The following is a 57,671-nucleotide window of genomic DNA, read 5'->3' on the forward strand; positions in this document are numbered from 1 at the left end:
AATATCGTTACCCGTACTACGTGTAACAACATCTTCAGTGTACTAATCTGATGATGACAATTTGTGGAGAGATGGCTGAGTGGTTGAAAGCACCGGTCTTGAAAACCGGCATACGTTAATAGCGTATCTAGGGTTCAAATCCCTATCTCTCCGCCACTATACAGAAAGCCTGCAAAGAAATTTTCAGGCTTTCGTCATTTTCGACGTTTGATAATTAGATGGGGTTTGTATTAAATCCCAAGTCGGTCGTGACCCTGACTCTCAGTACAATAAAAAAGCCTCGCTAGAAATAGCGAGGCTTTTTTATTTCAGCGCAAACTGGAAATGATAGAGGTTTAGAAAATCCCCGGTTGAGATCCCCTTCAAGCTAGGCGCCCTTGTTCTAATATTCAGCACACAATCACTCAATACAAGGTTTGTTCTTAAATGAATGATCTTTAGCATACAGATGTTCCATTAAAGCTTTCGAACCTACTAAAGTGACGCTTTCTAAAGCAGCAAGACTTAAACGCTGTGAGATTGAGTGACTGGCAACTGAGTTTTACTGTTGCACACCTTGCAGCTATTCAGCTTCTCTTTTCTCTGGTTAATTCAGATACAAAAAAGCCCAAGCGATGGGCTTGGGCGTTCTTACATTTAATGTGTTTGTCGAGTGTATTAGAACTCTTTCGGTGCGAAGCCAGTCATCACGTCTAGGCGTAGTTCTTTACCCATTTTAGTCATAGGGTGAACGATAACCAGGCCGCGTACGCGTTTCTTCAGTTTACCGATGTCTGCCTGTTCTGCTTTAGTGATTTCACGAGAGAATGGCATATCTAACAGGCTTTTACGTTCTTTATTTAGTTCGTATGTTTGTTTGTGCTTAAGTTGGTTAAGCTTCTTTGTTAGATCTTCAACTTCATCCGTGAATTTAGAAATCATTTCGTGATCACCACGAGAACGTGCTGCATCCAGTTTACGTTGGCAGGTATCTACGCGGTTATGCAGCTTTTGAATATCAGTTTTAATGCTCATGGTAAATAGACTCAATTTTTTAATGGTCGAGGAGTATAGCATAGCTGAAAATCTACGCTCTACTATCCTCCTCGATTCTATGTTTAGTTGATTAGTTCATTCCCTGAAACTTGGCCGGAGAAGAAGGCTTCTACGTTGTTCAATGTCACAGATGCTATGTTATTCAGCGCTTCGTGAGTTAAGAAAGCTTGATGACCAGTGAACAGAACGTTGTGACATGCCGATAAGCGGCGGAAAACATCATCCACGATAACGTCGTTGGATTTATCTTGGAAGAACAAGTCCTTTTCGTTGTCGTACACATCTAAACCAAGAGCGCCAATCTTACCCTGTTTAAGTGCTTCGATAGCGGCGACAGAGTCGAGTAACTCACCGCGGCTTGTATTGATGATCATCACGCCATCTTTCATTTGAGCAAAAGCGTTTTCGTTCAATAGATGGTAGTTTTCTTCGCTCATTGGACAGTGAAGAGAGATAACATCTGCATTGGCGTAAATCTCTTCAAGAGAACAGTATCGTGCACCCATTTCTAAAGCCAGAGGATTTTCGTAAGGGTCGTAGCAAAGCAGTTCCATCCCTAAGCCTTTAAAGATTCGCATCGTGGCGATACCAATCTTGCCTGTGCCGATAACGCCAACGGTTTTGCCGAAAAAGTTGAAGCCAACTAATCCTTCTAAAGAGAAGTTGGCATCACGGGTGCGTTGATACGCTTTGTGGAGACGACGATTCAAACACATCATCAAACCGACGGTATGCTCGGCGACCGCTTCGGGAGAGTATGCAGGCACTCGCACAACTTGAAGGCCAAGCTCTTTAGCCGCTTGTTGATCTACTTTATCGAAGCCAGCACAACGCATCGCAATGAGTTTTGTTCCGCCCAAAGAAAGTTGTTTTAGAACGGGAGCAGAAAGATCATCATTGACGAAAGCGCACACCACGTCACAACCGTGCGCCATTTTTGCGGTTTTTTCGGTGAGTCGAAAGTCGTGATAGTGAAATTCGAAGTCGCGATTGTTCTTAATTTTATTAAAAGAGGCTTCGTCGTAGGATTTTGCACTAAAAAAAGCAATGTTAATCATAGTTCCCTCCCAAAAAGTATGGGTTTTATAAATAAATCTACTTATAAAGTAATGCAACTTAGGCCTAATGAATAGTGAAATCTTTGCTTAAATTTCAGTAATATCAAGATGCGATTAGCACCGTCTTTTTTACGTCTCAACGTTATAATCAGATTGCTTTGTGAGCATCATCTGACTAGCATAGCTTCTCTTTTATTTCCTTCTGACTCTTGGTTTGGGCGTTCTGGCAATGTCGATAAAATGGTGTGCTTTAATTCTGTGTGGATTGGTTACGTTCAGTACGCACGCGGCTGTCGATCTGGTTAAAGTTGATAAATCGAAACGCAGAATGTACTTGATAGAAGATGGCATCATACTAAAAGAATATCGTATTGCATTGGGTGCCAGTCCTAAAGGCCATAAGCAAGAAGAAGGCGACAACCGAACGCCAGAAGGCAGTTACACGCTCGATTACGTGATTGAGGATTCTGCGTTTTATCGCTCGGTGCACATTAGCTATCCCGATGCTATTGACACGTTAGAGGCGCACCGGAGAGGTGTCTCCCCGGGTGGGAACATTAAAATTCATGGTTTAAAGAATGGTGAGACGCAAGATCCTAGTTTTATTCAGAGTTTTGATTGGACCAACGGGTGTATTGCGCTCACCAATGAAGAAATGGATGAATTCATCCAGCTTGTCACCATGGGAACACCGATCACGATCGAGTGGTAGGACTCGTTATCCCACGGGAGCTTTGAAAGGTTACTGCATAAAACGTTTTGGATGGTCACTAAAAATGCCATCTAATTGCGGAAGGTGCTTGAGCTTATTCGGGTTGTTGACCGTGTAACACATGACCTTATAGCCCGCTTCTTGCAGCTTAATGATCTGACGCGAACGAACCCAGTTAATATTTAGGTTACAGCTGTACGCTTTCACTTCATCTAACAATAGCCCGTCTTTTTTTGTAAAAAACTCACTTAAAACACCCAAACGATAACCTTCGCAATGCTGGTAAAGTGCTCTGATGACATCATGACTAAAGCTTGAGAGTAAAAGGTTCTCTCTAGGCATTGAACTTTCGGTAAGCACTTTTGCTAGCGTTTGTGCGACTTCATCCGCTGGATGGCGGTCTACTTTAACTTCAATATTCAGATTTAGACCTCGCTCAGTAGCCAAACTTAACAGCTCCACAAGAGTCATGATATTTTCGCCAGCAAAATCTTCGCTGAACCAGCCACCGAAATCTAATTGTCTTAGTTCTTCCAACGTATGCGCATCAACTCGTCCTTTGCCATTGCTGCATCGATTTAACGTATGATCGTGGCAAACCACAAGTACGTTATCTTTTGTTGGCTGAACATCCACTTCTACCCATTTTAGGCCGAGATCAATTGCAGCTTGAACGCTGACTTTTGTATTTTCTGGGAACGAGCCGGCAACGCCGCGGTGACCAATTAACAGAGTTTCCATTTTGTTTGCCTTCTTGAATGAGATGTCCAGATTGTACTCGCTTTTGGCCGTTGATATAGAGGTGAAAGGCTTCTTCAGGGCGGTAACGTCACGATTCAACGGTGTAATTTTCACCAGACAAGCATGGTGCGGAAATGAAAGACTAGATTGGTAACAGATTCTGAGCTACAAAATGACGTTGGACTTTTATGCTCTTGCCGCTCATTTTTAAAGAGCGACGTATCTTTCAAGAGCCGCATTTTTTCAGGGAGAGTAAGATGAAAATTGGTGTGATTGGCGCTGGCGCCGTTGGAGTTGGTGTTTGCAATTATTTGCTCACGCTAGGCAGCGTCAGTGAACTTGTTCTGTTAGACCAAAACTTAGAAAGAGCTGAAGGGGAAGTCTTCGATTTTCGTCACACAGCGGCGTTAACCTTTTCCAAAAATACCCGCATTATTCCCTCAGATGATTACCTCGATTTGTTAGGTGCCGATATTGTTGTGATAACGGCAGGTGCGCAAATTCAACAAGGACAAACACGTTTAGATATCGCGGAAATCAACGCGAAGATTGGCGTCGAGATCGCTAGAAAAATAGAGCGTGTTGCGCCAAAGGCGGTTTTGATTGTCGTGTCCAACCCTTGTGACATTGTTGCTCATTTTATTACTACCAATACGGGCTTTGAGCCAAACAAAGTGATAAGCAGCGGGTGTGTTATCGATACAGCTCGCTTGATGAGCATTGTTGCTAACCGTGTGGATCTTGACCCTAAAAACATATTTGGTTATGTGCTGGGAGAGCACGGAAGCCACTGTTTCACACCAAAGAGTTTGATCTCTATTGCTGGCCAGCCTGCGGATTATTATTGTGATACGCACAATATCGAAAGAATCGATGCTGATGAGTTGCTCGAAGCGGTTAAGCAAGCGGGTTACGAGATATTTCGTCGCAAACATAATACGGTGCATGGTATTGCAGCCAGCGTATTTCGAATCATTCAAGCCATCAAAATCAATGAGCGCTCTGTGTTGCCAGTTGGCACGATGATGTCGGGTCAATATGGTGTGAGTGGCGTCGTGCTAAGTCTACCGACGGTGGTCGGGAAAAAAGGTGCAGAGTCGGTTCTTACTCACCCGTTTACAGAAGAGGAGCTTGAAACATTACACTCTATTAGTGTGAACTTGAGATCCATTGTTGAGAATGTCGCGCAATCGACAGGTTTGAAGTGCTGATTGTAAACAAAGAAATTCTCCGTTTTGCCTTATATAGCCTACTGTTTAGTAGGCTTTTTTGTGTCTTCCAAACAGAGAAAAGCCCCATAAACTATGGTTGTTTAATTTGCAAATGAGTAATAGAATGCGAACCATTTTTATTTAAGTGGTAATTTGGCATGTCTCGAGTTCTGATTGTTGATGATGACGTTCCTTTGTGTGAGCTTTTAGAAGTAGTTTTGCAAGATGAAGGATATACCGTCTCTTCTGTGCATTGTGGTGAAAGCGCGCTGCAGTACATGGAGAAAACGCCAGTCGATTTAGTGTTGCTCGATGTGATGTTGCCAAACTTAAATGGGATGCAAGTTGCTCGTCGTATTTGCCAACGATTTGCTACACCAATTCTGATGCTTACAGCATTGAACGATGAAAACTCGATGCTAGATGGCTATCAAGCGGGTGCCGATCAATACATTGGTAAGCCATTCAACGTCGCTGAGTTGCTAATGCGCATCAAAGCGATCTTGCGTCGAGTGGGCTTGGAGCGTCAACGCCAAACCATTTGTAATACCGCCCAGAGTATCAGTGATCAGCTAACCAGCTTACCGTTGACCAGCACAGAAGCGGAGCTTTTAAGCCATTTGGTTAAGAATCAAGGCGTGGTGATCTCCAAAGCTGAGTTACAGACAGAAGTGTTGAAAAAAGAACTCAGCCCGTTTGATCGCAACCTAGATATGCACATTAGTAACATTCGCCGAAAATTGGTTGAAGCGGGCTTATCTAAACAGCACATCAAAACGTTTCGAGGCAAAGGCTACAGTTATTTAGAATCTGTGGGCGCGTGATGAAGTTGGTGTGTCCATCCTACATAGCAAAACGCAAAGACAGCCTTGCGTTTAAGCTTTTCAGTTACATGACCGCGATAGTCATCAGCATTTTGCTGGTGCAAGCGTTAGCGGAACAAGCCTTGGTGAAAGCCATGTTGAAGGTTCCAAATAGCGTCAAAATGGAAATGTTGGATCTTGCACACCAAGCCAACGTGTTGATTGAACATGGTGACATGGATGAGTTGGCTGATTGGGCGAACGCGCAGCAGTTCTATTTGTTTGTACTGAACGAGCAACTTCAACCAGTGACGCATCGTCTCATGCATCCACATTTTGAATTCAAGCTCCAATTCAAACGCAGTATTGATGATCAATTGGAAGACAAAGTGAATCGACCAATCATCAGCATTCCATTGGTTCAGCAGCACAACTTAGTCATTCAACTGCCACATCGCTTACATCCTGCGAATGACTTCATACTGTACTTTTCCATTATCAAAGTGGTGATTGCCGCCGTGATTTTGGCTTTGTTCTCGCTTTTAATGGCTCGTAACTTACAGCAACCGTTGGACAGACTCAGAGAGGCGAGCAAGAAGCTTTCTAACGGCGATTTTAATGTCAGTGTTGTGCAGGAGCTAAAGTCCAACACGCGAGAATTTAATGAACTCGCGCAAGACTTTGACCACATGACGAAAGAGATTCACTCGCTAGCGGAGAAGCAACGTCTTTTGATTCGCGATGTGTCCCATGAACTAAGAACGCCTCTTGCTAGACAGAACTTGGTTTTGCACCTTTTACGTAAACGAGTTGGTGAAAGCGAACAAGAATTAGTGACGCGGCTGGAAGACGAAGCCAAAGAGCTGAATCATCTAATCAGTGACATTTTGGAATTTAGTCGCCTTGAGAATGCTCGCTACGACAAAGAGACCAAGCGTAGCGATCTTGAAGTGCTACTAGCCCCACAAGTTGAGCGTTGCAAAATCGATTTGAGGGAATCACAGAGCATTGTATTTATTTCACGTGTGACCGAGCCGAGAGCTTACTGTGAAGATACTCTCGTGGTGCGTTGTCTGAATAATCTAGTTGGCAACGCTATCAAATACGCGGGTGAAGATGCTCGGATCGAAGTGACTCTGACTAATCAAGAAATCAATGGGCAGGCTTATCTGGTTATGTCTGTCTCTGACGATGGGCCTGGCATCCCAGAGAACAAGTTATCCGATATCTTTAACCCGTTTACCCGCTTGGATGCCTCGCGAGACAAAAAGCTTGGTGGATACGGCCTTGGACTGGCGATCGTTAAGGAATCGATGCGAATGATGGGTGGTTCCGTCAATGCAGAGAATCGTTCTCAAGGTGGTTTAACCGTGAGTTTGGTGTTCAGACAATAACGGGTAACAATGAAGTAAACTCGATTTGTGATCTGGATCTCGTATGAGCGGTTCTTCATCAGAGAGTTCTTTACAAAACTTTGCAAATGCAAAGAATGTAAATTTAATGCAAATGGTAATACTTATCACTTATATTCACTCGCAAAATAAATAAGAGGGAATCACATTCACTGAATGTGCGACCCGAAAATAATCGGAGTGAAAGGATATGTTTACTAAGAGCCATTTGGCATTAGTGATCGGTGCGGTGCTAGCAGCGCCTGCAGTGGCAAACGTTCAAACAGATGAGCACCTAGTTGTAGAAGGTCGCGAGTTCGGCTACAAAGCTGATACCAACAGTACAGCGATGCGTATGGAAATGACGCAGCTAGAAACTCCGGGACAGGTTGCGGTCATCGACGAAACCGTCATCGATGAGCAACGCGCAAGTACACTAGGTGAAGTGTTACGTAATGACGCGAGTGTAAGCGCGGGTGGAACTAGCCGTAACCGTGAACGTTTCTCGCTACGTGGTTTTGAACTAAGTAGTTCTGATGGCTTCTTACGTGATGGTCGTCAGCACTGGTCACATTACCGTCAGCCAATTGAGCTTTTAGAGCGCGTTGAAGTGCTAAAAGGTCCATCTGGTCTACTTTATGGTAAGTCTGAGCCGGGTGGCTTAGTAAACATGGTTTCTAAGAAACCAACAACGCAAACACAGGTAAGCTTGAGCCAAGATATCGGTTCAAACGAACATTCGCGTACCGTACTTGATGTAAGTGGTTCTTTAAATGACGCAGAAACGCTACGTGCTCGCGCTATTTTTGCGAAAGAAAACTACAGCTCTTGGCGTACGTATGGCGATGGCACAAAGCCGCAAACTGACCGTGTTGTGGGTGGCCTAGTTGTTGAGTATGACATTACTGAAAACATCATGGTGTCAGCGCATTATGACCGTACAAAAGACGAAGGTAGCGTAGATTCAGGTGCTTACATCGTGGACGGAAAGCCAGTTCGTGGTGATAAGTACATCTGGGACGCTCAGTGGTCAAAAATTGATAACGACGTAGAAAACTACGGTATCGATATTAATGCTCAAGTGACTGATAACGTGAATGTGAAAGCGGGTTACAACCGTCAAGACTTTAAGCGTTTTGATGTAGAGTCTTACCCTAAGTTTGACAATTATGACAAAGATGGTGTGATTCGACATAAAGGGAACGAGCGCACAGATAACTGGGTATTCGATACCGCGTACTTAGACGTGACAACCAACTTCTCTTTGTTGGGTACAGAAAATACGTTTTTGGTGGGGGCGAACTACCTCGACTACAAATACGACCGCTTTATGGCTTTCCATGCAGGAGAGGATGTAGCGGCAGGCACGACAGTTACTCGTCCTGGAACCGTACGCTCGAAAAAATACCCAAGAGGCGAGCATGACACTTGGGGTATTTACGCGCAAAACATGATGACGATTAACGATTACTGGCAAGTACTTGCGGGTGCTCGTTATGACGAAAAGCGTGAAGATTCGCTAACAGAGAACCAAGTTTCTCCAAAGTTAGGCGTGATTTTCCACCCGACATCGAATGGTTCGATTTACGTGCAATACTCTGAGAGTTTTATGCCGCAAGGTGAAGTCAGCAACGGTAGTCGTACTTACATCAATGATGGTGAGAAACTCGACGCTGAGCGTGGTATCTCTTATGAGATTGGTACGAAGTGGGAACTGTTTGAACAGCGTTTATTTGTATCAGGTGCTGTATTTGATATCACGTTAGAAAATATCTCGCTGGATGTTGAAAGTGGTAAAGATGCTAGTAATCAGCTCCTACACAAGAAAACGCAAGGTGGTGAGCAAGTTCACAAAGGTGCTGAGTTAATGGCTCAAGGTTTTGTGACCCCAGAGTTGTCGCTAACCGCTTCTGCAATGTACTTGGATGCCGAGTTGAAGAAGGCAGAAAGATTTGAAGGCAACCGCCCTGCCGATGTGCCAGAGTTCTCGGCAAGTCTATGGTCTAGCTACAAGGTTCAGGACAATACGAACCTAAACCTTGGTTTGATTTATGAAGGTGATCGCTACGGTGATGCAAAGAACACCTTCAAGAAAGATGGCTACGCTCGCATTGATATGGGCGTGTCATACAAACATAAGTACGATGAAAACTTGGACATCATCGCTCGATTCAATGTCGAAAACTTATTCGATACTGACTACCTCGCAGGTGGTGGTAGCACGAACGGTGATCAAAAAGGCGCGAGTGGCGTAGTGGTTGGAGAAGAACGAAACTACATGGCGACAATCCAGTTCAAGTACTGATAACAATTTGATTAGTAAAGGGGAAGTCCGGTCTTCCCCTTTAGTCGTTTTTAGGAAATAGCATTTAAACTCGTATGAATCTAATGAAATCAAGTATCGCTCTGTTGATCTCATCCGTTTTGATTCCTGCTCAGGCGGCGAATTTAAACGATGCACAAGCAGTGCAGAGTAAAACTAACCAAGCATCAGCGGTTAGCCAAAAACGTATTGATGCAAGCGCAGAAAAGGCTCTGACGCTGGAAGCGGAAATCGAACAGCTTCAGGAAGAAGTCAGCAACTTGAAGATTTATCGTGATCATCTTTCAAGTTTGGTCGAGAGCCAACATCAAGAAGTGAACAGCTTGAACGAGCAAATTGAGCAGATTGCTCAAACTCGTCAGGGTGTCGTGCCATTGATGTATCACATGCTTGAAGGACTCAAGCGCATAGTGGCCAGCGACAAACCTATTCGTAAAGCTCAGCGTGAAGAACGCATTGCGAAGCTTGATGATCTGATGACGCGAGCCGATGTTGCCGACGCAGAGAAATTCCGTCGAATCCTAGAAGCCTACCAAATTGAAATGGACTACGGCACCAAGCTTGGTATCTACCAAGGCAAAATTAACCTAGATGCTAACGAAAAAGTGGAAGCAGATGTCCTTTACTTGGGCCGTGTATCTTTGGTTGCGCGTAGCCTGTCTGGTGACAAATTCTGGAGTTGGTCGCAACAGCAACAAGCCTGGCAGCCTGTTGGTTCGGAACAAAAGACCGAGCTAGATAAGGCGTTTGCTATGGCAAACAAACAAATTGCACCGAGTATGTTAACTCTGCCAGTGTCACTAACGGTTGCGGAGGGCAAGTAAATGATCAAGAAATGGCTATCGGTTGCTCTTATCTCAACCGCGGCGATGATGCCTCACACAACGTTCGCGAGCGATACGTTGTTGCAAAAAGCGCAGCAAGAAAATCGTCAGCAACAAACGCACAATGCGTCACGTGAATCGGGTTTCAAGAAAACCGAACAAGAGCTGCAAGCAATTAAAAACAAGCTCGTTGCTGAACGTGCAGCCCTTCAAGCCGAAGCTGATACATTAAGCGTCACGTTTAGTGAAAATGAAGCGGAACTGGCTCAGCTAGAAGAAAAATTGCGTTTAGAAACGGGCAGCCTAGGCGAACTATTTGGTGTTGTTCGTCAAAACGCGAAAGAGCTTGAGTCAGAACTGAAACACGCAGTGACAGGCGTAGATGCCAACTCATATCAAAAAGACATTGAAGCTATTGTCGCGGCGAAGTCTCTACCGACGTTGAAGCAGCTGCAAGCGATGTGGCGCAGTATGGAAGAGCAAGTTACCGCAAGTGGCGAACTGGCGAAGGTCTCTTTCACTTTGCTCGATGGAGAAGGTAAAGAACAGACAGTCAACGGTGTTCGTCTTGGCGCAATGGCACTACTTGATGACAATGGCTATGTGAAATGGAACGGCCAGCGCGGTGACGCAGTGAACTATTTGCGTCAGCCAGAAAATGGTCCGACAGCGAGCGCATTCACCAACGGCGAATTGGATTCGTTAGTTATTGATCCATCGCGTGGCATTCTTTTAGAACAACTAGCGAACTCGCCAACGCTGAAAGATCGTCTAAATGCGGGTGGCGTAGTTGGCCAGATCATCCTTGTTCTATTAGCGATTGGTTTGATTATCGCGTTGGTTCGCGGTGTGTCTCTTTTCATTGCTCGCCAAAAAATCGCGAAGCAGCTAAAGAATCCAACCAAAGCAGAAGATAACCCTCTAGGTCGCGTTCTTTCTGTTTATCAAAACGACAAACATCGAAGTGTCGAAGCATTAGAATTGCGTCTACTTGAGGCGGTGGTTGATGAGCAAACGCACCTTGAAAAAGGACTATCGATGCTCAAACTGCTTGCAGCGCTGGCACCAATGTTAGGTCTGCTAGGTACGGTAACGGGCATGATCGAAACATTCCAAGTGATCACTCAGTTTGGTAATGGCGATCCAAAAGTCATGGCGGGCGGTATTTCGATGGCGTTGGTGACAACGGTTCTCGGCTTGGTAGCCGCAATGCCACTGCTTCTGGCGCATAATGTGCTGAGTTCTCAAGCCGAGAGCATTCGCAACATTCTAGAAAAGCAGGGTATTGGCTTAGTTGCTGAACAAGCAGAGCGCGATATGTCTAACAACAAAGGCAACCGTAACACGATAGCGGAGAACGCAGCGTAATGGAGCAGATCCTACTCAACACTTTGGGTTTGATCAGTGAGGATTGGGCCAATACCTTGATGAGCTTTATGCAGCAAGGTGGCCAAATCCTATGGTGGTTGGCTGCCGTTGTAGCGGTGTGTTGGTTACTGGTTATGGAGCGAGTGGTTTACTTAACGACGGTATTTCCGAAGGTAAATAAACAGCTTCGTGAACAGTGGCTGGCACGGTCAGAGCACCACTCTTGGTATGCACATCAAATTCGCGATGGATGGATTGCAAAGGCACAAATCGAATTGCGCCAAAACCTTTCGACGATCAAGCTATTGGTGGCCATTTGTCCCATGCTTGGTCTGTTGGGTACTGTCACTGGCATGATTACCGTTTTTGACGTGATGGCCTCACAAGGCAGCAGCGATCCAAAATTGATGGCTTCGGGCATCTCTTTAGCAACGCTGCCTACTATGGCAGGTATGGTGGCGGCATTGGCGGGCATGTTTGTACATGCTCGTTTAAGCAAAGTATGTGAACGTAAAGCGATCCAATTAGAACAATCTTTAAGGAGTCAGAAGTGAGACTCGGACGCAGACCAAATCAACAAGACGAAGCTCAAGTCGATTTAACATCGATGCTTGATATTGTATTTATCATGTTGATTTTCTTTATTGTTACCAGCTCTTTCGTGCGAGAGTCTGGCGTGGAAGTGAACCGCCCTCAAGCATCGAACGTGGTCAGTCAAAAAGACGCAGGTATTTTCATCGCCATTACGGCAGCAAACGATGTATACATCGACAAACGCTTGGTCGATCTGGAACGCGTAGAAGCATCTATTGAGCACCTATTGCTAGACCAGCCAGATGCATCGTTAGTGATTCAGGCTGATGAACACGCTTACAACGGCACCGTTGTGAAAGTGATGGATGCCGCTAAAGGTGCTGGCGTGAAGAACATTGCACTGGCAGCGGAGAAACCTTAATGGGTAGGCTGTTAATTGCGTTACCAGCGTCATTATTGATCGCCGTGAGTTTGTTTAGCTTTATGGCGTGGATGGTCGATAACGGCAATCAACGCGCACCAAAGCCGTCTGAGGCAGTGCGTTTTGATATGGTCATGGTTGAAAACGATGCCGATGTGCAGCGTCGTCAACGTTCAGTACCAGAGCAGCCAGAGCCACCTCAAGCACCAGAGCCGATGGAGCTGTCTCAAGCCAATACGCAAGTTGAGCCGATGAGTCAAGTAACACCGATCAGCGCGCTTGGGTTAAACACGGCGTTAGATGGTATTGCGATTAATGCGCCAAACCTAAAGGGAACCATGGGCAATCAACAAGCGTTACCGCTGTATAAAGTTGAACCTCGTTACCCAAGTAAAGCATTAAAACGCAAGGTTGAAGGTTATGTGATCATGCGCTTTACGATTGACACGACAGGTCGTCCAAAAGACATTGAAGTGATCGATGCAGAGCCAAAGCGTATGTTTGAAAAAGAAGCCATTAGCGCGTTGAAGAAGTGGAAATACCAACCCAAAGTTGAAAATGGTGTGTCGATTGAGCAGTTCGGACAAACCGCAAAAGTGGAGTTCAAATTAGGCAAATGATGAAGAAATTCTTAATCACAACGCTGCTTAGTTTGACCGCAGCCAGTGCGATAGCTCAAGAGCTTAGCCAGTACACCGCATCTAGAGTGCAGCGTGCGCACAGCTTAGCTCAAGAAGAGAAGTTTAAAGAAGCGATCTCAACTCTCGAATCGTTAGACCTATCGCGTGGCTACGATCAAGCGTTTGTTGCTCGTATGCTCGGTATTTTTTATTGGCAGAATGAGCAAGTTAAGCCTGCTATCAAGCAACTGGATTTCGCGGTAAGCAGCGGTTTATTGCAAGACGAGCAAGCGTGGCAAACACGTAAAATGCTAGCGGATATTTTGTTGAACGAACAACAGTTTGCTAAAGCCTTGCCGCACTATTACGAGTTGAGTAAAGCCGTACCTAAAAACCAGAAAGCTCATGAAGTTTGGCTGCGCATCGCACAATCGCATTACCAGTTGAGTCAATGGAATAAAGTGTTATCAGCGATGGGTCGCTACGAGAAGTTTGGTCAGCCGGATGAACTCGGTCCATTGTCGATTAAGCTTTCGTCTGAACTGGAACTCAAAAAGTGGCAGCCTGCTATTGTCACCATCAAACGTTTGATTGCAATTGAGCCTGAACGAGTTGAATGGTGGCGTCAGCTCGTCGCTTTGCACTTACGTGTCGATGACAGCAAACGCGCACTAGATTCAATGGCTTTAGCCAAGCTACAAGGTGTCGCGCTCAGTCAAGATGATTTTAAACTGCTGGCACAGCTTTATGCGAAACGTGGAATCCCAGAGCGTGCTGCTTTAATTATGGAGCAGTTGGAAGACCTCAACGTCGATAGCCAGTTAAAAGCTCAGCAGGCGACCTATTGGCAGATGGCAAAAGAGTGGGATAAATCCATCGATAGTTGGCGAATTGCCGCGAAGTTGGATTCTAAATACTACTGGAACTACTCTCAGCTACTTGTTCAAGAAGGCCATTACCAACAAGCATTGGCTGCTTTGGATAAGGTAAAAGGTCGTAATGCTGACGTCGCGCTCATCAAAACCAGAGCCTACTACAAGTTGAATCGATTGGATGACGCATTGGCGAATGCGAAACGTGCGAATGAAATCAAACCATCGAATCAAGCCAAGAGTTGGGTGAAATACTTAACCCAACGGCGTAAAGCGGAAGCAACACAAAGCTCTTAGCGCAGAACAAATGAAAAGACCCGAAGTCATTCTCGGGTCTTTTACTATATGTAGAATCTGATTTTAAACAGAATTACCCATCAACTAGTTGTTCGTAAAAACGCAAAGCATTAAATGGTTTTGAAAAGAATGGGTTGTTTAAAATGTACTCTTGATCTTGTCTGCGTAGGGCTTCAAATTTTTCTATTGAGTTAGGTATGATAGAAAACGTTAACTTTTCTGTGACTTGGACTAGCTTTAGCGTCGATGCTCTCGTCGAATTATGCTTTGCAACCAATAGCTTATAGGCGAGCTGTTGTTTTTCTTGTAGGACGCAATCTTCGAAAGAACGTTGGCTCAGAAACGGTAAAATAGGGCGTAACAAATCATGATTGGTTTTAGCGAACGCCAGCGTTTCTGCATCAGGCTTGTTGTCTTTAGCTATCTGCTCGCATTGTTCTATTTTCTCTCCGTATGCACTTATCGATTGGTTAAGGCTGATAAATACTTGGTTTTCAAAGCTATCGCTTGCACAAGTACTTGACGAAACAATCAATAGAGTGAGAGCAGAATTTTTTAACTTCATAGTTAATCTCATCGCCTATACTATTTTGACTAAGTAAAACTCATTAGAACTTTGCCATCATTGCTTATAGCGAATGAAAAGTCGGTAATTTATGGTGAAATTGGGATGAGACTGGAAATTTAACCTTTCCAATTTGACTAGTTTGCCATCTAACCTATTTGTTTCCATTTCTTTTGGAGTAGATCTAAGTCGCTCGACTAGACCTCAACTACCCAGCAGTTTTTAAACGTAAACAATGTAAATTAAATGCCAATAAGAATGATTATCACCTAAATTATGCTCCACATTTATTGGTGATGATTGTTTTCTATGTTGCTTAAAAGCAAAGGTGTTCAAACGTGGGCGCGCCGTCTACATATCTATATTTCGATGGCTCTTTTATTGGTGACGCTGTTTTTTGCGCTCACTGGCATCACGCTAAATCGTCCTGAGCTGTTTGAGCGAAAAGAACCCATCATTCAACAGCACACCATCATCATCCCGCCGCAGACCTTGTTTTTGAACGGCGAAAGCTTCCAGCCAAACCGCGTTGCACTCATTGACTTTTTGACCCAAGAAGTGGCTTTACGTGGCACTCCATCTGCTTTGGACGTATACACCGAAGTGGAGCAAGGTGAATTGGTGCTTGGCGAGCTCTCTCTGGATTTCAAAGGGCCAGGTTACAACGCCACGGTTTTCGTTGATATGACCACTGGCGACGCCGATATCGAAACCACCAATTATGGCGCGGTGGCACTGCTGAATGATCTGCATAAAGGTCGTAACAGTGGTGATGTTTGGAAGTGGTTTATCGACATCACTGCACTACTGATGGTGTTTTTCGTCCTGACCGGTGTATGCCTGTTATTGCCGAAGAAAAAGACGTTCAGAACATCACTACAGTGGATGAGCTTTGGCTCCTTGCTGTCGCTCGTCATTTATTTTGTTGCTGTGCCTTAACAGCCAGTTGTAGAGAAAAGCTTATGTTGAACACAGGCAAGTTACTTCGCCAAAACCTATTTTGCAAAGCGGCGTTAGTTGCGGCTTTAGCACCATGGCCAGTTTTGGCTGCGCCTTTACCTGATGCCGCCAAAATCGACTTTGAGTTTGAATTGCCAAAGATCGATACCTCAATGTACGCCCGTCCTTACGTCGCAGTGTGGGTTGAAGATGAACAACGTCAATCCGTTAAAACCATTCAGCTTTGGGTCGGTAAGGATGAGTGGCTCAAAGACATGCGCAGCTGGTGGCGAAAAGTAGGTCGTTATGATCGCGATCTGATTGACGCTGTGACGTCTGCGACTCGCCCTGCTGGGCAGTATCGATTTGTTTGGGATGGTACTAACGACGCAGGCGAACGCCTTGAGCAAGGTGACTATACCTTACATGTTGAGGTCGTTCGTGAACACGGTGGTCGCAACTACTTGCGCCAAAAAATGACATTAGCGGACAGTGAGGTGCGCTACCAACTCAAACCAACTCAAGAGACGGGGGTCATCACCGTCAATTACCAAGTTAAGTGATAGAAGGACACAACAATGAAAACCAAAATGAAAGCAGTGGCGTTAGCAAGCGTAATGGCAATGGGATTAGCTGCAGCGACAACGGCACAAGCGCATCCTCGTTGGGTTTTGCCTTCACACTTTACTGTTTCTAAAGAAGGTGGTGATTGGCTCACGTTCGATGTGACTGCTTCTCATGGCACATTTGTATTCGATAAGCCAGCAGGTAGCGAACAAGCTTTTGTCATCATGCCGGATGGGCGCTCTGAGCGTCCGAACTTTGTAATACGCGGTAAGCGTCGTTCGATGTTCGATTTCTTCTTTGTTGAAGAGGGCACGCATAAGGTTGCGATCAACAATGAGCCGAGCTACTACACCCAGTACAAAGCAGGTCGCCGCGATACTGTGAAGTGGGTTAGAGCCAATAAAGCTGAGCGCGCTGATGTGCTACCAGAAAAAACGCGTGATGTGGTGACTCAGCTAAGCTACACCCGCGCAGAAAGCTACATCACGGTCGGTAAACCAACAGAAAAAGCGTTAGAAATTGAAGGCAAATTGCTAGAGCTAAAACCGCTGACTCACCCATCTGACATCATTGAAGGTGAAGCGGTGACGTTCCAGTTCTTCTTCGATGGCAAACCTCAACAAGGTGTGACGGCAGAGATCACGCGTGAAGGAACGTTGTATCGCAACCATCAAGAGCAAATTGATGTGGTGAGTGATAAAGACGGAAAAATTACTTTTACGCCAGACGTGGCAGGGCGCTATCTAATGAAAGCAAACTACAAAGGTGAGTTGAACAATCACCCATTAGCTGACAAAACCAGCGCGAATGTACACCTAACGTTTGAAACTCTACTCAACTAATCGAATTAGGCTCAGCAAGCTCTGAGCCATTTTGGAATCAACATGAACAACACTTCTATTCTTAAAGCTGCTCTGCTATTGGCTGGACTTTCTTCCTTTCACGCTTCTGCTCACTTTCCTCTAATGAGTTGTCATTTATCTCAAGATAAAGTGATTTGTGAAACTGGCTACTCTGATGGCTCAACCGCGATCGATTACGATGTCGAAATGTACGACTACGAAGATAACCTCATCGCCAAAGTCAGAACAGACAAGCGTTCTATTGCCGAGTTTTCTCATCCAGAGACTGATTTCTACTTGGTTTTCGATGCCGGTCATGAAAGCCCAGTTGAAGTGGATGTGGTTGAGCTGAAAGAGAAATGATCACACAAAAAGTTCGTCCCGATAACGGTAGCCGAGAAGGGAAATGGGTGGCACTTACCATCGCTGGTATTCTTGCTTGCGCCAGTGTTTTGATGCCTCTGCACCAAGTTGACTCCCCACATTCTGACGTGCTTTCTCATCAAGTTCGAATCACGGACTTGCACCAAGAAGAGCTCGGTTTGATTGCCGAGCTAAAACTGGCGCACGAAGAACTGCGCGATTTACACGCAGAGTCTGGCACCTGGCCAGATACGGAAGAGATGGCGTCACTGTGGATTGCTCCCTTTGTTCAAGATCAAAACTGGAAGCGTAAAGGTTCGCATCAATGGCAGAGCATTGGTGACGGGATCTACTTGGGCATCAGACAGAGTGAGCAAGGGGCGGCTTCAATGATTCTAGATAGTCGTCAAAGCCACGCCGACATTTGGCTAATCGATGCCCATGGTTTTGCGCCAACCCCAACATTGAGCGAAGAAAGCCATCGCCATCAACAGGGGTGGCAACAGCTAATTCTCTCTTCTCTATCTTCTGCTCATCCTTCGCACACTTAACTCAATTCAAAGAATACATATTATGATCACACGTTCGCTTTTACGTTCCATGTTTGCATCTTGCGCTTTATTGGTCGCTAGCACGTCCAGTTTCGCGAGTGACAAAATGAAAATTGGTATCACGCTTCAGCCTTATTTCAGCTATGTGCACGCTGTTGTTGGTGACAAAGCGGAAATCTTGCCGCTGGTGGATGCTGGTTTTAATCCACATAACTACTTACCGCAACCGAATGATCTAAAACGTCTCAATGAAATGGATGTCATCGTGGTGAATGGTATTGGCCATGATGATTTTGCGTTGAAGGTGATCAACGCGTCGCAACGTGATGATCTCGTTGTCATTGAAGCCAACAAAGAAGTTCCGCTATTGCCAGCAATGGGACAATCAGTCGGGCAAGGCGCGGTGAATCCACATACGTTCGTTGGGCTCTCAACAACGATTCAAAAGGTTTATACCATCGCGAGCGAGTTGAGCAAACTCGACCCTGACAATGCCGATTTCTACCGTAAAAACGCGCGTCAATACGCCAAAACTTTTCGCATGATGAAACGTGATGCCATGTTGTCGTTGGGTGAATTGGACACGGCAGGAATGAAGGTTGCGACAACGCACAACGCATACGGCTACATTCTGCAAGAGTTTGGTGTGGATGTTGCTGCAGTGATTGAGCCAGCTCATGGCGTGGAGCCGAGCGCGAGCCAACTGCAAGAGACGATCGAGAAGATCAAACGATCTGGCATTGATGTGTTGTTTTACGAGCTGAATATGCCAAATCGCTTTGTTGATACCATCGAAGAAGCGACAGGAGTTAAGCTCTACCGTTTTTCTCACATGACGCATGGGGAATACGAAGCGGACAAAGTGGAAGTTGAGATGCGCGAAAACGTTGAGACCTTGATTGAAGCGATGAAGTTCGTGGCAAGCAAACATGCACAGGAGAAAGCGTAATGCTTGGTCCTTCTATCTCGATAGATAATTTAAGTCTCCAATACGGTGACAACGTGATATTGCAAAATGTCACGACAACCTTCGAGCCGGGCAAGTGCCATGTGATCATGGGTCCAAATGGTGGAGGAAAAACCTCGTTGTTGCGCTCCGTACTTGGACTTACGCCTTTTACTGGCGACATTTCCGTTCATTGGCCGAATCAGACTCACAATAAGCTTGGCGGAAACGTTGGTTATGTTCCTCAAAAAGCGATGTTTGAAGCCAGCTTACCGCTAACGGTGATGGATTTTGTGTTGCTGAACCAAACACGAATCCCACTATTCTGGCGCAGTAAAACCAAACAAACACAACGTGCGCTGGCGCAATTAGATCGCGTCGGCATGGCCGCTCGCTCAGATCGTCGTATGGGGCAACTTTCTGGTGGTGAGCAACAGCGTGTGTTGTTCGCTCAGGCTTTGTTAGATGACCCAAGCTTGTTGGTGTTGGATGAGCCTACAACAGGGATGGACGAGCAAGGTGTGCGTTACCTTGAAGGGTTGATACATGAAGTTGTCGCGCAGGGCAAAACGGTGTTAGCGGTTCATCATGATGTCACTGCGGTGCGTCGTTTGGATGCAGAAGTGCACGTTGTTAACCGTCAGATTGTGGCGTCCGGACACCACTCGGATGTTCTCAGCCCAGATCGTATTGAAACATTATTTAAGCACTACACAACCAAAGCGGAGGCGGCGTAATGGAGTGGTTACGAGCACTGGCGGTGAGTGGTGTAGACGCTGGATGGTTGAGCGACAGCTTTGCGTACGCTTTTATGGTGAACGCGATGGTCGCTGCGCTGATTTTGGGGCCGCTACTCGGTGGGCTGGGCACATTAGTGATTGCTAAGCGTTTGGCGTTTTTCTCCGAAGCAGTTGGCCACGCAGCACTGACGGGGATCGCTATTGGTGTTTTACTTGGTGAACCGCCAGAAAACCCAATCATAGGGTTGTTTAGCTTCTGCATGATCTTTGCGTTGCTGCTGCACTTCGTGAGAAATCGCACCAATGTACCTTATGACACGTTGGTCGGTGTATTTCTGGCGTTAGCTCTGGCGGTCGGGGCGGCGTTGCTGATGTACGTCGCACGTAAGATCAACATACACATGCTAGAAAACGTACTGTTCGGTTCGATTTTGACGGTGACCGATAGAGACATCACGTTGCTTGCAGTGAGCTGCTTGATCATCCTGCTGCTGCTGATTCCGACATTTAATCGCATTTTGCTCACGTGTATCAGCCCAGATATTGCTCGCGTGCGTGGCTTCAATACCAGCTTTTACGATTACCTATTCGTCATGATGATCACTTTAGTGACGATCGCCGCAGTGAAGATCATTGGTGCCGTGTTAGTGGGTGCGCTGTTATTGATCCCTGGTGCGACAGCTCGGTTGCTCACCAAGCGAATGGGAAGCTTTGTATTGCTTTCTTCTCTGCTTGCGACGGTTGCTTGCTTGGTTGGCACCATATTGCCAATGGAGCTCGACTTACCGGTGCCATCGGGCGCGTCGATCATCATTGTTTCCGCTGCTTTCTTCTTAACTGCAACGGTTTATCGAATTATTCGTAAAGCGTGATAACGCTTTTACCTACCCAACTTAAGTATCTCGACATGAAAATGAAAACTCTTACTTTAGGTTTAGGATTGATGGCGATGAGTACATTGTCATCATTGGCGATGGCCAAAGATATTTTAACCAGTACCCCTGTGACTTACATGCTGTCACAGCAACTGATGAAAGGAACGGGCGTGGAAACCACATATCTGCCTCCCAAACGCTATGGCATTGAACGCATGGCGAATTGGTTCGCCACTAAAGGTGCAAACCAAGTTTCAGAGGCAGGAAAGAGCGCAACCGTGGCTATTACCATGAGAGCCATTTGGGACCAAGACCCGACGTATGTCTACGCACGACAAGGCAACATTCGTTTGATCGAAATTGATGCGTCACAAGCGATTTCCCCTAGAGCTCAAGGCGTTGCGGCCTTAAAGCTGGAAGATGGAGCCACATCTAAATACGTTTGGTTGAACCCCAGTAATTTAATTCGTATGACAGCGATTGTCGGTGACGATCTGCAAAAGTTGTATCCGCAGTTCCAAGAGCAAATCCAAAGTAATCAACAAGCATTAATGCTTAGCGTGCGTGAGTTGATTAACCAACAACAAGCAGTGATATTTGAAAAAGAGATCGATTCAATCGTGTTGATGAGTGAATCACTAGAAGATTTTGCTTCAGGAAACCAACTTTTTGTCGTCAAACGTCAGTTCAAACCGGAGTTAGAATGGAGTGAAAAAGACAAACTATCTTTAAAAGCTCAGTTTGAACAAGATAAAACACTATGGTTGGTGACGGATAAAAAACCATCAAAAATCTTAACTTCTTTGGTATCACCGGATCGCATACTGCAAATTGATAATATTGACCGTTGGGGTAGTAAGGGTATCAAAACTGAGAAGCCACTCGCACGGTGGAAGATGTAACACGTAAAATGCCACAGAAGTAATGATAGGGAATGAAAAGTTCCCTATTTTTTTGTGGCGTAGATCAAGAATTGAGCACAAATAACACCAGTTGCATAAGAAAGTGTTTGTTTCATTTATATTTCATTACTACTTTGTTATCTGTTCGTTGCGAACGATTCAGTTTTATTCTGTTTTGAAACGAACCGGTACAAACAACTATACGGATGTTAACAATGAAAATGAAAACTCTAGCCGTTGCAGTGGCGGCACTAGCATGTGGTTCACAGGCCTTCGCAGCAGAAGTTTATAACAGCGATGGTACATCTTTATCGATTGGCGGTCACGTTTCTGTTGGCGTGGGTGAGTATTTCGAAGATGAAGTGAAAGTTCACCAAGTGTCTCCGCGTATCAACGTGGCGGGTAAAAAGGACATTGGCAACGGTGTTACTGTAGATGCAAAAGGTGAGTGGTCTTTAAACTACCTTAACGGTGGCGATCAGTCGTTCTCAACTCGTTTGGGTTACATCGGCGCAACTCATGAACAACTTGGTCGTCTTGTTGTTGGTACACAATGGTCACCATATTACGATGTTGGTGGCGTTGCGGATTTACCAATCGCATTTGCCAATGATTTCTTGTACGCAGATGGTTATTACGAGCTAGGATCTTCTCGTGCAGAGAAAATGGTTAGCTACCGCAAAGGTTTCCAGTTTGGTGAAGGTTTTGCTTTCAACCTAGGTTTAGGTTGGCAAGGTGAGCAAACTTCAAAGGCAACAACTTACGAGCAACGTGGTCAAATCGCACTTAGCGGTTCTGTAGCGGGCTTCGGTCTAGGCTACACGTACAGTGGCGGTGATGTGAAGAACGCAGCTCTAGGTACTAAAACAGCTGAATCACACCTATTCTCTGTAAATTACGGTGAGTACGGTTCTGGTCTATACGCTGCTGTTGTTTACGGTATGAATGAATACTTCTACGAGATGCTTGAAGACACATCTCAGCTTGAAGGTCTATTGGCGTACGGTGTAAATAACTGGACGTTCAGCGTTAACTACGAAGGCGTAGAAAACGACAAAGACAACAAGACACTTAAGAGCGAAACAGCACTACAAGCTGAGTACTCAGTGACTCCTTCGTTCGTTACTTTCGTTGGTTACCAATTCGACCTAGGTAATGACTACAACAACGAAGAGAACGATTACTGGACTCTAGGCGCTCGTTACTACTTCTAATAAATAGGACAGTTTCTACTGCCTAAACACATTTATTGTGTTAACGCCTACTCGTTGTGAGTAGGCGTTTTTCTTTCCGCTTTGGTGGTGATTTCCCCCTAAGCAGGTGGAATGAGGTTTAGGCTTAAATTGCTTCTCTGCTTCGAGAATGTGTCCAAACAAAAATGCCCGCAGTGTGCGGGCATTTTTATGAGTGGCGTGTATATGCTTATTTTTTATCGAGCAAGTCGAGGAAGAACGCGTACTCCAATGCATCTTCTTTCAAACGTTTGAATCGGCCAGATGCGCCGCCGTGTCCTGCTTCCATATCGGTTTTGAACAACAAGACGTTATCGTCGGTTTTCATTTCACGAAGCTTGGCTACCCACTTCATCGGTTCAAAGTACTGCACTTGAGAGTCGTGTAAGCCTGTTGTCACCAACATGTTCGGGTAGTTTTGCGCTTTGACGTTGTCGTAAGGCGAATAACTCAACATGTAGTCATAGTATGTTTTATTGTTCGGGTTACCCCATTCATCATACTCATTCGTGGTGAGTGGAATCGATTCATCAAGCATCGTTGTAACAACATCGACAAATGGAACATGTGCGCCAATACCGCGATACAGCTCAGGGGCTTGATTAATAATGGCACCCATCAATAAACCGCCCGCGGATCCACCAACGGCGAAGACTTGGTCTTTCGCGCCGTAGCCTTGCTCAACCAAACCTTTAGTCACATCAATAAAGTCGTTGAAGGTATTCTGTTTGGTGAGTTTTTTACCATCTTCATACCAAGGTCGGCCTAGCATTTCAGAACCGCGAATGTGAGCGATTGCAAATACAAAACCACGGTCCAACAGACTTAGTCGTGCAGAGCCGAACGTCGGTTCGATGGTCGCACCGTAAGAGCCGTAACCGTATTGGTAAAGCGGATTTGTACCATCTTTCTTAAACAAGTCCTTACGATACACCAGTGACACAGGGACCTCTTTTCCATCACGTGCTTTGATCATGATGCGCTCTGATTGGTAGTTATCCGCATCAAAGTCACCCAATACAGGTGTCTGCTTCATGATTTCAGATTCGCCCGTTTTCAGATCGAAGTCGTAGTAGGTTCCTGGAGTAGTCAAGCTACTGTAGTAAATGCGAACTTTTTTGTTATCCAGTTCGAAGTTGCCTGTTAAGTATGCCGCGAACGCATCGTCATTAAATGTGAGCGGGAATTCTTTTCCTGTTGAAAGCTGACGCACAGTGACGCTCGCTAGACCGTTAGAGCGCTGCTCATAGACGAGGTGGTCATCGAATAGCTCGAAGTCAACAAGTTGAGTATTGTCGTCTGCGGCAATCACATCTTGCCATTTAGAACGATCGTGCATCTCCTCTTGCTTAACTTTCATCAAACGGAAGTTGACGGCTTGATAGTTGGTATAAATGTAATACCAATTGTCTAGCTTGGAAATGCTGTATTCAATGCCATCTTCACGAGGGTAGAACGGTTCCGCCTTCGCTTTAGGATTGTTCGCATCGATGATGGAGACGCCGCTGGTCTCTGTACTCGAATGCCAAATGTAAACCTCGTCACCATCTTTGCTTTTGCTTAGTGAGGTGTAATAGGCGCTGTCGGTTTCTTCAAAAATCAGCTCATCGCTGCTTTGTGGTGTGCCTAATACGTGACGATAAACTTGATAGCCTAGCAAGGTTTGTGGATCTTTTTTGATGTAATAGAACGCGTTGTTGTCGTTCTGCCATGCGACAGCGCTTGACGCCCCTTCAATTTCATCTTGTAAGTAATTACCTGTGGTCAGATCTTTAATCTTAATGGTGTAAACACGGCGGCTTAATGTATCTTCGCCATACGCCAATAAGTTTTCATTCGGGCTGACGTACAGGCCACCAATACTGAAAAATTCATGTTCTTTCGCAAGTTCATTGACATCTAAGATGACTTGTTTGTCTTTACCAGCAAAATCTTTCGCTCGAAGATGAACTTCGTATTCGTTATCTCCGGTAACTTCACTTGAGTAGAAGTAGTTTCCTTTACGCACAGGAACGGAGTTGTCGTCTTTTGCTATGCGACCTTTAATTTCTTCAAATAGCTCATTTTGAAGAGTTTCAGTGTGCTTGAGAACGGTTTCCGCATACTGATTTTCTTGCTCTAGGTGCTGCAAAATTTCTGGATCTTTACGCTCGTCGTCACGCATCCAGTAGTAGTTATCAACGCGAGTATCACCATGATTGGTCATCGCGTGAGGGATTTTTTTTGCAACCGGGGCTTGAGTTTGCTGAGCAACGATCTGTGATTGGGAATATTGAGTCATGGTTGGAGTTCCTTGATTGCTGCATCCGGCGATAAGCGCGACCGATACGGCCAACGTAGTTAAAGTGAAACGCATCTGTTTATCCTTATATTTTATACCTAAGTTGCCTCATCCTGAGGGTATGGACTTTGGTTTCATTGAGAGTTTTCAGGCTGGTCACGCTTTTGTTTTAGAGAGCAGAAATGTGGTTCGAGAAGTGAATACTCTCACCATTTCTGAACGGCTCATTGTTGTGACCTGTTGGCTTGAAAACGCATTGTGTAAGCAACTGTTATTTTTAACAAATATCACTTCTAAAGTTAAATCATTCTCATCAATAAATAGACGGAGTGTGATATGAAAAAAGGGACACACTATTTCGTGCGTCCCTTTTCAATGCGTTGGTCAGATTGAAATGTCGGTTAAATGACTTGTGGCATTTCGTTTGAGTGATCGTGCGCTCTGTGTACCCACAATAGACCAAGCATCGCGACAATTGACATTGCCATCATCAAAACACCAAGCGGCATTTGGTTATGCGCTGGGAATAGCGATGCAAGCAAGGTTGCAATACCGGCGCCCAAGTTCTGCATACCACCCAGAGTCGCACCAGCTGTCCCCGCGTGGTAAGGGAACGGAGCAATTGCGCCTGTTGTTGCCGCAGGGAACAGAATGCCCGCACCTAGGAAATAAATAGTTGCGCCACCAATTAACGTCAGTGCAGTTGTTACGCCAAACAAGCCTGGGATTAATACGACGGCTGAACCGATAAAGATCGACACCAAGCCAACATTTAACGCACGACGCTCAGAGCGACGCTGCGCGATATAGCTAGACAAACCTGCTCCCACTAAGTAGCCCGGGATCGGCAAGATAAACAGCAAACTTACGGTAGTGGCTGGTAATGCCAATACACCACCTAGTAATACCCCAGCTGCTGCTTCGAACACACCTACGCCAGCAAACGTCGCAACTAGGCAGATTAAAAAGCCTTGGAAGCGGCGGTCAGACAAAACGTGCTTGTAGCTTTTTGCCACTGGTTCGAACTTGCGTTTCTCTTTTGGCAGAGTCTCCATCATGCTGGTCATCATGGTAATCACCACCGCGATGCCGAACAGGGCTAGAAATAGGTAGCTAGAGCGCCAACCAAATGCTTCTGTTAGGTAGCCGCCAAGTACTGGTGCCATTAGTGGTGAGAAAATCACGCACATGCTGATCAAGCTGTTTGCTCGATGCAGCTCAGCACCTTCAAAGCAGTCGCGAGTTAGAGTTCGTGACATCGCGCCGCCACAACCGATCCCCAAACCTTGAATGAAGCTACCAGCCAAGAACCACTCAAATTGGTGTGCAAATAGCGCCACCAAAGTACCTAGGATGTAGATAAGTAGACCGACGATGATGATCGGTTTACGACCTAAGCGGTCTGATAGCGTGCCGTACGCAAATTGAGACAAGCCATATGGGATCAGGTAACAAGCCATCACTGCTTGAAGTGATGACGCAGATACCAAAAACTCACCCGCCATATGACCGATTGAAGGCACGTACATTGTCTGGGTCATTTGACCCACGGCAGTCAATATTGCGATTAAAAAGGTAAGTTTCGCTAATGGAAACGAGGCAGACATTTGCGTATCTCTCCAAAAAATTTAAGACGTAAAAACCCTTAGCTCTCCAAGTCGAAGTGCCAATTTATTGCTGGTGTTACGGGGTTATTTGCGCGAGATATTAGTGCTTGCCTATACAATTAGCAATCTAAAAGTGTGAACTTGAGCAAGATAAAAATCTATGATTTGGATTAGAAAAACTAATCTTTATTTTGTGGGGGTAAACGCATGATGCCATTCTCTCTATTCAGGGGAGGTTTCTATGTCGATTCGACATATGGTTATTGCTAGATCATTGGTTCTACTTATAAAAACAGTAGATGAGAAAGTACCAATCTTTAGTGTGGGAAAAAGCGATTTTAGGTGAGGAAAAGGCTTAACAAGCCGCGATAAAGAAAAAGGGAGCCGAAGCTCCCTTAGAAATGATTATGTCTATTCGCGGCCAGATGCGTATGCGTAAAGCATTTCTAGCGCAATGGTTGCTCCCGCTAGTGCGGTAACATCACTGTGGTCGTATGGAGGCGATACTTCTACAACATCCATACCCACGATATTCATGCCGGCTAAGCCACGAATAATTTTCAGCGCTTTGTCTGAGTTCAAACCACCACAAACTGGTGTACCTGTTCCCGGTGCAAAGGCTGGATCCAAGCAGTCAATGTCAAAAGTAACATACACTGGCTTGTCTGCGACGGTGCGACGAATCTCTTCTAAGATCTCGTTCACCGACATGTCATTCGCTTGCATCGCATTAATCACATTGAAGCCGTGATCTTGCTGTTTGTACTCAGTACGAATACCGATTTGTACTGAGTTCTTCGCTGAGATCAAACCTTCTTTTGGCGCATGGTAGAACATCGTACCGTGGTCGTATGAACTGCCATTTGCGTAGGTATCCGTATGAGCGTCAAAGTGAATCAAAGCCATTTGACCATGATGCTTTGCGTAAGCACGTAGGATAGGCAGTGTGATGAAGTGGTCACCGCCCAATCCCAACATGGTTTTGCCGCTTTTTAGAATTTCACTGGTTGCCGCCTCTAGACGGTAAGTGAAATCTTCCGCATCACCGCAATCGAACACAAGGTCGCCCGCATCGATCACTTTCAGTTTATCCAATACGTTGAAGTCCCAAGGGAACTTCTTACCTTCCCATGCCAAGTTGACTGAGGCACGGCGAATTGCATCTGGACCCATGCGTGCGCCTGGACGACCAGATGTAGCCATGTCCAGAGGAACCCCTAGCACCACAACGTCTGCGTCTGCCGATACCGGATTACGAATATACGGTAGACGTAAAAACGACATAGAGTTGGAGTAAAGCGAATAATCGGTTTTAGTAAACAAATCATTCATATCAGAAGTCCTCTAAATAGGTGTATCCCGCTAGACCTTGTTCTAGTTCTGCTAGGATTTGTGCTTGTTCATTGGCTTCAACTCGTTGGGAAACCAATTGTTTGTAATTGTCACGAATCGCATCCACGTCGATATGAACGTAGCGCATCATGTCTTCTACACTATCACCTTCATTGATGTAACTGATCTCAAATTGACCGTGTTCATCAACATTGACTACTGCACTGTGGGTATCACCAAATAGGTTGTGCATATCACCAAGGATTTCTTGGTATGCGCCTACTAGGAAAAAGCCCATTAGGTACGGTTTGTCTTTGCTCCAAGCTGGTACAGGTAGCGTGCTCTCGATGCCTTGACCATCAACGTAGTGATCGATCGCGCCATCAGAGTCACATGTGATGTCCAACATCACAGCACGACGCTCTTCCGCATCGCCAAGACCAGAAAGTGGCAGAACAGGGAACACCTGATCAATACCCCAAGCATCTGGTAGAGATTGGAAGAGAGAAAAGTTCACGAAGAACTTATCTGCAAGACGTTCGCTCAACTCGTCCAGAATCGGACGGTGGAAGCGATTCTTAGTGCTCATCTTGCGGCTTAGTTCGAAGTAAATACGCAGTGACAGTTGTTCTGCCCACGCACGTTGCTCCAAGTTAAGCACGCCAGTTGCGAATTGAGAGTGTACCTCTGCCAAATCACTTTGGGTATCGTTGTAGATCTCAATTAACGCACGAGCGTCTGTACCATCTTGTAAGTTTTCCCAGTTTCGCCACATGTTTTGTAGCAAAAGTGGTGCATCTACGCCCAGTTCATGCACTTCTTCCGGTTGGTATGTTTCGGTACCAATTACGTTCGAAATCAATACAGCGTGGTGCGCTGTCAGTGAACGTCCGGATTCAGAAATGATCACTGGCATTGGTTGTTCGTATTGCTGACACACATCGCCCACTGTGTTGACGATATTACGCGCGTACTCTGCAAGGCCGTAGTTCATCGAGTTCGATGATTGGCTGCGTGTGCCGTCGTAGTCGACTGCCAAACCGCCGCCAACATCGAAGTATTCGATGTTTGCACCCAGTGCGCGTAGTTCGCAGTAGAAACGAGCAGATTCGTTCACACCATTACGTACGTCACGGATGTTTGCCATCTGTGAGCCAAGGTGGAAGTGAACCAATTGCATCGCATCTAGGCTGCCTTCGCGTTTCAGACGTTCAATAACGCTGAGTACTTGCGATGCAGACAAACCAAACTTCGATTTTTCACCGCCACTTGCTTGCCATTTCCCTGCACCTTGAGAGGCGAGGCGAATGCGCAAACCAAGGCGCGGTTTTACGCCCAAGCTTTTCGCTTCTTCTAGCACCAGATCCAGCTCAGAAAGCTTCTCTAGTACGATGAATACTTTGTGGCCTAGCTTTTCACCGATCAGTGCAAGACGCACATACTCACGGTCTTTGTAGCCGTTACACACGATCACGGAGCTGCCTTGTTGAGCCAATGCAAGTACTGCCAACAATTCTGGCTTGCTACCCGCTTCAAGACCAAGCTGTTTGGTTTCTAGTTGAGCTTGGCTAGCTAGAATTTCATCCACCACTTCACGTTGTTGGTTTACTTTAATTGGGTACACCAACAGGTATTTGTTTGGATATTGGTATTCTTCAATTGCTTGGTTGAAAGCGTGGCAAATTCCATGCACACGTTGGTGCACGATTTGCGGGAAGCGCACTAATACAGGCAGATTTAACTGCTGCGCTTCTAGCTCATTTACAATGGCACTGAAAGGGATTTGATGTGCACGATCACTACGAGGTGATACGTAAACCTCGCCTTGGTCATCAATACCGTAGAAACCTTGGCTCCAGTAGTGAACGTTGTAGTCCGCGCGGATGCGGTCTAATTTAGTTGCTTTTTCCAACTCGATTCTCACAAAAATGTACTTAAGTCCTTAATTAGAAGGAAAAGTACAAAAAAGCAAATCATGAGGTATTAACCTCATACCCTGACACGAACTCCGTGTGCGCGCATTAACGGATAAAAGTGCCTCTGAGTCTAATGATTAAAATCTATCATCTCGATTATGATTTGTTGTCGTCGTTGGGTGTGAACATTTGTTTACCGGAGCGTCGATTCTGCTGTTATAGTTGGTCTGACCAGCAAGGAAGCGGTCATGAAAAATCTCATTCAAATAAGGACATATTTTGCAGCTGCACAGAATTCAGGGATACATTCAGACCATGTATCTCGCCGAATATCCCGATAAATTAATGTTGCTTGATGGTGCAAGTCGAGCAGACATTCCTCACCTTAAAGATTTTATTGAACATCAACTCCATCGCCCTTTTTCTGACCTAAAGTTGGTCGTTGTGACTCATATGCATCCAGACCACGCTGGTGGCGCGCACAAGCTGCGTGATTTGACTGGATGCAAAGTGTTAGCCGCAAAGCGAGAAAGCCAGTGGTATGACGGTGTAGATGGTTGGTTAATGCATTTAACCGATTTGATGTTGGCGCGCTGGATGGCGAACCGGATGCGTAAACCAAAGCGAAACCTGTGGTATTCGCGCAAGCTAAAGCCCGATATCGAACTCATCGATGGTGAGTGTATTCCGGGGTTTGATGATTGGCAGGTACTAGAAACGCAAGGACATACCGATAGAGATCTGTCGGTTTATCATTCTGAACAAGATGTATTGTATGTGGCGGATTTGATGGTGCAGGTTAAGAAGCATCTTATTGCGCCGTTTCCCATATTTCATCCAAACCAATATCGCCAATCATTAAAGCGCGTGTTTGAAATGAATTCGCAATGTTTGCTTTTGGCACATGGGGGAGAGGTGACTTTTGATGAGAAAGCGTATCAGCACATTCTGCATACTGCGCCGACTAAGCCGATGACCCATTGGCGAGTGACAAAAGTTAAAGCGAGGGGATTGTTGTTTGCGCTATTTCGTAGGAAGTAGACGAAGGCAAAGCCAGACGAGTGATGCTCAACAAAAACGTTCGATCACTCATCTGAAGCTACGGGGTTAAGACGCCAATAAGTGAGATTGGCTAGGGTCTACCAGCACTTTGTCTGCCATACCCTGACGACCTAACAACATCATGTAAGTCATTTTTTCACGGTTAGTCAGCGTAATGTCGATTGGCCATTCTTGGTCGCCCAAGCGCAGCATCGTGGTGATGACGCAGCGGTGCTCAAAAGTACCGTTCGAAGACTTAACCTTGCGGTTTGCCTTTAGCTTCGCTGTGCAGCGAACCACTTGTTCTAAGTGATAAACATCCGGGTGTAGATCGAATGCAACGTAAGACTGACCATCTTTTTCAAAGCAATCAATGTTATCTACATGCAATGAAGATGTTTGTGCGCCCGTATCAATACGCGCTTCAAGGTGAGTAATCCCTAACTCTGGCAAGCAAATAGCTTCGGCATTCCCAATGATCATTTTCTGATTCATAGTGTCATCCTAGCGACGAGTAACAAGAGAGCCGGATTTTGGCTCTCTTGTGCGTTAAACAAAAATCAACCTTTACCGCGAGTACGGTTTGAATTTGGCTTAGCGTTTTTCTCGATAAAATCGAAGATCATACCAGCAACGTCTTTACCTGTTGCTAGTTCGATGCCTTCTAGGCCAGGTGAAGAGTTCACTTCCATCACCACTGGACCATTTTTAGATTGAAGGATATCCACACCACAAAGGTTCAAGCCCATCACTTTCGCTGCATTTACAGCGGTTGCGCGTTCTTCTTTGCTTAAGCGTACGAGTTGCGCAGAACCACCACGGTGAAGGTTCGAACGGAATTCGCCTTCTTTTGCTTGGCGCTTCATTGCAGCAATAACTTTGTTACCGACAACAAAACAGCGGATGTCCGCGCCTTTTGCTTCTTCGATAAACTCTTGCACCATGATGTTTGCTTTCAAACCCATGAATGCTTCGATCACACTTTCTGCCGCTTTATTTGTTTCAGCAAGTACAACACCGATGCCTTGAGTACCTTCTAGCAATTTAATGACTAGAGGTGCGCCACCAACGTTTTTGATCACGTCCTGAATGTTGTCAGGGTGGTGAGCAAAGCCCGTGCGCGGCAAACCGATGCCTTTACGTGATAGCAATTGCAATGAACGCAATTTGTCACGAGAGCGGCTGATCGCTACAGATTCGTTGACACAAAATGTGCCCATCATTTCAAACTGACGCACAACAGCAGTGCCGTAGAAAGTAATGGATGCACCGATACGTGGAATAACAGCATCGTATTGCGGCAATTCTTCACCCTTATAGCGGATCATAGGGTTGTTGCTCGTAATGTCCATATAACAGTGTAGAGTGTCGATAACATCGATTTGATGCCCACGCTCTTCACCCGCCTGTTTTAGGCGCATGGTTGAATATAAATTCTCATTACGAGAGAGAATAGCAATACGCATGGCAATTCCTTAGTAAGTCAGTACCAAATTAAAATATAAGTATAGAGTATAGAATGTAGTAGGCAGGTGATCATGGTATGACATAACCTACTTACTTCAACGATTTAGAAGTGTGGTTGAACAACCACGTCGTCAGAGGTGCGCACCTTAGGTTTTTTTGTTACAAGTTTAAAACGAAAAAAAGCATTCGTTACGACAAAAATTATTTGTCGATTTATCGCGCCTTACAGTGATTGTGTGTCAATAGTTTAGCGAAGAAAACCAGTGAAAAAATCATGGGCATTGAGTTTGAAATTCGCGCAAAAACGCCCGGATTTACTTGCGCAAGGCCATGCATATTGGCGTTGTTGGAACAAAAATCACAGCAGAAAAGATTTTTTAGCCGCTATAAATTTTACGAAACTTATACAAAAGGTGGTCTTAACCAATGCACCCCCACTTTCTTTACGAAAGACGCTTATTTCCCAATGATGCCTGATAACACCTCTTTTATCGTGGTATAGCGCAGCGGTAATGTGCGCCCCCGTTTTTTGACTAAATACAAATCTTCATAAACGGTTTGTTTTAGCTGCGCGACGTGCAATTCTTCTCTATTTGGAAAGCTTTCTACTGCACTTTGAGGCAACACCGTAAATCCCAATCCTTTGCTAACTGGCAATAATATTTGGCTTAATTGATTGACGAAGCCCGAAAGCGGCATGTCACTCATTTTTATCTCTTTTAATTGTGGCTCTGCACATTGGTCAAAAAACAACGTCATATAGTGCTCGGCATCGGGATGGCCAATAACACCGCATTTTTGCAAGATCTCAGGCGTTAAGGGCTCTGCTTTATATGCGTGGGGAAGGATCAAGCACAGCGCTTCTCGACCGATTCGTTCGCTTTGGAAGAGGCTTTTGTTTGGAGCGTCAGTCACGATGCCGATATCAATGCGGCCTTCAGAGATACCATTAAGAATAGATTGGTTTGGCGCGGCTTCTAAGTGGATGGACAAACTAGGATGTTGCGTTTGTTGCTCTAATAGAGGGCCGTAAAGCATGAGGGCCAACGCACCGGAACAAGCGAGTTTACAATGGCCAGAATAGGCATCATCAAAGCTGAGTTCTTCTAGTAAGCTTTTTTCGCGCTCCTCTAGCTCCAGCGCATAGGCGTAAACCATACGACCTTGTTCGGTGAGCTCGAAACTTTTGTTCTCACGTTTGATCAAGGCATGCTGACAACTTTGCTCTAACTTCTTGATGTGTTGGCTAACACCGGGTTGAGTCATGTAGAGCTTTTCTGCGGTTTGCGTAAAGTGGCCGACTTCGACCAGAGTCTTAAACGTGTGTAACCAAACGGGATTAAGCATAGTGCGTGATGTGCTGTGAGCTTGCTAAGAGACGTTGAGAAAATAATAGCATGGCACTGCCCGAAATAAATTGGCTGAAGTGAATTGGGGTGGTTCGCGAATGGTAAATAGCAAACAAAATAAAACCCCGCCTGGTTTCCCAGACGGGGCTTATTCTCTTTCGCAGCAATCCAGCTACTAATAGGTGCTCCCTGCATCTATCCTTGATTGTGGCTAAGTCCTTTAACCGAGTTCCTTGTTCATCGCCTTCCTAGCGGTGTCCATTCTTGCCTATCATCCTGACGGGCGAACTCTATCCTAGAGCTTAACTACATCCTTGCTGATAACTCATCCTAAGCTACCAAATCTTCATCCTGAAGATACCTAGTCCATTAGGCTTTTTTCCTGTTCCCGCCAACATCCTGTCGACACAATCAGTATTGATGTTTTGCTGATTACTCTCAATCAGCTAGGTAAAAAAACTTTGGCAGCGAATATTATGAAAAATACTATAAGTTTTAATTTTCAATTGGTTATATACATTTTCTGATTTTATCTTAGTCAAAAATGGTCGTTTTGCTTACATCGCTTGTGAGAGATCTCGCACAAGGTGTCGAGCAAATATCCGAATTGGCGTCGTTTTTATCCTGTTTAAGAATTTGCTCAAGATCACAACTCGATTTGTAACCATAAAATTTGGCGATGGTGTTAGGTGGGATTTCCATTTCTCTGATAGCGAATTTTGCCCATTCATCGCGTGTCTTGTGCAAGATTTGGCGTAGCTTGATAGTGAAGTGGCTCATAAAAGCTTCCTTAGTTAGCTTGTCTTTACAAGGCAAGAATAAGGAGAGGGACAACACCAAGTTGATAGTATGCCGTTTAATATCAATACTATTTCGGCGTGATGAAGATTATGTCGGCAATACTGATATTATTTGAGCGTGAAACAATACTATCTTGTGGAGTAGCCAATGGCGCACATCGAAAAAGTACCGCAGAGACCAGGTTTTTCTTGGCGCTATCGTCGCATTGATGAGGTAGAGAAAGAGTACGACCTCCATTTTCACGATGATGTGTTTGAGTTGGTCATCCATCGACACTTCACTGGCAGTTTGCATATTGGTCATCACGAATTAGAAGTGACTCACAACCAAATGCTATTGATCGCGCCTGGTGTGCCTCATTCAATTCACTCCACATTGGTCGAAAGCAAGTGCGAGACTCATGTGATTTGGTTTAAGCGTGAGTGGATTGCCAATTTGATGTTCTATTGCGCAGAGCTTAGAAAGCTTGACCCGCTTTTAAAGGCGGCCAATAAAGGTGTGGTGTTTTCTGAACGGACAGCTCAGCACGTTGTGGATCTTCTGCATGAGCTCATGACGTTTCCTGCAATGGAGCAACTATCGAGATTTCTCCATGTTTTGTCTCTGATTGCTCACGATGAAGGAGCAAAAACACTGATGACTCACTCGTACTTATCGATGAGTGAACACGAGCAACAGGAAAGAGAGCGCGTGGCAAGTGTTAACGCGTATCTCGAACAACACTTTGCAACTAAGGTGACGCTCGCAGACTTGGCGAACTACTTATCGCTGAGTGAAAGTGCGGTCACAAGATTGTTTCAAAAGCACTTTAAAGAGCCGTTTAGCCAACGTCTAATGAAATTGCGGATCAATCATGCCGCAGATTTGCTGCAATCTACGTCGTTGCCGATTGGGATTGTGTTTGAGCGAGTCGGATATCGTAATCAAGCCCTGTTTAATCGCCACTTCAAAACGTACAAAGGACTAACACCACGCGACTACCGCCAGCATTATCAGCAGCGAATTCAGCCTTAATGGGAATGGTATGCAACTGCTAGTAAGAACGTGAAAAGAGTTACTCGACGGAAAGTGATGTGCAATTGGTATATTACTTGCAAAGTTTTTCAGGAACCATTATTAAGATTCAATGACAGTTAATTTAGGGAACTTGATTGCCATTTTTCTGTCATATCTCGTGAGTAATTTGACCGTGTCAGGAAGGTAATAATCGGTTTTAGGTGTCAAAAATGGCTGCAATAGAACCGTTTTTATCATTATGTTGTGAAATGAGTCACGGTTAAATAATTGGTTCCCTTATAGATTGAAGGGGATAAAAAACCTTAGACAATAAGCTCATAAAGAGCGTTACTTATAGAAGATGAGGGAGATTACTATGAAAAAAATGAGAAGAGCTCAGCTACATCGTGTTCGCATCCAGTACTGGAAAGATACGAAAGAAGCAACAGCTAAGAAATCATAGTTAACCATACTCGAAGTCCTTGAGCTGGCAATAGAATTCAAACGTTCTCTACGCATTGCCAGCTCCAAACACCACCAACACTTCAAATCTAATTTTAAATTCAGTTTCATCACCCATAAAAAAAGCCAGTCCGAAGACCAGCTTTCTCTAACGTATTTGCTTGCCTGCTATTACAGGTAGTTTGCGTCAAGCAAGTCGCCAGCTTTCGCGCTTTTCACTTCTGGACGAGCTTCTAACCAAGCAACGACTTGTGCTTTTTGCTCTTCTGTCGCGCTACCGTAACGTTCTGTAGAACATAGGAAGCCTTCAAATAGCTCCAGACCGCCGCCGCCAAAGCATAGACCTAGAGTATCAATGTAGTCGATAAAGTCATCAACGAATGCATCGTAACGGTCGAAGTCGTTGATGTCTGTTTCACAGCTGATTTCGAAACCTAGGATTGCGAACTCACCTAAGAACAGCTTTTTACGGATACGACGGTTCTTGTTATCGATTTTGTCTAATTTCATGATTCTCTCTCGTAGATGATTTGAGTACGTACACCTTATACCTTCTATCAGACTTTAGCCCAAGAAAAATCAGAATGAAGCGATACAGTTGGCGATTATGTAATCAAACCTAAGGGTAGGTTGGCGTTGTGCACGATTTTTGAGCTCTGGAGTGTTGCATTGCTCGCTGTGGGAAGTGAGAGAGGAGGAATATATGAAGAGTCGATAGGGATACGGAGTTGCCGTGTCTCGTTTATTGAGTGATCACATCATTGAAATACAAGTTTCATATAGATTGAGCATTTCTGTCATTTTTCTTCTCCAAACTTCTTGCCGTTCAACAATTTATTCACTAACTATAAGATCGGGAAAGTAAAAATGAGCAAGGAAACCTTCGACGCAACGCGTTATAACCAAAGCGATAACAAGCCTTTTGAAGAAGTACTAGAAGCGAGTCTATCTCGTCGTAGCATCTTAAAAGGTGGCCTTGGTATCAGCGCAATGACTGCGTTTGGTGCTTTTGGATTGGCAGGCTGTAACTCTTCGAGCTCTGGCACGTCGGCAAGTAACGGTTCTGGCGTTTCGAAAGCGGTACTTAACTTTGACTCAATTCCTGGCTCGTTGACTGATGCCGTTTCTATTCCACAGGGTTATACCGCTCAGGTACTGGTACCTTGGGGTACACCGCTGAATGCTCAAGGCAGCGCGTGGAAAAATGATGGCAGCAATACCAGCTCAGACCAACTTAACGCGTTGGGCATGCACCATGATGGCATGCACTTTTTCCCATTAAATGACAGTACGACCGACGGCCTGCTTTGCATCAACCATGAATACATTGATACATCAGCACTGCATCCAAACGGTCCAACAGTTGCGAATGGCGTTCGCACTATAGTTGATGAAGTTCGCAAAGAGATTAACGCTCACGGCGTTTCCGTTGTTCGTATTCAGCTAGAAGACAATATGTGGAAATTGGTGGATACCGATCCGCTTAACCGCCGATACACTGGTGCGACAGTGATGGATTTATCTGGCCCAGTCGCTCACACGGCGCTTACTGTGACGCGTTTTTCGCCTGATGGCAGCCAAGCTCGTGGTACGTTAAACAACTGTGGCAACGGCTATACGCCGTGGGGTACTTACCTCACGTGTGAAGAGAACTGGCCTGGCTACTTCGTTAATGCGGGGACTCGTACAGAAGAACAAGATCGTATTGGTGTGGATGATAAGAGCACGCGTTACTTGTGGGAAACATTGGCAGGTAACTCAGAAGAGCGTTTAGATGAGTTTACGCGTTTTAATGTTGCACCAACAGGCACCAGCTCTGCAGACGATTACCGTAACGAAGCGAACGGCCATGGCTACATTGTAGAAATTGACCCATATACCCAAAACTCTCGTGCGAAAAAGCGTACCGCGCTTGGTCGTTTCCGCCACGAAGGTTGTGCTTTCGGTAAGCTAGAAGCAGGCAAACCCGTAGTATTTTACTCAGGTCATGATTCTCGTTTTGAATACCTTTACAAGTTCGAGTCTGCAGCGGCTTGGGATCCTGCTGATGCAAATCCTGCGAATCGCTTGGCGACGGGCGACAAGTACATGGACGAAGGCACACTTTACGTTGCGCGTTTCAATGAAGACAGCACAGGTACTTGGTTGCCACTAACGCTTGATAGTGTGACGACATCTGGTGGCACGCTTGCTGATCATTTTAACTCGTTAGCGGAAATTATCATTAATACGGCTGGCGCGGCTGACCTTGTTGGCGCAACGCCAATGGATCGTCCTGAATGGTGTTCGGTTGACCCGTTCACAGGCTCTGTATACCTCACGCTAACCAATAACACGCGCCGCACAGACGAAACGAATCCAGCAAATCCGCGCTTAAACAACAAGTTTGGTCACGTTATTCGTTGGGATGAAGGCACTTCTGCGACAGACTTTACTTGGGATATCTTTGTTTTTGGTTCGCCTGCAAATGGTGATGCAGACATAAACCGTTCTGGCTTGAATGAGTTTAACCAGTTTGCAAGTCCAGATGGCTTGGCATTTGATGGTCGCGGTATTCTTTGGATTCAAACTGATAACGGCGCAGATGAAGTCACGTCTTACACCAACGACCAAATGCTGGCGGTTGTACCATCTAAACTCACGAATGAAAATGGCGATCAAGCAGTGATCGGTGCAGACAACCAAGCAGAGCTGAAACGCTTCTTTGTTGGTCCAAACGGTTGTGAAGTGACAGGCTTTACCATTAGCCCAGATTACAAATCGCTATTTGTAAACATTCAACACCCTGGTAACTGGCCATACAGTGATGATGCCGCGCAAGAAACTCCGGCTGGAACTACAGTTCGTCCTCGTGCTGCAACTGTTGTGATTCGTCGTGAAGATGGTGGCGAAATAGCGGTTTAATCTCATCGTGTATTAAGACCTTAAAACTCAAGCCCTGCAATTGCAGGGCTTGATGTTTAGGCTTGTGTTTCGCTGTCATTCACATATGTGCGTTAGCGTTTTAACGAACCACCTGCGGTACGAATCACATCCTGATACCAGTAGAAGCTCTTTTTGCGTTTACGTTCTAAAGTGCCTTGTCCATCATCGTGACGATCAACGTAGATATATCCGTAACGCTTGCTCATTTCTGCCGTTGAGTTGGCTACTAAATCAATCGGCCCCCAACTGGTGAAACCCATTAATTCCACGCCATCAAGAATGGCTTCGTGCGCTTGCACTAGGTGATCGTTGAGGTAGGCTATGCGGTAGTCATCTTGAATTTCGCCATTTTCGTCAAATTCATCTCTCGCTCCCAAACCATTTTCCACGATAAAGAGCGGCTTTTGGTAGCGATCGTGCAAGAAGTTCAGCAAAATACGCAGACCTTTGGGATCGATCAACCAGCCCCATTGGCTCTTTTCCAAATATGGATTTGGCACGCTCTCAACAATATTGCCGACTTCCTTCTGTTTCGGATCTGCGCTCGCACAGCCACTGGCGTAGTAGCTAAAGGAGATAAAGTCGACACTGGCCGAGGCGATGTCTTCTAAATCGCCGTCTTGCATCTGAATTTCGATGCCATTTTCACGGAAGTAGCGCTTCATATAGCCAGGGTACTGACCACGAGTTTGCACGTCACCGAAGAACAACCACTTGTTGTTTTCATGCATGGCGGCTAACACATCATCAGGGTTACAAGTGTATGGGTAGTTCATGGCACCCAGTAACATGTTGCCGATTTTGCCATTCGGTACAATTTCCTGGCACAGCTTCACTGCTTTAGCATTCGCCACCAATTGATGGTGAATCGCTTGGTAAATCTGTTGCTCTGTTGCGTCTTCTGGCAAACCAACCCCAGTAAATGGTGCATGCAGAGACATGTTGATTTCGTTGAAGGTAAGCCACAGTTTGACCTTATCTTTGTAGCGTTCTAACACGGTTTTAGCGTAACGCTCGAAAAACTCGATCACTCGACGATCGCCCCAACCACCATAATTCTCAACCAAGGCGTAAGGCATCTCGTAATGAGAAAGCGTCACAAATGGTTGCATGTCGTGTTTGGCTAGCTCATCAAAAATTTTGTCGTAAAACGCCAGTCCTTCTTCGTTTGGCTCCAGTTCATCGCCATTAGGAAAAATACGACTCCAAGCGATGGACAAGCGCAGGCAGGTGAATCCCATCTCTTTAAATAGAGCAATATCTTCTGGATAGCGATTGTAGAAATCGATCGCAAGATCTTTGATACCTGGTGTTCGTTCTTCACGCGTTTGATGCGGGCTCAGAATGCCGTTTGGCAACATATCTGATGTTGATAAACCTTTACCCCCAAGGTTGTATGCCCCCTCTACTTGGTTTGCAGCAATGGCACCACCCCAAAGGAAATTATCTGGAAACTTAATCATGTTTCTCACTCTTTTATCGTTAGAAAATTGCAGTTACTTGGATTTTTCTTTGCTTGAGAATAGTGCAGGTCACATCACGATTCTTGTAGCCAGATCGACTTTCTGAAGGGCGATTTGTTCGGTTTTAGAAAAGACGCCAACCGAAGCTAATCTGGTTGGCGTAACTATTCAGGTGGTGAATCAGAAAGTGAAGGCTAAGTTCGCCGCTGCTCCGAATTGATTATCGCCTGCGTAAGAACCTGCTAGGTCAAGGCTAACAACATCAAATGGGCTGATCCCAATACCACCAGTGACGGAGTTATCTAGGTTATTCTCCAGATCTATTTCATAGCCTGCGCGAAGTTGTGCCCATCCCCACGCGTCGCCTTCGATACCGATGCGCACAAATTGAGTGTCATCATCAAGTTCTTTAAAGCGCTTTTGCGTGGTTAGATCGGCGTCTAAGCTCAGTGCTACGTAGTTACTCACGTAGCCAATCCCAACGGTTGCTTGAGGAGTGAGTTCGTAGGTATAACTACCGAGTTTGGTTTTAATGTCTTGCTTGAAGACATCCTTAACGGACAAACCTGCACGAAAGGCTTCGTGATACCAAGCGATGCCAACATCCATATTGAAGGCGTTTTTTGAGACTTCGCTTTTGTCGTAATCTTCAATATCAAAGTCATCAAGCGTTGTACGTTGGGTGTAAGTTTTGAGTTGTTGATATTTAGGTGTGAGGCCAAAGGCGACGGTTTGTCCGCCAAGAGTATAGGTTCTTGATAGAGAGACGCCATATTCTGCGCTGCCAAATGCCGCCAAATTAACCGCCGAATTTAGGTATCGCTCAGCGGTGTTGGTGGCGTCAGAAATATCAGGTGCTGCAAGAATCTCCACATAGCCAGCGCTAAAAAGGTTCATTGACATAAAACGTGTTGGTATCGCGATGGCAAAGGTTAATCCACCGTTGATAACGATCGGCATACTGCTATCTAACTGATCTAACAGTCGATTCATTGCAGCTTCGTCTGCGGGAGTGGGTAGCCCCTGAATGCTGTCATACAAATCTTGTACATCATCGACGGTCGAAAGAGCGTCATCTTCATCGTGAATATTGACGCCAAAGGCGGGGATCAGTAGACCAATATTATCATTTTCTCGATAAAGTGCACCAAGCGCAGGATTGTGAAGTGGAGCAGTTAAATAATCTGCCGATACCACTCCAGTATTTCCCATACCGTGACTGCGAGCATCGGCTGCATAAGGCGCAGCAAAGGAAGGAAGTGACAACAAAGTAAGGGCACTTGTCACTGCTAAAGTTGTTTTTCTCATAACGCGTCCATTCTTACTTGAAGTAAATACTTGTAATAAGTTAACGGTTGGATGCCAAAGCGGATGTCGACAACCAACAATTCCATTGATGAATGGCAGGGTGGTTATTCATCATGTTAAGCGTAGGTTAAGCAATCTGCTTTATAAAGCTGAGGACGAGTTATTGGTTTGCACGAATAAAGATAAAGGCAAGTGGTTTCTTATGTGGCTCAATCAATCGTATTGGCGAGCTGAAATCGCAAGAGGAACGACATACCGGAACCAGGATTGCGTTGTGCTGTGACTTGCCCATTCATGTCTCGCATGTTGTTCGCGGTGATTGACAGTCCTAAACCCAAGCCCTCACCGATTTTTTTGCTGGTTTGAAATGGCTCGAAAATGGTGTCGAGTTGTTCTAGTGCCACGCCACAACCGTTGTCACTGACCACCACTTCAACGTGGCTGTTAGTTGGTGTTACAACGATTGAAAGTTGGGGCTTATCCCTAGATTGCATGGCATCAAGCGCATTGGATATCAGGTTGCCAAGCACTTGTTGTAAGCGTTGTTCTTCCCCATGAATCTGCGGCAGATCGCTAGGTATTCGAACGCGAACATCCACATTCGCCAGCTGAGATTGATAGACACGCAGCGTCTCTTCCAACGCGCTGGTTAACGACAGCGCTTGTAGCTTTTCAGGTTTGTTGTACGCGAACGTTTTGAGCTGGCTCGTCATGCTTGCCATGCGGTCAATCAGCTTTTGCACGAGCACATTATTGGCTTTCATCATGGCGGTTTCGCCGCGTTCTGCCAATAACTCGTTGGTGGTGAGAAGGGTGCGCAATCCGGTAAGAGGTTGATTCAACTCGTGGGTAATCGCGCTCGACATGCGGCCCAACGCCGCCATCTTGCTCGATTCAATCAATTGCTCCTGAGCTTGACGTAGCGCTTGCGTGCGCTCTTCTACCCGCTGCGCTAGCTCTTGGTTGACGAGTTGTAGCGATTGTTCAGCCTTTTTGCGTTTACTGATATCGATGAGAGTGGCAAGAAAATACAGATCTCCGTGCCAAGGAAAAGTCGTTAATGAGAACAGCACCGGGAAAACGCTCCCATCACTTCGCCTTGCCATCGTTTCAACGGCACTGATTTCTGCAAGCTCCTTATGTTTTGGTAGATCTCTGAGCAGTGTGAGCGTGGTTGAGTTGGGATTACCTGCATCAAACAACTCCCAAGCAAAAGTTTGACGATTGACATTTTCTGGCAAGCAAAACAGCCGCTTAGCCATTGGATTGAGATCGAATAGCTGTCCTTGCTCATTGATCAACAGCAACCCAACGTGAGTTTTGTTGATCATCTGCTTAAGTCGCCTTTGGGATTCCTCCAGTAGAGCCTGAATACGCTGCTGGTTCTGGTTTTTCTGGTGCCGTTGCAAACCGATAATGGCCAACAAAATGATCAATAACAGCAACGCAGCGACACTCCAACCAATGACATTAATGGCTTGTTGAACTGGCTTGGTCGGGATGAGATAACTGACATACCAATTGAGGTCATCCAATTTAACGGTATGGGCAAAATAGCGTTGTTGATCCAGCGTCCAAAAATGGATCACGGTGTTGTCGTAGAGCTTTTGTGTTTCCTCATCTACTGCATGGTTTGGCTCATTGAACCAGTCCGCGTTGTAAGTGGTGCTGCTCGACAGGAAGAAACGCTGATGGCGGTTTTGCAGTGTAATAATGTCTTGGCTGGTGATGGTTTGTTCCGTCAGAAGGCTCAAGTTAATTTGTACGACGACAATACCCGCGATGTTAAGGCCATCAAAAATCGGTGCCGATAAATAATACAGAGGGCTCGAACCTTTGGTTTTATTTACCAGAGAGACTCCTTCGCCTTGGCGATGAATCTGTTCAACAATGGCACGTCGATCTGAACGGCTAAATCGTTCATCGATGAGGCTGGAAACCAACACTTCACCAGAGGTGGAGAGGATCAACCAACCTTCGGTATTCGCGGCTTTGTCGAGTTGGGTTAACTGGGCTTGCAGCGGTTCATAGTAAGTCAAATTGCCTTTCACAAACGCAATAGTTTCGGGATTGTTGGTGACTAAATAAGGCAGGTGATAAAAGCGTTTCAGTGCTCGGCGGACTTCGCCGATGTAATCCAGTAGTTTTTGTTGCGCTTCGGTTTGCGTTTGTGCGCTGAGCAATTGGTGGGCGATTTCACGACTAGCACTGTAAGAAAATAGCACCATCGCGCTTGCAAAAATCACAAGCAACCATGTTTTCCCTTTTCCGCTGAGCGTCATACCGACTCCATCCAAGTACTCGTTTTCTTAAGATAAGTTATTGATTTTCAGTTCTGCTTCGTCCTGATTGATGACCCAATCCACATGCAGGTTTGCCGATTTAGATTTTTCCTGTGCGGTTCACAGTGATTACTTATCCAGATTGAGACAGAGTGCGCCTAACTGATTGGATGTTAAAGAGTTGTAATTAAGAAGTGAGATCTAGCTCCTTTTCTCCCTCTTGGTTTTTGCTACCGTTACGAAAGACGTTTTAAACAGGCAGTAATTCATGGCTTTTGAAAGCACCCCCAACATCGCACTTATTGAAGATGATGACATTGTTCGTCAGGCAACTAGCCAATGGCTGCAACTGGCCGGATTTAACGTTGAGGCATTCAGTACCGGTGACGCTGGAAAGGCGGCGATACTAAGTCAAGACTTTGATGCTGTTGTCAGTGATGTTCGCTTGCCTGATAGCGATGGCCTATCGATTTTAGAAAGCCTTATTGACCATCATATCCAAACGCCCGTTATCCTGATCACCGGACATGGGGATGTGGATATGGCAGTGAGTGCGTTGCAAAAGGGCGCATTTGACTTTATTGAGAAACCATTTCAGCCAGAGCGACTCTCGCAACGTGTGACGGAAGCGGTCGAGACTTATCGAGCGCAGATGTCAACGCAAGATCGTCAAGAATATCTCGCGAGCGTAAGTGGGCTCGAGGAAGTGCTGATTGGCCGAAGCCGAGTCATGCAGCAATTGCGTGAACAAGTTGCAAAGCTAGCGCGTATTGATACCAACGTCATTATTTATGGTGAAACGGGCTGTGGCAAAGAGCTAGTTGCCACCAGTCTGCATAAAGAAAGCCAACGCAAATCACATCGTTTTGTGCCAATAAACTGTGGCGCGATTCCCGAAAATCTGTTCGAAAGTGAGCTGTTTGGTCACGAGCCCGGCGCTTTTACCGGAGCAAGTAAACGACGGATTGGCAAACTCGAATACGCCGACAAAGGCACGCTGTTTTTTGATGAAATCGAGAGTATGCCGCTTTCAATGCAAGTGAAAGTGCTGCGCTCATTGCAAGAACATACTGTCGAGCGAGTTGGTGGTAACCAGCAGATCAATGTGGATTTGCGAGTGATCGCTGCCGCGAAAGAAGATCTCAACGATCATGAAGAGTTCCGTCAAGATTTGTATTACCGACTTAATGTTGCACAGATCTACTTACCGCCGCTTAGGGAGCGAGAAGAAGACGCGTTGATTCTGTTTGAGCACTTTGCATTGCAAACCAATCCAGACAGTCGACCGTTGAGTGATGCCGACAGAAATGCCGTGCTTTCTTACGCTTGGCCAGGAAATGTGCGCGAATTGCGTAACGTCGCAATGCGTTTCGCGCTGGATGATACGGTTTCTGTGATGGAAATTCTTTCTAGCCGCCCGTCGTCAACTACGGAAGAAACTCAAGCGGGTGTGCCGTTGATGATTCAGCTGCACAACTTTGAGCGCAAAGTGTTGCATGATTCCTTAGTGAGGCACCAAGGACGGATTAATGAAGTGATGCAAGAGCTCGATTTACCACGCCGCACCCTAAATCAGAAAATGCAAAAATTTGGTCTGAATCGCTCCGATTACACCGATTCGTGAATGGAATAATAGGAGCGATGTCGTTTTACCTTTTTGTTATGCGCTTTTGGTCGGTGTTTGGATGAACTTACCACCCACCTCGCTTTCATCTTGGAATGTCGTGACTTGATTTCGCCCGGTATGCTTCGAACAATACAGTGCTTCGTCGGCTCGGGTGAGTGCATCTTGCAAGCTGTCATTGGGCATTAGCTCGCTGATGCCGAAGCTCATCGTGACTTGGTTTTTAAAAGCAAGCAGCGACGTCTCACGTTCAATGCTGCGGCGAACTAACTCGGCATAGGCTTTCGCGTTTTCGGCATTGGCAAGCAACACAATCATAAACTCGTCACCACCAAAGCGAACGGTACATGCTGACTCTGGTAACGTTTGTTTAAAAATCGTGGCGATGGTTGCCATGACTGAGTCGCCAGTGGTGTGTCCGTATTGGTCATTAATGGTTTTAAAATCGTCCACGTCAGTCATAACGATGCTGATAGGCGTATTTTTTTCGCGTGCTTGATTCACAAGGTTAGGCACAATGACTTCCATTGCACGTCGATTGTATAACCCAGTTAATGCATCCAAATGAGAAAGATCGTTGATGGATTTCACCAATCTTGCGTTGATCAACCACAACATACTAAAGCTCAAAGCAACAATGAGGCAGATACTAAATAGAAACGTCAGCTGGTGGATGATACCTGCATTCATAAAACTGGTGACTTCTGGTGCCCAAATGCTCCAAACGGTTCTGCCCGCCATAAAAGCACTAAACCCAAAGAAGGCGTACGCCATCACTTGAACGGGCAGTTTTAGATCGTCTCTTTTTCCCTTGATCATCGCAACACCACTGCAGAAGGTGACTAAGCTCAAATAGATACTAAGAAAAATGATTCGGATACGAATAGATGGCGAATAAAAGGTGAAGTAATAAAAAAGGCCACTGAATACCGGCACCAGAAACGTGAGTACATGAGCGCACTTGAGGGGGAATTTACGGAAAATGCTGACGCCATATAACGTGAGCAAAAAGCCGATGATAATGATGGTATTGGAAAGAATGATCGTCAGCCAATCTGGGGCTGAGTCACGAAATCCCAATAAAAAAGGGCCTAAGCCAATAAACAACAGAGAAATGGCGAACGTTTTTAATCCTTTAATTTTGCTCTGAGTATATTGATAGCAAAGCAGGCTAATAGCATAGATACAAGAAAACAAAATGATAATAAAGTTGAGGGTTCTTATATCTAAATAGTGACTCTCCATATGTGCTCCACAGCGAACCATTACTCGGGCAACTCCTTTGCCCGTCATCAATAAACGTCCAGTATGTTAGCGTAATTATAGAATGATGTCTTAAGTTAAGCGGCTATTCGTTGACCAGCTCGAATTCTTTGATTTCTTCTGCTTTTTTAGTGAACAAAAGTCCGATCGTTGCCATGATGACACTAGGTACAATCCAGCTCGCGAACTCATTATACAAAGGCATGTTGTGGCTCATCCATTGGTCTACGGCTTCTGGCATGTAGCCCAAAATGTGCAGAGCATCGACACAACCAAATGCTAGTGCGGTGAACGCGGTAAGCACCAACATGAACTGAGACATTTTGTTGCGAACGGGTGCCATCATCATCAAAGCAATCGCCACAGGATGAAGTGCCACAACCGCAGGTAAAGTGATTGCCAATAGCTGCTCTAAACCGATGTTGGCGATAAAGCCTGACAGTACCATGGTGATGACGACACAGATTTTGTAGTTCACTTTGCTAAAGGTGTTGTCATAGAACTCGCTGCCTGCGGTTGTTACGCCAATCGCTGTGGTCAAACAGGCCAATACCATGACTGCACCCAACAACACCGAGCCAAACGCACCAAAGTGGTTGAAGGTGAACGCCGTTAAAATATCGCCACCATTGCTAAACTCTGAACCTAAGTAAGAGCTAGTGGAACCGATGTAAGACAACGAAATGTAAACAAACGCCATCGCGACAGCGTACATTAAGGCTGCAATTAGAGTGTATTTCGCCGTTGCTTTCGGGCAGTCCACTCCCATGCTGCGAATGGCACGGAAAATGATCCAACCAAAGCCAATTGAGCCCAACGCATCCATCGTCATGTACCCTTGCGTCAGACCTTCTGCAAACGCACCACTCACGTATGGGCCACTGGCTTGTGTCAACTCACCTGCTGGGTAAATCAAGGCAGTGACAGACATGATGATCAAAATCGCCATTAACGCCGGTGTTAGGATTTTTCCTAAGTTATCAACCAACTTTCCTGGGTAAAGTGCAAACCAAATGGTTGCTACACAAAAGGCAATCGTAAACGGCACTAATGCCGCCTCACCAAAGATTGGGGCGAAGCTAAATTGATAGGCGACGGTAATGGCTCGCGGAATCACAAATGCTGGCCCGATGACGATGAAGACCATCACCCAAAAACTGGTTGCTAGCGGTTTTGGTAGCGCAGCGGTTAGCTTGTCTGAGCCATTAACGATCGCCACCATTACCAATGCTAAAGCAGGTAGACCCACGCCAGTTAAAAGGAATCCAGACATTCCACTCAAAAAGTTTTCACCCGCTTGGTAACCCAAAAATGGAGGGAAGATAAGGTTACCTGCGCCCAAATACATGGCGAAAGTCATAAAGCCTAAGGCGGCGATATTGCGTGCGCTTAACATTGTTATTCCTCTTACACGTTTCGCTTGGAAGAAACTGAAAGGAATGGGAGAGAGTATGTGGTTGTTCCCGTCAGCTTCTTCTCAAGCTGACAGAAATTTTAGATGTAGCCTGTCAGCTCTGAATCAGTTCCAGAGAGAGCAGGAGGATCGCTGCAGCAACGCCGGACGGGCGTTTTAATGCGAATTGTGATTGCGCAGTTGCTGACATGAGAGATCCTTAATGACGAAAAAATACCAAGGAATACGTTTGCCTTGGTGTTCATTTACCCTAACGAACTTATGGGGATCGGCACAACCCCAAAGGAGAAAATAAGTCGATATGGTTAATCTTTATCTGTAAGTTGGTTGTTTAAACTGGAATTTGAATTGTAAATCGGAATAAATAACTTTTCAGTTCGTTAACATGACCGTTTTTGTTGGAATTTTGTTCATCATTTGGAGTTTTTATCTAAGCTGTATTGCTCAATAAGTGAACGCTAATTTATGGTGGTGCTCGACTTGATATGAACTCGATACGTTTTTAGACCTATTTCGCTAAGAGATGTTGCGTTGGGACACTCCGCGACAGAGTTGAATGCTTGTTTGTTATCGGCAAAAACTTGCTCATGGCTAAAAAGGGCAAATCTTTTGTATCGATCACAATTCATTAACGTTTTGCGAGGTTGTACCGCTTAGTCTCATTCTATCGTCGGCAATATCTTGCTTATTGCTTTACAGGTAAATGAGCGAGTTTTTGCTCATTTTTGGCTGGGAGATTATATTTATTAAATAAAAACAATGAGTTGAAAATTGGCATTTAAGTTGCTCTTAGCGTTTTGTTGTTAGTAAAGATTTAACATGATGTAAATCCATAATCGTGAAACGACTACACGGAGAGTAATAATGAAAATGAATAAGCTCGTAAAAGCACTGGCTATTGCTGTGACATCTTTTGGTATCGCGACAAATGCAGCGGCGGAAGAGCGCAGCTACATCCTAGCAACCGCTTCTACTGGTGGTACTTACTACCCAGTAGGGGTAGCTTTGGCGACATTAAGTAAAGTGAAACTCGCACCAAAGCACCACTTCTCCCTTTCTGCTATCAGCTCTGCTGGCTCTGGTGAAAACGTTAAACTATTGAATGAAAACGAAGCACAATTTGCGATTTTGCAAGGTTTGTACGGTGCGTGGGCTTGGTCGGGGGAAGGTCCTTACGAGAAAAGCGGTCGCCAAGAAAAGCTGCGTTCAGTCTCAATGTTATGGCAAAACGTTGAACACTTCATTGTTCGTAGCGACTTAGCAAAAACCGGCACGGTTAGTGATCTGAAAAACCTCGAAGGGAAAAAGTTCTCTATCGGTAAAAAGAACTCCGGTACTGAGAACTCAGGCCGTCAGATCATGAAAGGCCTGAATGTTGACCCAGATAAGTTCAACCTTGCCTTTATGGGGTACGGCGGCAGTGCAAGTGCGCTACAAAATGGCACTATCGATGGCATGAACACGCCAGCAGGTGTTCCTGTTGGTGCGGTGACGCAAGCATTTGCGGCGCTAGGCAAAGATATCTCGATTCTTTCGTTCACTGACGAGCAAATCAAGCAAGCCAACGGCAACTACAAGTTGTGGACCAAGTACGACATTCCTGCCAACACTTACCCAGGTTTAGATAAACCAATCACGACGATTGCTCAGCCCAACTTCCTTGCGGTTCGAGACGATATCTCGGAAGAGGACGTTTACCAACTGACCAAAGCCATTTACGAGAACCTTCCGTTCCTACAAGGCATCCACAAAGCAACCAAAGCGATGGCGATCGAAAAAGCGATTTCGGGACTTCCTTTACCGCTGCATCCGGGTGCGATTCGTTACTACAAAGAAATGGGAATCGAAATCCCATCTGAACTGATGGCGCAATAACGCCAACTTCGCCCCGAGTGCATCTCGGGGCCTTTATTTTGTTTTGAACATTGAAAAAGCCGTTAGAGCTTGGAGTAGGATATGAGTGACTCTATGGAAAAGGAATTGCAGAAATTTGAGCTGCCCACGCGCACCGATTTCCCGTGGGTAACCACCACCATCACGGTGTTCGGCGTGGTACTTTCTGCATTGCATATTTGGTTTAACACCTTATCGACGTTACCGGAACTTTGGATATCCGCGACGCACTTTGCTGGCTTTGCGGTAATTTGTGCACTTTGGTATCCGGCTCATATCTCTTTGAAGCAGAGCAAAATGGCTCTTGCGGTCGATGTGCTCATCGCAGCAGGAGCTATCGCCTGTTTGCTTTACATTCCATATGCCGAAGATGCGTTGTATGAGCGTGGTGTTAAGTTTGTCACTAGTGACTGGGTCTTTGCCATTATGGCGATATTCATCGTCATCGAACTGATTCGCCGCACCATGGGGTGGTTTATTCCTGTGTTGATTGTGATCTGTTTGAGCTACGTTGTTTTGTGGGGAAAATGGGCGACGGGTATTTTTCATTTTCCGGGGTTGAGCATGGAAACCCTGCTTTACCGTAGTTTTTACTCTTCTGAAGGCATGTTCGGTTCTATTTCTCGCATCAGTTGGACATTCGTTTTTATGTTCATCCTTTTTGGTGCGTTTTTAGTACGCTCTGGCGTTGGGGATTACATCATCAATGTCGCTCGTGCAGCCGCAGGAAAAATCATCGGAGGGCCGGGTTTCATTGCCGTGCTTGGCTCGGGTCTAATGGGCTCTGTGTCGGGATCTAGCGTGGCGAATACCGTGTCGACAGGGGTGATCAGTATTCCGTTGATGCAAAAAGCAGGTTTCCCTTCGCGCTTTGCTGCAGGGGTTGAGGCTGCGGCTTCTACCGGTGGTCAGTTGATGCCTCCGGTGATGGGGGCGGGCGCGTTCATTATGGCGTCTTACACTCAAATTCCTTACGTGGATATCATTGCTGTATCGTTTGTCCCTGCGTTGATTTATTTCTTGTCGGTCGCGTTTTTTGTGCGTATCGAAGCGAAGCGAAGCGGCGTGCAGAAAATTACAACCAGTGACGAATCGCTTATCAAAGTTCTGGTGAGTGGTTGGCACAACCTCATTCCTTTGGTGGTTCTGGTGACGTTGCTCGTGAAAGGTTTTACACCCACTTATGCGGCAGGCCTTTCCATCATTTCTGTCGTTGTCTCTTCGTGGTTTTCGAAAGATCACAAAATGGGACCAAAAGCGATCATCGAGGCTATGTCTCAAGGCGCGAAGAACATGGCAACCACCGCTGTCCTGCTGGTGGGTATTGGTTTAGTGATCAACGTAATCAGTACAACAGGCATCGGCAACACTTTCTCTTTGATGATCAATGGTTGGGCGAATGGTGATTTGTTCATCATGCTCGTGTTGATTGCTTTGGCATCGTTGGTTTTAGGTATGGGCTTACCTGTGACAGCGGCGTATATTGTTCTGGGCACTTTGTCTGCACCTGCCTTGTATAAGTTGATTGCCGAGAACCAACTTTTAGAGTTGATGGTTTCAGGGCAATTACCTGAGCAAGCGAAAGCGATCTTCATGCTAGCGGCACCAGATAAGCTCGATCTTCTCAATGCGCCAATGGCGCTGGAAACGGCGAAAGAAATGTTGTCAATGGTTCCTGCTGATTTTGTTGAAACGCTACTAGAGCAAAGTCTGGGTTTAGAGGCGGTTGGTTTGGCATTGTTGGCTGCGCATTTGATCATATTCTGGCTTTCGCAAGACAGTAACGTTACGCCACCAGTGTGTTTAACCGCATTCGCAGCGGCGACCATTGCGAAAACGCCACCAATGCGAACAGGCTTAATGGCTTGGAAAATTGCGAAGGGGCTGTACTTGGTTCCATTGTTAATTGCCTATACCGGATTGGTCAGTTGGGATGTGACATCAGTAATTACGGTCGGCTTCTTTGCGATAGTGGGTACTTACGCGCTCATTGGTGCCATTGAAGGTTATTTAGAAGGACCATTGAATATATTGATGAGACTGGTTCTGCTTACTATCGGTGCGCTTTTGGTTTGGCACGATGTTCCAATCTTAATTCGTGTGGTGTGCTGCGCGGTATTCGTTGCCGTGTTTGTTTACAGTGGGCGCAAGTTCAAATTGCAACAGTCTCAACTTTCGGTTTTATAAGAGGTCGTATGAAATCAGTCTATGACTACATTGTTGTGGGTGGTGGTATCGTTGGTGTGTCCACGGCTTGGCAGCTCCAACAACGCCATCCAGAGTGTTCTATTTTATTGGTTGAGAAAGAGTCTGGTTTTGCTAAGCATCAAACCGGGCATAACAGCGGCGTTATCCACGCGGGTGTGTATTATGCGCCGGGCAGTTTAAAAGCCGACTTTTGCAAACGAGGCGTAGAAAAAACGCTCTCGTTTTGCTCTCAGCATAATATTCCGGTCGAAAACTGCGGAAAGTTGTTGGTTGCAACTAACGAGCAAGAAGTCGAACGAATGAACGCCCTTTACGAACGTTGCCACGTCAACGGGATTGATGTGGAATTGCTTGATGAAGCGCAGCTCAAGTTGGCGGAGCCGAATATCACAGGGTTGGGCGCGATTTACGTGAAAACCACCAGTATTGTTGATTACCGCTTGGTAACAGAGCATATGGCACAAGAGTTCCAAAGTTTAGGTGGTCATATTAGCTTGAGAACCAAGGTGGTTGCCGCCGATGAGAAAGATGAAGAAGTACAACTGACTTGCGTTTCCGATGGGCAATCTATGCAGTTGAACTGCAAGTTTCTAGTCACTTGCAGTGGATTGATGGCCGATCGGATGACAAAAATGATGGGCATTCCGACCGATTTTCAAATTGTGCCTTATCGCGGTGAATACTACCGATTAGACAGTAAGCATAACCAAGTGGTGAATCACTTAATCTACCCAATTCCAGATCCAGATTTGCCATTTTTGGGGGTGCACTTGACTCGTATGATTGATGGTTCTGTGACGGTTGGTCCAAATGCCGTTCAGGGTTGGAAGCGAGAAGGGTATGGAAAAGTGAACTTTAACCTGCAAGATACACTGCAAATGCTGAGCTTTTCTGGCTTTTGGAAAGTCACGCAAAAGCACTTAAAAACGGGCTTGGAAGAGTTTAAAAACTCGTGGTGGAAGCCTGGGTATTTAAAACTGGTCAATAAATATTGTCCGAGTATTCGTGTTGAGGATCTCCAGCCTTACCCAGCAGGGATTCGCGCGCAAGCGGTGTTGTCGGACGGCACTCTAGTGCACGATTTCCTATTTGCAGAGAGTGCAAGAAGCCTTCACGTGTGTAATGCGCCTTCCCCAGCTGCCACATCTGCCATGCCTATCGGAGAGTACATTTGCGATAAGGTCGATGAGAAAGTGGTAGCTAAAGTCGTCTGATCAGACATAAAGAGCCAGTTTTGAACACTGGCTCTTTCATTTCATCAGGTTTTTGTTGGTGGCATTCTACTTCGGGCAAAGTTCGCCTTTTTTGGCGTGTCTTTCGATCATGTAATCGCCTCTTGCACTGCGTAAGACCATTGCGTTCCACACTTCACCGTCTTGAAGCTCGAACTCAAACGCATAGTGAGTACCCGCTACCACTTGAGTGCGTACTTCGTTGATGTTTTTTAATTTATCTTCAGCGTTCATCTGGTACAAAACCATACTCAACGAGCGCTGCGCTTCTGGAGTAACTTGAGAAACTTGCCATCCACCGGGTTGACTCTTTTCTGCCGAACAAATTGCCTGCATTTTCTTTTTCATCGCGGGTGAAACTTGCTTGTCCACGGCGTAGACATTGTTGGTGATCGTGAGGATTGCAAGAGTGGCTGCGGCTCCCCAATATTTCCTAACACTCATAAAGAAACTCCGTTATTTGTCCTTGATTGAGTATAAGCACGGCTGTGTTGCTTTACATAATGAGAAGAAGTTGGAACGGAAAGTCGTACAAAATAGTGGAGAGTCCTTTCGATACATAAATGAGCGCCGCTTCACTGAAATTTGTCCGAAAAGTGCACTATATTGAAAGAGTCAGAGGCATGGGGTTTCTGGCTTTTCTTTTATCAGGAGGACGAAGACGATGAGAATTAAGGATATTCTCGATAGCCGTTTGGTGCTGTCGTTCTGGTACAACCTAGACTACTGCTTGTCTCTTCTTAGCAAAATCTCTTCTCGTTAATTTCCCCAATGCTCTCGCATTGAAAAGCATCTGATCTATTTGTTTTCTACTCTTACGCTTTAGCGCGTAGGGGCATGCGTACAAGGAAATTAACAATGAAACGTATTCCAGAACCTTTCCGTATCAAAATGGTTGAGCCAATCAAAATGACCACGTTGGCTGACCGAGAAATCGCTCTCAAAGAAGCGGGTTACAACCCATTTTTATTGCGCAGTGATGACGTGTATATCGATTTGCTTACCGATTCCGGCACAGGTGCCATGAGCGATAACCAGTGGGCTGGCATTATGTTGGGGGATGAGTCTTACGCGGGTAGTCGTAACTACTACAATTTATGCAGCGCAGTGGAGCATTTCTTCGGCTACAAACTGACGGTGCCTGCACACCAAGGCCGAGGAGCGGAGCAGATATTGTTCCCTGCTCTGATTGAACGTATGCGCCAAGTACGTGGCGGTGAAACGCCGGTGTTCATCTCGAACTATCACTTTGATACCACGGCGGGGCATATTGAGCTCAACGGCGGTAAGGCTATCAACGTTGTGACGGAAGAAGCGTTTGATACCACGACGCCTTACGATTGGAAAGGTAACTTCGACCTCAACAAATTGGTAGAAACGATTGAAGAGCATGGCTCGAAGAACATCTGTGCCATCATCACGACAGTGACGTGTAACAGCTCGGGTGGCCAACCGGTATCGATGGAAAACATGCGCAGCGTGTACGAAATTGCCACCAAATACGATATCCCAGTGGTGATTGACTCGGCTCGCTATTGTGAGAATGCTTATTTCATCAAACAGCGTGAAGAAGGCTACGCTGACAAGTCGATTTTGGAAATCATTCGTGAAATGTATCAATACGGCGATATGCTCACGATGTCTGCCAAGAAAGATCCAATGGTGAACATTGGTGGCATGTGTTGTATTCGTGATCATCAAGAGTTGTTCCAAGCGGTGCAAACGCGCTGCGTTCCTATGGAAGGTTTTGTCACTTATGGCGGCATGGCTGGGCGCGATATGGAGGCTTTAGCCCGAGGTTTGTATGAGGGCGCGGATGAAGACTTCCTGCATTATCGAATCAGTCAGGTGCAATACTTGGGCGAACGTCTGCGGGAGGGGGGAATTCCAATCCAATATCCAACTGGTGGCCATGCGGTGTTTGTTGATGCGGCGAAAATATTGCCGCACATTCCAGCCGATCAGTTCCCAGCACAAGCCTTGTGCAATGCGTTGTATCTGGAGGCTGGGATTCGAGCTGTTGAGATTGGCTCATTGTTGCTCGGACGTGACCCTGAAACGGGTGAACAGAAAGCCTCTGAGCTTGAATTAATGCGCTTAACGATTCCACGTCGAGTCTATACTAACGACCACATGGACTATATCGCGGATGCGTTGATCGAGTTGAAGAACCGAGCTCATGAATTGAAAGGTTTGATGTTCGAATATGAGCCTCCGGTTTTACGTCACTTTACGGCTCGCTTCCGTGAAATTGATTAACCTGAAGTAGGTTTGACACCTAGATAACTAGGTACTTAAGTAAAGGGCAAAAGGCCGCGAGTTACGCGGCCTTTTTTGATTTTGTCTGTTCAGTTCATTCCGAGCGGATATTACGCCAGCTCTAACGTGATGCGCACGAACTGTTCGTCTTGATATTGCACTTCATAATTGAATGTGCCACTTGCATAAATACTGCCAAGGAACAATGAGCGCTGACTCATTGGGCCACGGAAAAGCATCGAAATTGGTGAAATCATGGCGTTATTGTCGTCGAAATGTTGGTTTAAGTTATGTGATAACACACACAGCAAACAGCCATGCTGGTCATGCGATAAGTCGACATCTTCAGGACGAGAAAGCAGTACAGTGGTACCGAGTTTTTTCTCAATTTCGTTAATTAGTAGCAGGTAGCTATCTAAGTGAGGTTGCGGGTTACTTGGTTTATTCGCGTCAACGCAGCGTTCAAGTAAGGCTTCAAGGTTGCCATTTTCCCCTTTCGCCTGTTGAGTCAGAGACTTTAACGGCTTTTTAATCAGTTTGTAGCGATTGCTTTTCAGTTTGGGCTTTAGCCATTTTTGCAGCAGATCATTACGCTCTGTTGTAGGGAGAGGGCGTGAAGACGCATGGATTTTGAAGTGCAGGTGCAATAAGGCGTGCACTGCAAGCTCGCTCAGAAGTTGGTTAGCATCTGCGGATTGTCTTGCCTGCTTAGAACTTTGCATTACACTCAAACGAAATTTAAGAAGAAGGATAATGGTGCCGAGAGAGGGACTCGAACCCTCACACCTAAGGCACTAGCACCTCATGCTAGCGTGTCTACCAATTTCACCATCTCGGCATCATGATGCTCTGCATACACAGAGGCCTCAAAAAGAAGCACTCCAAATTGTATAACCAAACTCCATCTGTTGGCGAGAGTAAAATTGCTCATTTTTGGTGTTTCACGTTTGATTGCGTATTTATTGGCCGTTTTTGATCTTTTTACCATAAAGAACCGTCCCAATGCCCTTACTTTCCCTACCAGTATGGCTGCAAAATAGCAGGTTTGCATAAATTTTGAACGCTTGAACGTTTGCGTCAATAAATGTGATGAATATCTCGTTCGCTTGGCTATACTTGCGTCCCGTTTAAGCGGGAATTAGGGTTTAGTTGTTCAGGACCCTTACCCATACAAGCCGTCACAAGGAGCAGGTCGAGTTATAAACTCACCAGCAGTGAATGACCCCACGGACCGGACCAGCTAAGTTCAATTGCTTGTATAAGGTAAAAATTAAGATGTCGAACTATCCGTTCAGTCTACATTCTGGATCTACGAGTGCTTCGCCACTCGATACGTTGTCCCTTTCTTCTGCCAATTCCTTTGGTTCTCTTTTCTTTTTCAACGTTCAGTAGGTCCGACTCATGAGTGTTCTATTTAGTTTATTTGGTATTGTTGCACTACTAGGTTGTGCTTTCCTACTGTCTGAGAGCCGTTCATCCATCAATTGGAAAACTGTGTCTCGCGCTTTGTTACTTCAGTTGGGCTTTGCCGCTCTGGTGCTTTATTTCCCGATGGGACAAGCCGCACTAGCGAGTTTAAGTAATGGCGTTGCCGGGTTATTAAGCTTTGCTGATGAAGGGATTCGATTCCTTTTTGGTGATCTCGCTTCTACTGGTTTCATCTTCGCTGTTCGCGTCCTTCCTATCATCATTTTCTTCAGCGCTCTTATCTCTGCCCTTTACTACTTGGGCATCATGCAAAAAGTAATTCAATTTATCGGCGGCGCTATCCAGAAATTCTTGGGTACCAGTAAAGCGGAATCACTCGTTGCAACGG

The 57,671-nt window shown here is 45.6% G+C and carries 50 protein-coding genes and 2 tRNA genes (1 of these 52 running past the window's edge); 31 read left to right on the forward strand and 21 right to left on the reverse strand.

Annotation, left to right across the window (positions count from 1 at the left end; genetic code table 11):
* The first annotated feature begins 65 nt into the window (after positions 1-65).
* Positions 66-156, forward strand: a tRNA-Ser gene (locus ACF8CV_RS00410).
* A gap of 501 nt (positions 157-657) precedes the next feature.
* On the opposite strand, the gene ACF8CV_RS00415 is transcribed toward ACF8CV_RS00410, so the two are convergent.
* Complete coding sequence (locus ACF8CV_RS00415) at positions 658-1,014, reverse strand: YibL family ribosome-associated protein (protein WP_005467110.1); 357 nt, start codon at positions 1,012-1,014, stop codon at positions 658-660.
* Between the two features lie 83 nt (positions 1,015-1,097).
* Positions 1,098-2,093, reverse strand: a complete 996-nt coding sequence (locus ACF8CV_RS00420) for a 2-hydroxyacid dehydrogenase (protein ID WP_021484391.1) — start codon at positions 2,091-2,093, stop codon at positions 1,098-1,100.
* Positions 2,094-2,322: 229 nt separating this feature from the next.
* Between ACF8CV_RS00420 and ACF8CV_RS00425 the strand changes: the two genes are divergently transcribed.
* Complete coding sequence (locus tag ACF8CV_RS00425; protein WP_005479613.1) at positions 2,323-2,805, forward strand: murein L,D-transpeptidase family protein; 483 nt, start codon at positions 2,323-2,325, stop codon at positions 2,803-2,805.
* 30 nt (positions 2,806-2,835) lie between these two features.
* Here ACF8CV_RS00425 and ACF8CV_RS00430 read toward each other — a convergent pair whose 3' ends face one another.
* Positions 2,836-3,546: a glycerophosphodiester phosphodiesterase family protein gene (locus ACF8CV_RS00430; protein ID WP_017448053.1), complete on the reverse strand. Its 711-nt coding sequence runs from the start codon at positions 3,544-3,546 to the stop codon at positions 2,836-2,838.
* A gap of 257 nt (positions 3,547-3,803) precedes the next feature.
* On the opposite strand from ACF8CV_RS00430, the gene ACF8CV_RS00435 reads away from it, so the two are divergent.
* From ACF8CV_RS00435 to ACF8CV_RS00480, 10 genes are all read left to right on the forward strand, one after another.
* The gene (locus ACF8CV_RS00435; protein WP_021821256.1) at positions 3,804-4,757 is read left to right on the forward strand and encodes an L-lactate dehydrogenase; all 954 of its coding nucleotides are present in this window, start codon (positions 3,804-3,806) and stop codon (positions 4,755-4,757) included.
* A gap of 158 nt (positions 4,758-4,915) precedes the next feature.
* A complete protein-coding gene (locus ACF8CV_RS00440) occupies positions 4,916-5,581 on the forward strand; it encodes a response regulator transcription factor (protein WP_005459337.1) in 666 nt (221 codons plus the stop codon).
* A complete protein-coding gene (locus ACF8CV_RS00445) occupies positions 5,581-6,954 on the forward strand; it encodes a sensor histidine kinase (protein WP_005459362.1) in 1,374 nt (457 codons plus the stop codon). The genes ACF8CV_RS00440 and ACF8CV_RS00445 overlap by 1 nt, the downstream gene beginning before the upstream one ends.
* Before the next feature lie 208 nt (positions 6,955-7,162).
* Complete coding sequence (gene peuA, locus ACF8CV_RS00450; protein WP_392415798.1) at positions 7,163-9,256, forward strand: TonB-dependent siderophore enterobactin receptor PeuA; 2,094 nt, start codon at positions 7,163-7,165, stop codon at positions 9,254-9,256.
* Between the two features lie 74 nt (positions 9,257-9,330).
* On the forward strand, positions 9,331-10,098 hold the full coding sequence (locus ACF8CV_RS00455) for a DUF3450 domain-containing protein (protein ID WP_005497831.1): 768 nt from the start codon (positions 9,331-9,333) through the stop codon (positions 10,096-10,098).
* Positions 10,099-11,466: a MotA/TolQ/ExbB proton channel family protein gene (locus ACF8CV_RS00460; RefSeq protein ID WP_005459330.1), complete on the forward strand. Its 1,368-nt coding sequence runs from the start codon at positions 10,099-10,101 to the stop codon at positions 11,464-11,466.
* Positions 11,466-12,020: a MotA/TolQ/ExbB proton channel family protein gene (locus tag ACF8CV_RS00465; RefSeq protein WP_005497833.1), complete on the forward strand. Its 555-nt coding sequence runs from the start codon at positions 11,466-11,468 to the stop codon at positions 12,018-12,020. Before ACF8CV_RS00460 ends, ACF8CV_RS00465 begins: the two co-directional genes overlap by 1 nt.
* Entirely contained in the window at positions 12,017-12,421 is a 405-nt protein-coding gene (locus ACF8CV_RS00470; RefSeq protein WP_005459364.1) for a biopolymer transporter ExbD, read from the forward strand. Before ACF8CV_RS00465 ends, ACF8CV_RS00470 begins: the two co-directional genes overlap by 4 nt.
* Entirely contained in the window at positions 12,421-13,041 is a 621-nt protein-coding gene (locus ACF8CV_RS00475) for an energy transducer TonB (RefSeq protein ID WP_005484262.1), read from the forward strand. Before ACF8CV_RS00470 ends, ACF8CV_RS00475 begins: the two co-directional genes overlap by 1 nt.
* Positions 13,038-14,210 carry a tetratricopeptide repeat protein gene (locus ACF8CV_RS00480; RefSeq protein WP_025504825.1) on the forward strand — a complete coding sequence of 391 codons (1,173 nt, stop codon included), beginning with the start codon at positions 13,038-13,040 and terminating at the stop codon, positions 14,208-14,210. Before ACF8CV_RS00475 ends, ACF8CV_RS00480 begins: the two co-directional genes overlap by 4 nt.
* Before the next feature lie 73 nt (positions 14,211-14,283).
* Here the strand turns inward: ACF8CV_RS00480 and ACF8CV_RS00485 are convergent, their stop codons facing one another.
* Positions 14,284-14,787, reverse strand: a complete 504-nt coding sequence (locus ACF8CV_RS00485; RefSeq protein ID WP_229651761.1) for a hypothetical protein — start codon at positions 14,785-14,787, stop codon at positions 14,284-14,286.
* Between the two features lie 297 nt (positions 14,788-15,084).
* Between ACF8CV_RS00485 and ACF8CV_RS00490 the strand changes: the two genes are divergently transcribed.
* The 10 genes from ACF8CV_RS00490 to ACF8CV_RS00535 all read left to right on the forward strand — a co-directional run bounded on the left by ACF8CV_RS00490 (position 15,085) and on the right by ACF8CV_RS00535 (position 22,714).
* Positions 15,085-15,714, forward strand: a complete 630-nt coding sequence (locus ACF8CV_RS00490; RefSeq protein WP_005459339.1) for a PepSY-associated TM helix domain-containing protein — start codon at positions 15,085-15,087, stop codon at positions 15,712-15,714.
* 23 nt (positions 15,715-15,737) lie between these two features.
* Positions 15,738-16,277, forward strand: a complete 540-nt coding sequence (locus ACF8CV_RS00495) for a DUF2271 domain-containing protein (RefSeq protein WP_005479631.1) — start codon at positions 15,738-15,740, stop codon at positions 16,275-16,277.
* A 15-nt stretch (positions 16,278-16,292) separates the two neighbouring features.
* Positions 16,293-17,123: a DUF4198 domain-containing protein gene (locus ACF8CV_RS00500; RefSeq protein ID WP_005497841.1), complete on the forward strand. Its 831-nt coding sequence runs from the start codon at positions 16,293-16,295 to the stop codon at positions 17,121-17,123.
* Between the two features lie 42 nt (positions 17,124-17,165).
* Complete coding sequence (locus ACF8CV_RS00505) at positions 17,166-17,486, forward strand: hypothetical protein (RefSeq protein ID WP_005497843.1); 321 nt, start codon at positions 17,166-17,168, stop codon at positions 17,484-17,486.
* Complete coding sequence (locus ACF8CV_RS00510) at positions 17,483-18,037, forward strand: DUF6162 family protein (protein WP_208871055.1); 555 nt, start codon at positions 17,483-17,485, stop codon at positions 18,035-18,037. The genes ACF8CV_RS00505 and ACF8CV_RS00510 overlap by 4 nt, the downstream gene beginning before the upstream one ends.
* A 22-nt stretch (positions 18,038-18,059) precedes the next feature.
* Entirely contained in the window at positions 18,060-18,986 is a 927-nt protein-coding gene (locus ACF8CV_RS00515) for a metal ABC transporter substrate-binding protein (RefSeq protein WP_025524676.1), read from the forward strand.
* Positions 18,986-19,720: a metal ABC transporter ATP-binding protein gene (locus ACF8CV_RS00520; RefSeq protein WP_083147930.1), complete on the forward strand. Its 735-nt coding sequence runs from the start codon at positions 18,986-18,988 to the stop codon at positions 19,718-19,720. Before ACF8CV_RS00515 ends, ACF8CV_RS00520 begins: the two co-directional genes overlap by 1 nt.
* Positions 19,720-20,595 (forward strand): metal ABC transporter permease, encoded by an 876-nt coding sequence (locus ACF8CV_RS00525; RefSeq protein WP_005479618.1) that lies wholly within the window; start codon positions 19,720-19,722, stop codon positions 20,593-20,595. Before ACF8CV_RS00520 ends, ACF8CV_RS00525 begins: the two co-directional genes overlap by 1 nt.
* 35 nt (positions 20,596-20,630) lie before the next feature.
* Complete coding sequence (locus ACF8CV_RS00530) at positions 20,631-21,500, forward strand: ABC transporter substrate-binding protein (RefSeq protein ID WP_077281559.1); 870 nt, start codon at positions 20,631-20,633, stop codon at positions 21,498-21,500.
* Positions 21,501-21,715: 215 nt separating this feature from the next.
* A complete protein-coding gene (locus ACF8CV_RS00535; RefSeq protein ID WP_021450330.1) occupies positions 21,716-22,714 on the forward strand; it encodes a porin in 999 nt (332 codons plus the stop codon).
* 208 nt (positions 22,715-22,922) lie between these two features.
* On the opposite strand, the gene ACF8CV_RS00540 is transcribed toward ACF8CV_RS00535, so the two are convergent.
* The 4 genes from ACF8CV_RS00540 to speA all read right to left on the reverse strand — a co-directional run bounded on the left by ACF8CV_RS00540 (position 22,923) and on the right by speA (position 29,864).
* Positions 22,923-25,088, reverse strand: coding sequence for a S9 family peptidase (locus ACF8CV_RS00540; RefSeq protein ID WP_077281557.1), 2,166 nt, complete (start codon positions 25,086-25,088; stop codon positions 22,923-22,925).
* 326 nt (positions 25,089-25,414) lie between these two features.
* Complete coding sequence (emrD, locus tag ACF8CV_RS00545) at positions 25,415-26,620, reverse strand: multidrug efflux MFS transporter EmrD (protein ID WP_005459347.1); 1,206 nt, start codon at positions 26,618-26,620, stop codon at positions 25,415-25,417.
* A gap of 411 nt (positions 26,621-27,031) precedes the next feature.
* The gene (speB, locus tag ACF8CV_RS00550; protein ID WP_005393578.1) at positions 27,032-27,952 is read right to left on the reverse strand and encodes an agmatinase; all 921 of its coding nucleotides are present in this window, start codon (positions 27,950-27,952) and stop codon (positions 27,032-27,034) included.
* A gap of 1 nt (position 27,953) precedes the next feature.
* Entirely contained in the window at positions 27,954-29,864 is a 1,911-nt protein-coding gene (gene speA, locus ACF8CV_RS00555) for an arginine decarboxylase (protein WP_021451067.1), read from the reverse strand.
* Between the two features lie 319 nt (positions 29,865-30,183).
* On the opposite strand from speA, the gene ACF8CV_RS00560 reads away from it, so the two are divergent.
* Positions 30,184-30,909 carry an MBL fold metallo-hydrolase gene (locus tag ACF8CV_RS00560; RefSeq protein ID WP_031856282.1) on the forward strand — a complete coding sequence of 242 codons (726 nt, stop codon included), beginning with the start codon at positions 30,184-30,186 and terminating at the stop codon, positions 30,907-30,909.
* 66 nt (positions 30,910-30,975) lie between these two features.
* Here the strand turns inward: ACF8CV_RS00560 and ACF8CV_RS00565 are convergent, their stop codons facing one another.
* From ACF8CV_RS00565 to ACF8CV_RS00580, 4 genes are all read right to left on the reverse strand, one after another.
* Positions 30,976-31,404, reverse strand: coding sequence for a RimK/LysX family protein (locus tag ACF8CV_RS00565; protein WP_005459284.1), 429 nt, complete (start codon positions 31,402-31,404; stop codon positions 30,976-30,978).
* 65 nt (positions 31,405-31,469) lie between these two features.
* Positions 31,470-32,375, reverse strand: coding sequence for a 30S ribosomal protein S6--L-glutamate ligase (gene rimK, locus ACF8CV_RS00570; RefSeq protein WP_005459235.1), 906 nt, complete (start codon positions 32,373-32,375; stop codon positions 31,470-31,472).
* 457 nt (positions 32,376-32,832) lie between these two features.
* Positions 32,833-33,723: a LysR family transcriptional regulator gene (locus ACF8CV_RS00575; RefSeq protein ID WP_005484243.1), complete on the reverse strand. Its 891-nt coding sequence runs from the start codon at positions 33,721-33,723 to the stop codon at positions 32,833-32,835.
* Positions 33,724-34,259: 536 nt separating this feature from the next.
* Positions 34,260-34,505, reverse strand: coding sequence for a hypothetical protein (locus ACF8CV_RS00580; protein WP_005459280.1), 246 nt, complete (start codon positions 34,503-34,505; stop codon positions 34,260-34,262).
* 168 nt (positions 34,506-34,673) lie between these two features.
* Between ACF8CV_RS00580 and ACF8CV_RS00585 the strand changes: the two genes are divergently transcribed.
* Positions 34,674-35,540, forward strand: coding sequence for a helix-turn-helix domain-containing protein (locus tag ACF8CV_RS00585; protein WP_024701579.1), 867 nt, complete (start codon positions 34,674-34,676; stop codon positions 35,538-35,540).
* Positions 35,541-36,155: 615 nt separating this feature from the next.
* On the opposite strand, the gene ACF8CV_RS00590 is transcribed toward ACF8CV_RS00585, so the two are convergent.
* A complete protein-coding gene (locus tag ACF8CV_RS00590) occupies positions 36,156-36,494 on the reverse strand; it encodes a YggL family protein (protein ID WP_005459294.1) in 339 nt (112 codons plus the stop codon).
* A 357-nt stretch (positions 36,495-36,851) separates the two neighbouring features.
* Here ACF8CV_RS00590 and ACF8CV_RS00595 point away from each other — a divergent pair, with 357 nt between their 5' ends.
* Positions 36,852-38,888 carry a PhoX family phosphatase gene (locus tag ACF8CV_RS00595; protein ID WP_138938223.1) on the forward strand — a complete coding sequence of 679 codons (2,037 nt, stop codon included), beginning with the start codon at positions 36,852-36,854 and terminating at the stop codon, positions 38,886-38,888.
* 92 nt (positions 38,889-38,980) lie between these two features.
* Here ACF8CV_RS00595 and ACF8CV_RS00600 read toward each other — a convergent pair whose 3' ends face one another.
* From ACF8CV_RS00600 to ACF8CV_RS00610, 3 genes are all read right to left on the reverse strand, one after another.
* Positions 38,981-40,372 carry a glycoside hydrolase family 1 protein gene (locus tag ACF8CV_RS00600; protein ID WP_005497878.1) on the reverse strand — a complete coding sequence of 464 codons (1,392 nt, stop codon included), beginning with the start codon at positions 40,370-40,372 and terminating at the stop codon, positions 38,981-38,983.
* Between the two features lie 180 nt (positions 40,373-40,552).
* The gene (locus ACF8CV_RS00605) at positions 40,553-41,680 is read right to left on the reverse strand and encodes a conjugal transfer protein TraF (RefSeq protein WP_138938222.1); all 1,128 of its coding nucleotides are present in this window, start codon (positions 41,678-41,680) and stop codon (positions 40,553-40,555) included.
* 209 nt (positions 41,681-41,889) lie between these two features.
* On the reverse strand, positions 41,890-43,962 hold the full coding sequence (locus ACF8CV_RS00610) for a sensor histidine kinase (protein ID WP_138938221.1): 2,073 nt from the start codon (positions 43,960-43,962) through the stop codon (positions 41,890-41,892).
* A gap of 268 nt (positions 43,963-44,230) precedes the next feature.
* Between ACF8CV_RS00610 and ACF8CV_RS00615 the strand changes: the two genes are divergently transcribed.
* On the forward strand, positions 44,231-45,586 hold the full coding sequence (locus tag ACF8CV_RS00615) for a sigma-54 dependent transcriptional regulator (RefSeq protein WP_138938220.1): 1,356 nt from the start codon (positions 44,231-44,233) through the stop codon (positions 45,584-45,586).
* Between the two features lie 36 nt (positions 45,587-45,622).
* Here ACF8CV_RS00615 and ACF8CV_RS00620 read toward each other — a convergent pair whose 3' ends face one another.
* Together ACF8CV_RS00620 and brnQ are read right to left on the reverse strand one after the other, a co-directional pair.
* Positions 45,623-46,831 (reverse strand): GGDEF domain-containing protein, encoded by a 1,209-nt coding sequence (locus tag ACF8CV_RS00620; RefSeq protein ID WP_025504496.1) that lies wholly within the window; start codon positions 46,829-46,831, stop codon positions 45,623-45,625.
* A gap of 103 nt (positions 46,832-46,934) precedes the next feature.
* Complete coding sequence (gene brnQ / locus ACF8CV_RS00625; protein WP_042765982.1) at positions 46,935-48,245, reverse strand: branched-chain amino acid transport system II carrier protein; 1,311 nt, start codon at positions 48,243-48,245, stop codon at positions 46,935-46,937.
* Between the two features lie 882 nt (positions 48,246-49,127).
* On the opposite strand from brnQ, the gene ACF8CV_RS00630 reads away from it, so the two are divergent.
* From ACF8CV_RS00630 to lhgO, 3 genes are all read left to right on the forward strand, one after another.
* On the forward strand, positions 49,128-50,138 hold the full coding sequence (locus ACF8CV_RS00630) for a TAXI family TRAP transporter solute-binding subunit (RefSeq protein WP_021452358.1): 1,011 nt from the start codon (positions 49,128-49,130) through the stop codon (positions 50,136-50,138).
* A gap of 81 nt (positions 50,139-50,219) precedes the next feature.
* On the forward strand, positions 50,220-52,343 hold the full coding sequence (locus tag ACF8CV_RS00635; protein ID WP_138938219.1) for a TRAP transporter permease: 2,124 nt from the start codon (positions 50,220-50,222) through the stop codon (positions 52,341-52,343).
* Between the two features lie 8 nt (positions 52,344-52,351).
* Positions 52,352-53,578, forward strand: coding sequence for an L-2-hydroxyglutarate oxidase (gene lhgO, locus ACF8CV_RS00640; RefSeq protein ID WP_005459316.1), 1,227 nt, complete (start codon positions 52,352-52,354; stop codon positions 53,576-53,578).
* A gap of 66 nt (positions 53,579-53,644) precedes the next feature.
* On the opposite strand, the gene ACF8CV_RS00645 is transcribed toward lhgO, so the two are convergent.
* On the reverse strand, positions 53,645-54,040 hold the full coding sequence (locus ACF8CV_RS00645) for a cystatin domain-containing protein (protein WP_005459310.1): 396 nt from the start codon (positions 54,038-54,040) through the stop codon (positions 53,645-53,647).
* A gap of 414 nt (positions 54,041-54,454) precedes the next feature.
* Here ACF8CV_RS00645 and ACF8CV_RS00650 point away from each other — a divergent pair, with 414 nt between their 5' ends.
* Complete coding sequence (locus ACF8CV_RS00650; RefSeq protein WP_005479941.1) at positions 54,455-55,855, forward strand: tryptophanase; 1,401 nt, start codon at positions 54,455-54,457, stop codon at positions 55,853-55,855.
* A 110-nt stretch (positions 55,856-55,965) separates the two neighbouring features.
* Here the strand turns inward: ACF8CV_RS00650 and ACF8CV_RS00655 are convergent, their stop codons facing one another.
* Together ACF8CV_RS00655 and ACF8CV_RS00660 are read right to left on the reverse strand one after the other, a co-directional pair.
* Complete coding sequence (locus tag ACF8CV_RS00655; protein WP_025590695.1) at positions 55,966-56,577, reverse strand: DUF2913 family protein; 612 nt, start codon at positions 56,575-56,577, stop codon at positions 55,966-55,968.
* 32 nt (positions 56,578-56,609) lie between these two features.
* Positions 56,610-56,693 (reverse strand) — tRNA-Leu (locus ACF8CV_RS00660).
* A 563-nt stretch (positions 56,694-57,256) separates the two neighbouring features.
* Here ACF8CV_RS00660 and ACF8CV_RS00665 point away from each other — a divergent pair.
* Positions 57,257-57,671: the 5' portion of a NupC/NupG family nucleoside CNT transporter gene (locus tag ACF8CV_RS00665; protein ID WP_005459233.1), read on the forward strand. It continues 794 nt past the right edge of the window; the window shows 415 of its 1,209 coding nt (coding positions 1-415); the start codon lies at positions 57,257-57,259; its stop codon lies beyond the right edge, outside the window.

The sequence above is a fragment of the Vibrio sp. zbq_1 genome (assembly GCF_043102935.1).
Lineage (GTDB): Bacteria > Pseudomonadota > Gammaproteobacteria > Enterobacterales > Vibrionaceae > Vibrio > Vibrio parahaemolyticus.

Coding starts and splice junctions, on each gene's coding strand:
- emrD (WP_005459347.1), bottom strand. CDS start 26,620: ATGTCTGCCTCGTTTCCATTAGCGAAACTTACCTTTTTAATCGCAATA.
- ACF8CV_RS00620 (WP_025504496.1), bottom strand. CDS start 46,831: ATGGAGAGTCACTATTTAGATATAAGAACCCTCAACTTTATTATCATT.
- ACF8CV_RS00490 (WP_005459339.1), top strand. CDS start 15,085: ATGTTGCTTAAAAGCAAAGGTGTTCAAACGTGGGCGCGCCGTCTACAT.
- ACF8CV_RS00560 (WP_031856282.1), top strand. CDS start 30,184: ATGTATCTCGCCGAATATCCCGATAAATTAATGTTGCTTGATGGTGCA.
- ACF8CV_RS00655 (WP_025590695.1), bottom strand. CDS start 56,577: ATGCAAAGTTCTAAGCAGGCAAGACAATCCGCAGATGCTAACCAACTT.
- ACF8CV_RS00445 (WP_005459362.1), top strand. CDS start 5,581: ATGAAGTTGGTGTGTCCATCCTACATAGCAAAACGCAAAGACAGCCTT.
- ACF8CV_RS00430 (WP_017448053.1), bottom strand. CDS start 3,546: ATGGAAACTCTGTTAATTGGTCACCGCGGCGTTGCCGGCTCGTTCCCA.
- ACF8CV_RS00515 (WP_025524676.1), top strand. CDS start 18,060: ATGATCACACGTTCGCTTTTACGTTCCATGTTTGCATCTTGCGCTTTA.
- ACF8CV_RS00485 (WP_229651761.1), bottom strand. CDS start 14,787: ATGAGATTAACTATGAAGTTAAAAAATTCTGCTCTCACTCTATTGATT.
- ACF8CV_RS00540 (WP_077281557.1), bottom strand. CDS start 25,088: ATGCGTTTCACTTTAACTACGTTGGCCGTATCGGTCGCGCTTATCGCC.
- ACF8CV_RS00425 (WP_005479613.1), top strand. CDS start 2,323: ATGTCGATAAAATGGTGTGCTTTAATTCTGTGTGGATTGGTTACGTTC.
- ACF8CV_RS00460 (WP_005459330.1), top strand. CDS start 10,099: ATGATCAAGAAATGGCTATCGGTTGCTCTTATCTCAACCGCGGCGATG.
- ACF8CV_RS00475 (WP_005484262.1), top strand. CDS start 12,421: ATGGGTAGGCTGTTAATTGCGTTACCAGCGTCATTATTGATCGCCGTG.
- ACF8CV_RS00440 (WP_005459337.1), top strand. CDS start 4,916: ATGTCTCGAGTTCTGATTGTTGATGATGACGTTCCTTTGTGTGAGCTT.
- ACF8CV_RS00590 (WP_005459294.1), bottom strand. CDS start 36,494: ATGAAATTAGACAAAATCGATAACAAGAACCGTCGTATCCGTAAAAAG.
- ACF8CV_RS00580 (WP_005459280.1), bottom strand. CDS start 34,505: ATGAGCCACTTCACTATCAAGCTACGCCAAATCTTGCACAAGACACGC.
- ACF8CV_RS00575 (WP_005484243.1), bottom strand. CDS start 33,723: ATGCTTAATCCCGTTTGGTTACACACGTTTAAGACTCTGGTCGAAGTC.
- ACF8CV_RS00565 (WP_005459284.1), bottom strand. CDS start 31,404: ATGAATCAGAAAATGATCATTGGGAATGCCGAAGCTATTTGCTTGCCA.
- ACF8CV_RS00500 (WP_005497841.1), top strand. CDS start 16,293: ATGAAAACCAAAATGAAAGCAGTGGCGTTAGCAAGCGTAATGGCAATG.
- ACF8CV_RS00615 (WP_138938220.1), top strand. CDS start 44,231: ATGGCTTTTGAAAGCACCCCCAACATCGCACTTATTGAAGATGATGAC.
- ACF8CV_RS00600 (WP_005497878.1), bottom strand. CDS start 40,372: ATGATTAAGTTTCCAGATAATTTCCTTTGGGGTGGTGCCATTGCTGCA.
- brnQ (WP_042765982.1), bottom strand. CDS start 48,245: ATGTTAAGCGCACGCAATATCGCCGCCTTAGGCTTTATGACTTTCGCC.
- ACF8CV_RS00595 (WP_138938223.1), top strand. CDS start 36,852: ATGAGCAAGGAAACCTTCGACGCAACGCGTTATAACCAAAGCGATAAC.
- ACF8CV_RS00605 (WP_138938222.1), bottom strand. CDS start 41,680: ATGAGAAAAACAACTTTAGCAGTGACAAGTGCCCTTACTTTGTTGTCA.
- ACF8CV_RS00650 (WP_005479941.1), top strand. CDS start 54,455: ATGAAACGTATTCCAGAACCTTTCCGTATCAAAATGGTTGAGCCAATC.
- ACF8CV_RS00455 (WP_005497831.1), top strand. CDS start 9,331: ATGAATCTAATGAAATCAAGTATCGCTCTGTTGATCTCATCCGTTTTG.
- ACF8CV_RS00585 (WP_024701579.1), top strand. CDS start 34,674: ATGGCGCACATCGAAAAAGTACCGCAGAGACCAGGTTTTTCTTGGCGC.
- rimK (WP_005459235.1), bottom strand. CDS start 32,375: ATGCGTATTGCTATTCTCTCTCGTAATGAGAATTTATATTCAACCATG.
- ACF8CV_RS00610 (WP_138938221.1), bottom strand. CDS start 43,962: ATGACGCTCAGCGGAAAAGGGAAAACATGGTTGCTTGTGATTTTTGCA.
- ACF8CV_RS00635 (WP_138938219.1), top strand. CDS start 50,220: ATGAGTGACTCTATGGAAAAGGAATTGCAGAAATTTGAGCTGCCCACG.
- ACF8CV_RS00630 (WP_021452358.1), top strand. CDS start 49,128: ATGAAAATGAATAAGCTCGTAAAAGCACTGGCTATTGCTGTGACATCT.
- ACF8CV_RS00495 (WP_005479631.1), top strand. CDS start 15,738: ATGTTGAACACAGGCAAGTTACTTCGCCAAAACCTATTTTGCAAAGCG.
- ACF8CV_RS00520 (WP_083147930.1), top strand. CDS start 18,986: ATGCTTGGTCCTTCTATCTCGATAGATAATTTAAGTCTCCAATACGGT.
- ACF8CV_RS00465 (WP_005497833.1), top strand. CDS start 11,466: ATGGAGCAGATCCTACTCAACACTTTGGGTTTGATCAGTGAGGATTGG.
- ACF8CV_RS00505 (WP_005497843.1), top strand. CDS start 17,166: ATGAACAACACTTCTATTCTTAAAGCTGCTCTGCTATTGGCTGGACTT.
- ACF8CV_RS00510 (WP_208871055.1), top strand. CDS start 17,483: ATGATCACACAAAAAGTTCGTCCCGATAACGGTAGCCGAGAAGGGAAA.
- ACF8CV_RS00535 (WP_021450330.1), top strand. CDS start 21,716: ATGAAAATGAAAACTCTAGCCGTTGCAGTGGCGGCACTAGCATGTGGT.
- ACF8CV_RS00645 (WP_005459310.1), bottom strand. CDS start 54,040: ATGAGTGTTAGGAAATATTGGGGAGCCGCAGCCACTCTTGCAATCCTC.
- ACF8CV_RS00415 (WP_005467110.1), bottom strand. CDS start 1,014: ATGAGCATTAAAACTGATATTCAAAAGCTGCATAACCGCGTAGATACC.
- ACF8CV_RS00435 (WP_021821256.1), top strand. CDS start 3,804: ATGAAAATTGGTGTGATTGGCGCTGGCGCCGTTGGAGTTGGTGTTTGC.
- ACF8CV_RS00420 (WP_021484391.1), bottom strand. CDS start 2,093: ATGATTAACATTGCTTTTTTTAGTGCAAAATCCTACGACGAAGCCTCT.
- speB (WP_005393578.1), bottom strand. CDS start 27,952: ATGAATGATTTGTTTACTAAAACCGATTATTCGCTTTACTCCAACTCT.
- lhgO (WP_005459316.1), top strand. CDS start 52,352: ATGAAATCAGTCTATGACTACATTGTTGTGGGTGGTGGTATCGTTGGT.
- ACF8CV_RS00525 (WP_005479618.1), top strand. CDS start 19,720: ATGGAGTGGTTACGAGCACTGGCGGTGAGTGGTGTAGACGCTGGATGG.
- ACF8CV_RS00480 (WP_025504825.1), top strand. CDS start 13,038: ATGATGAAGAAATTCTTAATCACAACGCTGCTTAGTTTGACCGCAGCC.
- peuA (WP_392415798.1), top strand. CDS start 7,163: ATGTTTACTAAGAGCCATTTGGCATTAGTGATCGGTGCGGTGCTAGCA.
- ACF8CV_RS00530 (WP_077281559.1), top strand. CDS start 20,631: ATGAAAATGAAAACTCTTACTTTAGGTTTAGGATTGATGGCGATGAGT.